The 54,360-nt window shown below is 64.0% G+C and carries 58 protein-coding genes (1 of these 58 only partly in view); 24 read left to right on the top strand and 34 right to left on the bottom strand.

Translation table 11 applies throughout. From position 1 onward, the window contains the following. A protein-coding gene (locus ACQKQA_RS15765) for a DUF1328 domain-containing protein (RefSeq protein ID WP_427559157.1) crosses the window boundary here: on the bottom strand, positions 1–113 show its 5' portion. The gene continues 52 nt to the left of window position 1, outside the view; 113 of the gene's 165 nt are visible here — the first part of the coding sequence; the start codon lies at positions 111–113; its stop codon lies beyond the left edge, outside the window. A gap of 36 nt (positions 114–149) precedes the next feature. Further along, a complete protein-coding gene (locus ACQKQA_RS15760; RefSeq protein WP_427559155.1) occupies positions 150–440 on the bottom strand; it encodes a hypothetical protein in 291 nt (96 codons plus the stop codon). A 441-nt stretch (positions 441–881) separates the two neighbouring features. Here ACQKQA_RS15760 and algB point away from each other — a divergent pair, with 441 nt between their 5' ends. Together algB and ACQKQA_RS15750 are read left to right on the top strand one after the other, a co-directional pair. Continuing rightward, the gene (algB, locus tag ACQKQA_RS15755; RefSeq protein WP_427559152.1) at positions 882–2,228 is read left to right on the top strand and encodes a sigma-54-dependent response regulator transcription factor AlgB; all 1,347 of its coding nucleotides are present in this window, start codon (positions 882–884) and stop codon (positions 2,226–2,228) included. Between the two features lie 10 nt (positions 2,229–2,238). After that, the gene (locus tag ACQKQA_RS15750) at positions 2,239–4,026 is read left to right on the top strand and encodes a KinB sensor domain-containing domain (RefSeq protein WP_427559150.1); all 1,788 of its coding nucleotides are present in this window, start codon (positions 2,239–2,241) and stop codon (positions 4,024–4,026) included. On the opposite strand, the gene ACQKQA_RS15745 is transcribed toward ACQKQA_RS15750, so the two are convergent. From ACQKQA_RS15745 to ACQKQA_RS15715, 7 genes are all read right to left on the bottom strand, one after another. Next, positions 4,023–5,648: an EAL domain-containing protein gene (locus ACQKQA_RS15745; RefSeq protein WP_427559147.1), complete on the bottom strand. Its 1,626-nt coding sequence runs from the start codon at positions 5,646–5,648 to the stop codon at positions 4,023–4,025. The two genes, ACQKQA_RS15750 and ACQKQA_RS15745, sit on opposite strands and share 4 nt — an antisense overlap. Before the next feature lie 72 nt (positions 5,649–5,720). Then, entirely contained in the window at positions 5,721–6,500 is a 780-nt protein-coding gene (locus tag ACQKQA_RS15740; RefSeq protein WP_427559144.1) for an N-acetylmuramoyl-L-alanine amidase, read from the bottom strand. A 104-nt stretch (positions 6,501–6,604) separates the two neighbouring features. Next, entirely contained in the window at positions 6,605–8,854 is a 2,250-nt protein-coding gene (locus ACQKQA_RS15735; RefSeq protein WP_427559141.1) for a diguanylate cyclase, read from the bottom strand. Then, positions 8,851–9,729: an endonuclease/exonuclease/phosphatase family protein gene (locus tag ACQKQA_RS15730; protein ID WP_427559138.1), complete on the bottom strand. Its 879-nt coding sequence runs from the start codon at positions 9,727–9,729 to the stop codon at positions 8,851–8,853. Before ACQKQA_RS15730 ends, ACQKQA_RS15735 begins: the two co-directional genes overlap by 4 nt. Before the next feature lie 14 nt (positions 9,730–9,743). Next, complete coding sequence (locus ACQKQA_RS15725) at positions 9,744–10,373, bottom strand: thiol:disulfide interchange protein DsbA/DsbL (protein ID WP_009041530.1); 630 nt, start codon at positions 10,371–10,373, stop codon at positions 9,744–9,746. Positions 10,374–10,567: 194 nt separating this feature from the next. After that, a complete protein-coding gene (locus ACQKQA_RS15720) occupies positions 10,568–11,173 on the bottom strand; it encodes a c-type cytochrome (RefSeq protein ID WP_009041529.1) in 606 nt (201 codons plus the stop codon). A gap of 45 nt (positions 11,174–11,218) precedes the next feature. Beyond that, positions 11,219–11,509 carry a c-type cytochrome gene (locus ACQKQA_RS15715; RefSeq protein WP_427559134.1) on the bottom strand — a complete coding sequence of 97 codons (291 nt, stop codon included), beginning with the start codon at positions 11,507–11,509 and terminating at the stop codon, positions 11,219–11,221. Between the two features lie 191 nt (positions 11,510–11,700). Here ACQKQA_RS15715 and yihA point away from each other — a divergent pair, with 191 nt between their 5' ends. Beyond that, entirely contained in the window at positions 11,701–12,342 is a 642-nt protein-coding gene (yihA, locus tag ACQKQA_RS15710; protein ID WP_427559132.1) for a ribosome biogenesis GTP-binding protein YihA/YsxC, read from the top strand. A gap of 414 nt (positions 12,343–12,756) precedes the next feature. Here yihA and polA read toward each other — a convergent pair whose 3' ends face one another. After that, entirely contained in the window at positions 12,757–15,564 is a 2,808-nt protein-coding gene (polA, locus tag ACQKQA_RS15705) for a DNA polymerase I (protein WP_427559129.1), read from the bottom strand. A 74-nt stretch (positions 15,565–15,638) separates the two neighbouring features. On the opposite strand from polA, the gene ACQKQA_RS15700 reads away from it, so the two are divergent. Continuing rightward, entirely contained in the window at positions 15,639–15,929 is a 291-nt protein-coding gene (locus ACQKQA_RS15700) for a DUF2782 domain-containing protein (RefSeq protein ID WP_427559126.1), read from the top strand. Positions 15,930–15,987: 58 nt separating this feature from the next. Further along, complete coding sequence (locus ACQKQA_RS15695; protein ID WP_427559123.1) at positions 15,988–16,938, top strand: homoserine kinase; 951 nt, start codon at positions 15,988–15,990, stop codon at positions 16,936–16,938. A gap of 97 nt (positions 16,939–17,035) precedes the next feature. Here the strand turns inward: ACQKQA_RS15695 and ACQKQA_RS15690 are convergent, their stop codons facing one another. Next, positions 17,036–17,965: a zinc ABC transporter substrate-binding protein gene (locus tag ACQKQA_RS15690; RefSeq protein WP_427559163.1), complete on the bottom strand. Its 930-nt coding sequence runs from the start codon at positions 17,963–17,965 to the stop codon at positions 17,036–17,038. 57 nt (positions 17,966–18,022) lie between these two features. On the opposite strand from ACQKQA_RS15690, the gene zur reads away from it, so the two are divergent. The 7 genes from zur (at position 18,023) to ACQKQA_RS15655 (ending at position 23,617) form a co-directional block, all read left to right on the top strand. Continuing rightward, entirely contained in the window at positions 18,023–18,502 is a 480-nt protein-coding gene (gene zur, locus ACQKQA_RS15685; protein ID WP_427559120.1) for a zinc uptake transcriptional repressor Zur, read from the top strand. Beyond that, entirely contained in the window at positions 18,502–19,287 is a 786-nt protein-coding gene (gene znuC, locus ACQKQA_RS15680) for a zinc ABC transporter ATP-binding protein ZnuC (RefSeq protein WP_427559117.1), read from the top strand. Before zur ends, znuC begins: the two co-directional genes overlap by 1 nt. Continuing rightward, on the top strand, positions 19,280–20,068 hold the full coding sequence (gene znuB, locus ACQKQA_RS15675; RefSeq protein WP_427559114.1) for a zinc ABC transporter permease subunit ZnuB: 789 nt from the start codon (positions 19,280–19,282) through the stop codon (positions 20,066–20,068). The genes znuC and znuB overlap by 8 nt, the downstream gene beginning before the upstream one ends. Before the next feature lie 37 nt (positions 20,069–20,105). Continuing rightward, positions 20,106–20,819: a PA5502 family lipoprotein gene (locus tag ACQKQA_RS15670; protein WP_427559112.1), complete on the top strand. Its 714-nt coding sequence runs from the start codon at positions 20,106–20,108 to the stop codon at positions 20,817–20,819. Between the two features lie 287 nt (positions 20,820–21,106). Next, positions 21,107–22,114, top strand: coding sequence for a methionine ABC transporter ATP-binding protein (locus ACQKQA_RS15665; RefSeq protein ID WP_427559109.1), 1,008 nt, complete (start codon positions 21,107–21,109; stop codon positions 22,112–22,114). Then, positions 22,114–22,788, top strand: a complete 675-nt coding sequence (locus ACQKQA_RS15660; protein ID WP_427559106.1) for a methionine ABC transporter permease — start codon at positions 22,114–22,116, stop codon at positions 22,786–22,788. Before ACQKQA_RS15665 ends, ACQKQA_RS15660 begins: the two co-directional genes overlap by 1 nt. Before the next feature lie 55 nt (positions 22,789–22,843). After that, the gene (locus ACQKQA_RS15655) at positions 22,844–23,617 is read left to right on the top strand and encodes a MetQ/NlpA family ABC transporter substrate-binding protein (protein WP_427559104.1); all 774 of its coding nucleotides are present in this window, start codon (positions 22,844–22,846) and stop codon (positions 23,615–23,617) included. A 136-nt stretch (positions 23,618–23,753) separates the two neighbouring features. Here ACQKQA_RS15655 and ACQKQA_RS15650 read toward each other — a convergent pair whose 3' ends face one another. Genes ACQKQA_RS15650 through ACQKQA_RS15630 form a run of 5 tightly spaced genes read right to left on the bottom strand, consistent with a single transcriptional unit; the run spans position 23,754 to position 27,662 of the window. Then, entirely contained in the window at positions 23,754–24,389 is a 636-nt protein-coding gene (locus ACQKQA_RS15650; RefSeq protein WP_427559101.1) for an SCO family protein, read from the bottom strand. After that, positions 24,386–25,285, bottom strand: coding sequence for a heme o synthase (cyoE, locus tag ACQKQA_RS15645; protein ID WP_427559098.1), 900 nt, complete (start codon positions 25,283–25,285; stop codon positions 24,386–24,388). The genes ACQKQA_RS15650 and cyoE overlap by 4 nt, the downstream gene beginning before the upstream one ends. Next, positions 25,273–26,352 (bottom strand): COX15/CtaA family protein, encoded by a 1,080-nt coding sequence (locus ACQKQA_RS15640; protein ID WP_427559096.1) that lies wholly within the window; start codon positions 26,350–26,352, stop codon positions 25,273–25,275. The genes cyoE and ACQKQA_RS15640 overlap by 13 nt, the downstream gene beginning before the upstream one ends. Before the next feature lie 10 nt (positions 26,353–26,362). After that, the gene (locus tag ACQKQA_RS15635) at positions 26,363–26,956 is read right to left on the bottom strand and encodes a hypothetical protein (RefSeq protein ID WP_427559093.1); all 594 of its coding nucleotides are present in this window, start codon (positions 26,954–26,956) and stop codon (positions 26,363–26,365) included. Next, positions 26,922–27,662 (bottom strand): SURF1 family protein, encoded by a 741-nt coding sequence (locus tag ACQKQA_RS15630; RefSeq protein WP_427559090.1) that lies wholly within the window; start codon positions 27,660–27,662, stop codon positions 26,922–26,924. The genes ACQKQA_RS15635 and ACQKQA_RS15630 overlap by 35 nt, the downstream gene beginning before the upstream one ends. A 69-nt stretch (positions 27,663–27,731) precedes the next feature. On the opposite strand from ACQKQA_RS15630, the gene ACQKQA_RS15625 reads away from it, so the two are divergent. Continuing rightward, positions 27,732–27,935, top strand: a complete 204-nt coding sequence (locus tag ACQKQA_RS15625) for a twin transmembrane helix small protein (protein ID WP_044460437.1) — start codon at positions 27,732–27,734, stop codon at positions 27,933–27,935. An 8-nt stretch (positions 27,936–27,943) separates the two neighbouring features. Here ACQKQA_RS15625 and ACQKQA_RS15620 read toward each other — a convergent pair whose 3' ends face one another. The 4 genes from ACQKQA_RS15620 to coxB form a co-directional block, all read right to left on the bottom strand. Continuing rightward, positions 27,944–28,831, bottom strand: coding sequence for a cytochrome c oxidase subunit 3 (locus tag ACQKQA_RS15620; RefSeq protein ID WP_427559087.1), 888 nt, complete (start codon positions 28,829–28,831; stop codon positions 27,944–27,946). Between the two features lie 34 nt (positions 28,832–28,865). Continuing rightward, positions 28,866–29,420, bottom strand: a complete 555-nt coding sequence (locus tag ACQKQA_RS15615) for a cytochrome c oxidase assembly protein (RefSeq protein WP_427559085.1) — start codon at positions 29,418–29,420, stop codon at positions 28,866–28,868. 36 nt (positions 29,421–29,456) lie between these two features. After that, the gene (ctaD, locus tag ACQKQA_RS15610; RefSeq protein WP_427559082.1) at positions 29,457–31,058 is read right to left on the bottom strand and encodes a cytochrome c oxidase subunit I; all 1,602 of its coding nucleotides are present in this window, start codon (positions 31,056–31,058) and stop codon (positions 29,457–29,459) included. An 82-nt stretch (positions 31,059–31,140) separates the two neighbouring features. Further along, positions 31,141–32,268 (bottom strand): cytochrome c oxidase subunit II, encoded by a 1,128-nt coding sequence (coxB, locus tag ACQKQA_RS15605; protein ID WP_427559080.1) that lies wholly within the window; start codon positions 32,266–32,268, stop codon positions 31,141–31,143. 371 nt (positions 32,269–32,639) lie between these two features. On the opposite strand from coxB, the gene ACQKQA_RS15600 reads away from it, so the two are divergent. Beyond that, entirely contained in the window at positions 32,640–33,290 is a 651-nt protein-coding gene (locus ACQKQA_RS15600; protein WP_427559077.1) for a hypothetical protein, read from the top strand. A 113-nt stretch (positions 33,291–33,403) separates the two neighbouring features. Here the strand turns inward: ACQKQA_RS15600 and ACQKQA_RS15595 are convergent, their stop codons facing one another. From ACQKQA_RS15595 to ACQKQA_RS15570, 6 genes are all read right to left on the bottom strand, one after another. Next, entirely contained in the window at positions 33,404–34,939 is a 1,536-nt protein-coding gene (locus ACQKQA_RS15595) for a SulP family inorganic anion transporter (RefSeq protein WP_427559074.1), read from the bottom strand. 91 nt (positions 34,940–35,030) lie between these two features. After that, on the bottom strand, positions 35,031–35,765 hold the full coding sequence (locus ACQKQA_RS15590; RefSeq protein WP_427559072.1) for a carbonic anhydrase: 735 nt from the start codon (positions 35,763–35,765) through the stop codon (positions 35,031–35,033). A gap of 305 nt (positions 35,766–36,070) precedes the next feature. Next, positions 36,071–37,129 (bottom strand): PA0069 family radical SAM protein, encoded by a 1,059-nt coding sequence (locus ACQKQA_RS15585; protein WP_427559069.1) that lies wholly within the window; start codon positions 37,127–37,129, stop codon positions 36,071–36,073. A 98-nt stretch (positions 37,130–37,227) separates the two neighbouring features. Continuing rightward, on the bottom strand, positions 37,228–38,553 hold the full coding sequence (locus ACQKQA_RS15580) for a c-type cytochrome (protein WP_427559066.1): 1,326 nt from the start codon (positions 38,551–38,553) through the stop codon (positions 37,228–37,230). 12 nt (positions 38,554–38,565) lie between these two features. Beyond that, positions 38,566–40,350, bottom strand: coding sequence for a GMC family oxidoreductase (locus ACQKQA_RS15575; protein WP_427559064.1), 1,785 nt, complete (start codon positions 40,348–40,350; stop codon positions 38,566–38,568). A gap of 2 nt (positions 40,351–40,352) precedes the next feature. Continuing rightward, a complete protein-coding gene (locus ACQKQA_RS15570) occupies positions 40,353–41,102 on the bottom strand; it encodes a gluconate 2-dehydrogenase subunit 3 family protein (RefSeq protein WP_427559061.1) in 750 nt (249 codons plus the stop codon). Positions 41,103–41,148: 46 nt separating this feature from the next. Between ACQKQA_RS15570 and ACQKQA_RS15565 the strand changes: the two genes are divergently transcribed. Next, positions 41,149–41,346: a hypothetical protein gene (locus tag ACQKQA_RS15565; RefSeq protein WP_427559058.1), complete on the top strand. Its 198-nt coding sequence runs from the start codon at positions 41,149–41,151 to the stop codon at positions 41,344–41,346. Positions 41,347–41,403: 57 nt separating this feature from the next. Beyond that, on the top strand, positions 41,404–42,060 hold the full coding sequence (locus ACQKQA_RS15560; RefSeq protein ID WP_427559056.1) for a dual specificity protein phosphatase family protein: 657 nt from the start codon (positions 41,404–41,406) through the stop codon (positions 42,058–42,060). Between the two features lie 124 nt (positions 42,061–42,184). Here the strand turns inward: ACQKQA_RS15560 and ACQKQA_RS15555 are convergent, their stop codons facing one another. Next, on the bottom strand, positions 42,185–42,472 hold the full coding sequence (locus ACQKQA_RS15555) for a YheV family putative zinc ribbon protein (RefSeq protein WP_427559053.1): 288 nt from the start codon (positions 42,470–42,472) through the stop codon (positions 42,185–42,187). Then, positions 42,469–44,547, bottom strand: coding sequence for an oligopeptidase A (gene prlC / locus ACQKQA_RS15550; RefSeq protein ID WP_427559050.1), 2,079 nt, complete (start codon positions 44,545–44,547; stop codon positions 42,469–42,471). The genes ACQKQA_RS15555 and prlC overlap by 4 nt, the downstream gene beginning before the upstream one ends. A 75-nt stretch (positions 44,548–44,622) precedes the next feature. On the opposite strand from prlC, the gene ACQKQA_RS15545 reads away from it, so the two are divergent. Further along, entirely contained in the window at positions 44,623–45,168 is a 546-nt protein-coding gene (locus tag ACQKQA_RS15545) for a gamma carbonic anhydrase family protein (protein WP_427559048.1), read from the top strand. 26 nt (positions 45,169–45,194) lie between these two features. Continuing rightward, positions 45,195–45,845: an HAD family hydrolase gene (locus ACQKQA_RS15540; protein ID WP_427559045.1), complete on the top strand. Its 651-nt coding sequence runs from the start codon at positions 45,195–45,197 to the stop codon at positions 45,843–45,845. Between the two features lie 71 nt (positions 45,846–45,916). Here the strand turns inward: ACQKQA_RS15540 and ACQKQA_RS15535 are convergent, their stop codons facing one another. Beyond that, on the bottom strand, positions 45,917–46,996 hold the full coding sequence (locus ACQKQA_RS15535; RefSeq protein WP_427559042.1) for an aminopeptidase: 1,080 nt from the start codon (positions 46,994–46,996) through the stop codon (positions 45,917–45,919). Between the two features lie 59 nt (positions 46,997–47,055). On the opposite strand from ACQKQA_RS15535, the gene ACQKQA_RS15530 reads away from it, so the two are divergent. Together ACQKQA_RS15530 and ACQKQA_RS15525 are read left to right on the top strand one after the other, a co-directional pair. After that, complete coding sequence (locus ACQKQA_RS15530) at positions 47,056–47,469, top strand: hypothetical protein (protein ID WP_427559039.1); 414 nt, start codon at positions 47,056–47,058, stop codon at positions 47,467–47,469. Between the two features lie 41 nt (positions 47,470–47,510). Beyond that, on the top strand, positions 47,511–47,930 hold the full coding sequence (locus ACQKQA_RS15525) for a hypothetical protein (RefSeq protein WP_427559036.1): 420 nt from the start codon (positions 47,511–47,513) through the stop codon (positions 47,928–47,930). Between the two features lie 4 nt (positions 47,931–47,934). Here the strand turns inward: ACQKQA_RS15525 and ACQKQA_RS15520 are convergent, their stop codons facing one another. Then, on the bottom strand, positions 47,935–48,174 hold the full coding sequence (locus tag ACQKQA_RS15520) for a DUF1161 domain-containing protein (protein WP_427559033.1): 240 nt from the start codon (positions 48,172–48,174) through the stop codon (positions 47,935–47,937). A gap of 231 nt (positions 48,175–48,405) precedes the next feature. Here ACQKQA_RS15520 and ACQKQA_RS15515 point away from each other — a divergent pair, with 231 nt between their 5' ends. Then, a complete protein-coding gene (locus tag ACQKQA_RS15515; protein ID WP_427559030.1) occupies positions 48,406–49,407 on the top strand; it encodes an LLM class flavin-dependent oxidoreductase in 1,002 nt (333 codons plus the stop codon). Between the two features lie 76 nt (positions 49,408–49,483). On the opposite strand, the gene ACQKQA_RS15510 is transcribed toward ACQKQA_RS15515, so the two are convergent. Together ACQKQA_RS15510 and ACQKQA_RS15505 are read right to left on the bottom strand one after the other, a co-directional pair. After that, positions 49,484–49,708 (bottom strand): DUF1161 domain-containing protein, encoded by a 225-nt coding sequence (locus ACQKQA_RS15510; protein ID WP_427559027.1) that lies wholly within the window; start codon positions 49,706–49,708, stop codon positions 49,484–49,486. 128 nt (positions 49,709–49,836) lie between these two features. Then, the gene (locus ACQKQA_RS15505; protein ID WP_427559024.1) at positions 49,837–50,052 is read right to left on the bottom strand and encodes a dodecin; all 216 of its coding nucleotides are present in this window, start codon (positions 50,050–50,052) and stop codon (positions 49,837–49,839) included. A gap of 152 nt (positions 50,053–50,204) precedes the next feature. On the opposite strand from ACQKQA_RS15505, the gene ACQKQA_RS15500 reads away from it, so the two are divergent. Further along, positions 50,205–50,531, top strand: a complete 327-nt coding sequence (locus ACQKQA_RS15500) for a DUF883 family protein (protein ID WP_427559022.1) — start codon at positions 50,205–50,207, stop codon at positions 50,529–50,531. Here ACQKQA_RS15500 and ACQKQA_RS15495 read toward each other — a convergent pair. Both ACQKQA_RS15495 and ACQKQA_RS15490 read right to left on the bottom strand, forming a co-directional pair. Then, complete coding sequence (locus ACQKQA_RS15495; protein ID WP_427559019.1) at positions 50,528–51,421, bottom strand: LysR family transcriptional regulator; 894 nt, start codon at positions 51,419–51,421, stop codon at positions 50,528–50,530. The two genes, ACQKQA_RS15500 and ACQKQA_RS15495, sit on opposite strands and share 4 nt — an antisense overlap. A 355-nt stretch (positions 51,422–51,776) precedes the next feature. Further along, positions 51,777–52,184, bottom strand: a complete 408-nt coding sequence (locus tag ACQKQA_RS15490; protein WP_427559016.1) for a flagellar basal body-associated protein FliL — start codon at positions 52,182–52,184, stop codon at positions 51,777–51,779. A gap of 158 nt (positions 52,185–52,342) precedes the next feature. Here ACQKQA_RS15490 and ACQKQA_RS15485 point away from each other — a divergent pair, with 158 nt between their 5' ends. Both ACQKQA_RS15485 and ACQKQA_RS15480 read left to right on the top strand, forming a co-directional pair. Next, positions 52,343–53,320 (top strand): NADPH:quinone oxidoreductase family protein, encoded by a 978-nt coding sequence (locus tag ACQKQA_RS15485; RefSeq protein ID WP_427559013.1) that lies wholly within the window; start codon positions 52,343–52,345, stop codon positions 53,318–53,320. A gap of 211 nt (positions 53,321–53,531) precedes the next feature. Next, the coding region (locus tag ACQKQA_RS15480) for an MFS transporter (protein WP_427559010.1) at positions 53,532–54,360 on the top strand (829 nt) is incomplete at its 3' end.

The raw sequence follows: 54,360 nt of genomic DNA, 5'->3' as shown, positions 1-54,360 counted from the left end.
AAAATGACAAAGAGAATCTTGGCGATGCCCGTGGCGGTGCCCGCGATACCGCCAAACCCCAGTACCGCGGCGACGATGGCGATGATCAGGAATGTGATTGCCCAGCTCAACATGGTCATTCTCCTTACGCTTCTATTTAGAGGGACTGCCTAGAACACCCAGCGCTCCTGGTAAGGGCCGTCGGCAACAGGCCGGGCCTGGTCGATATCGGTCAGGAGTATCGGGGTGGAATCCGCGAACTGGCGGCCGACGGCGCCACTGAAGTGGGTCTGGGCGCTGTGATGAGCCGGCACTCTCAGCGCTTCCTGCTGCTGGTTCTGCTCCCAACGGGAAAACTGCTGGCCGCCGATCAGGGTCAGCAGCAATGCCAGGCTGGCGAACAGCCCCTGCTGCAGGTGCCGGGGGGAAATGGGCCATCGGGTGAGGCGTTGGCGATTCATCCTGAAGTCCTCCCACATCAGTCGGTGTGCCAAGCGCTGGTGGCTCGCTCAGCCGCGTCTGATCAGGCCGTTGCAGCCTGCATGCCAGCTTCGGAAGTCGGGATAAACCCAATAAAGACAATGGCTTGATACAAAAACGGGAGGGCTCCCCCCAACGCATCCTGCACGATGCCACCCCGGACACCGTGCGAATTGCACGACCAGGCCAGTGGCGACGGGGATAGCACCCACCGAGCGGGCCCCGGGCACAGGCAGGCATTGCCCCCAAAACAAGCACCAACACCGCCAGAAAACAGGGAGAACCCTATGACTTTCAATCAATTGGCAATAACCCCCGGAGATAACCAGGCTGCACGCCTGGGAATCGACCAGACTTGACCATGCAACTTGCCCGATTTTTCCGGGACTAAATAAAGATCACTCACTTCAGGAGACGCGGACATGGAATCAGCCCCGGAAAACCAAGGTCGTATTCTTCTGGTGGATGATGAGTCCGCGATCCTGCGCACCTTCCGTTATTGCCTGGAAGACGAGGGCTACACCGTCGCCACGGCCAGCAGCGCTGCCCAGGCCGATGCCCTGCTCCAGCGCCAGGTGTTCGACCTGTGCTTCCTCGACCTGCGCCTGGGCGAAGACAACGGCCTGGACGTACTGGCCCAGATGCGGGTCCAGGCGCCCTGGATGCGGGTGGTGATAGTCACCGCCCACTCCGCGGTCGATACCGCGGTCGACGCGATCCAGGCCGGCGCCGCCGACTACCTGGTCAAACCCTGCAGCCCCGACCAATTGCGCCTGGCCACCGCCAAGCAGTTGGAAGTCCGCCAGCTCTCGGCCCGCCTGGAGGCCCTCGAAGGCGAAGTGCGCAAGTCCAGGGACGGCCTGGACTCCCACAGCCCGGCCATGAAGGTGGTGCTGGAAACCGCCCGCCAGGTGGCCGGCACCGACGCCAACATCCTGATCCTGGGCGAGTCCGGTACCGGCAAGGGCGAGCTGGCCCAGGCCATTCACGGCTGGAGCAAGCGCGCCCGGAAATCCTGCGTGACCATCAACTGCCCGTCGCTGAACGCCGAGCTGATGGAAAGCGAGCTGTTCGGCCACAACCGCGGCGCCTTCACTGGCGCCAGCGAAAGTACCTTGGGCCGGGTCAACCAGGCCGATGGCGGCACACTGTTCCTTGACGAGATCGGCGACTTCCCGCTGACCCTGCAACCCAAGTTGCTGCGCTTCATCCAGGACAAGGAATACGAACGGATCGGCGATCCGGTGAGCCGCCGCGCCGACGTGCGCATCCTCGCCGCGACCAACCTCAAACTCGAGGACATGGTGCGCGACGGGCGCTTCCGGGAAGACCTGCTGTACCGCCTGAACGTGATCACCCTGCACCTGCCGCCGCTGCGCGAGCGCAGCGAAGACATCCTGGCCCTGGCCGACCGCTTCCTCGCCCGCTTCGTCAAGGAATACGCCCGTCCCGCCCGCTGCTTCAGTGCCGAAGCTCGCGCGGCGCTGCTCAACTACCGTTGGCCGGGCAATATCCGCGAACTGCGCAACGTGGTGGAACGCGCCAGCATCATCTGCCCTCAGGAGAAGGTGGAGATCGGGCACCTGGGCATGGCCGAGCAGCCCGCCAACAACACCCCGCGCATCGGTGCCGCCCTGAGCCTGGACGAGCTGGAAAAAGCCCATATCGGTGCCGTCCTGGCCACCAGCGACACCCTCGACCAGGCCGCCAAGACGCTCGGCATCGACGCCTCGACGCTGTACCGCAAACGCAAACAGTACAACCTGTGAGCGGCCCCCCATGAAGCTGGCGATGAAATTGCGCACGCGGCTGTTCCTGAGCATCTCGGCGCTGATCACCGTGGCGCTGCTCGGCCTGCTGCTCGGCCTGGTCAGCGTGATGCAGATGGCCAAGACCCAGGAAACGCTGATCCGCAACAACTTCATCACCCTGGACCTGGGGCTCAAGCTGCGCCAGACCCTGGGCGACCAGTTGATCATCATGCTCGAGCACAAGCCCGACCGGGCAGCGCTGGAGAACTCCAGGCAGCAGTATCTGGCCCTGCTCGACCAGGGCATCGAGCATGAACGGCAAAACGACGTGCCTAACGGTTTCAGCCAGGCCCGCGACGACTACCAGCGCTTCTTCGAGGCCTTCGAGCGCGCCGACGGGACCTCGGCCGGGGTCAATGGCAGCACGGAACTGACCCAACGCTTCAATACCCTGCGCAATGGCTTGATCGGCGAACACCAGCAGGCCCTGGACAACATCAACGCGATCGAGCAGCAGGCCCGCGACCGCGCCTTGATGATCGCCGGCCTGCTCGGCCTGGTGGGGCTGGCGGTACTGGTCGTCGGCTTCATTACCGCCCACGGCATCGCCCAGCGCTTCGGCGGGCCCATCGAAGCCCTGGCCAAGGCCGCCGACAACATCGGCCAGGGCAATTTCGACGTGACCCTGCCGCTGTCCTCGGCCGCCGAGATGAACCTGCTGACCCGGCGCTTCGGGATCATGGCCGAAGCCCTGCGCGAGCATCAGGCGACCAATGTCGGCGAGTTGCTGGCCGGCCAGCAGCGCCTGCAATCGGTGCTCGACAGCATCGACGACGGCTTGCTGATGATCGACCGCCAGGGCCGCCTGGAGCACCTCAACCCGGTGGCGCAACGACAGCTGGGCTGGGACGGGGAACGCCTCGGCCAGGGGCTGGGCCGCGCCCTGGGGCGGCCGGAGCTGGATGAGCAGCTGCAACTGGTGCTGCGCGGCGGCAGCCTGGAACGGGCACCGGACGACCTCAGCGTCGAGGTCGACGGCGAATCGCGCCTGCTGACCTACAGCCTGACCCCGGTCAACCATCCCCAGGGGCCTATCCTCGGCGCGGTGATGGTGCTGCACGACGTCACCGAACAACGGGCCTTCGAGCGCGTGCGCAGCGAGTTCGTGCTGCGGGCGTCCCATGAATTGCGCACGCCAGTCACCGGCATGCACATGGCGTTCGGCCTGTTGCAGGAGCGCCTGCACTTCCCCGACGAGTCCCGCGAGGCCGACCTGCTGAACACCGTCAACGAGGAAATGCAGCGGCTGATGCAGTTGATCAACGACCTGCTGAATTTCTCCCGTTATCAGAACGGCCTGCAAAAACTCACCCTGGCGCCCTGCCCCCTGGAAGAACTGCTGGAGCAGGCGCACAGCCGCTTTGTCGACGCGGCCACCGCCCAGGGCATCGAGCTGCGGGTGGAGATCCTGGCACCGCTGCCACGGCTGCACGCCGACCGCGCGCAACTGGAGCGGGTGCTGGACAACCTGATCGACAACGCCCTGCGGCATACCCCCCGGGGCGGCTTGATCCGCTTGCAGGCGCGCCGGCATGGCGAGCGGGTGATCATCAGTGTCGAAGACAGCGGCGAAGGCATCGCCTACGGGCAACAGGGGCGGATCTTCGAACCCTTCGTCCAGGTCGGACGCAAGAAAGGCGGCGCCGGCCTGGGCTTGGCGCTGTGCAAGGAAATCGTGCAATTGCACGGCGGGCGCATGGGCGTTTATTCGCGGCCGGGGCAGGGGACGCAGTTCTATCTTGCGCTGCCGCTCTAGGCTTCGTCGTCCAGGCGCCGTGTGGCCAGACGACGCCCGCGGGTGATCAGATCGATGAACTGCACCGCGCTCAGCGCATGGGCGAACAGCCAGCCCTGGCCAAAACGCACTCCCTCGCTGCTCAGCAACTGCGCCTGGTCCTCGAACTCGATGCCCTCGGCGATCACCTTGAGCTGCAACGCATGGGCCATGCGGATGATGTGCGGGGCGACGCCACTGCTGGCTGCGTCATGCCCCAGGGCATCGATGAACGCCTTGTCGATCTTCAGGCAATCCACCGGCAGGGTCTGCAGGTAGGCCAGGCTGCAATACCCCGTGCCGAAGTCGTCGATCAACACCTGATGGCCGACGTCCCGCAAGGCTTGCAGGTTGTGCCGGGCGACCACCACGTCGATCAGCCCGCGCTCGGTGACCTCGAAAGCAATCTGCCGCGCCGCCACCCGATGCTGCGCCAGCAGGCGCGCCATGACCTTGCCGATCCTCGGCACCATGACATCGCAGGCCGCCAGATTGACCGAGATGTACAGCTGCGGGTTGGCCCGCAGCAGATGCCCCAGCTGTTCGAGCAGGCGCTGCAGGACGAAATCGGTGATCTGGCGGATCTGTCCGGTGTTCTCCGCCATGGGAATGAACAGCTCCGGGCTGGTCAGGCTGCCGTCCGGACGGCGCCAGCGCAGCAGGGCCTCGGCCCCCACGCACTGGCGCGTGAGCAGATCGAAGATGGGTTGATACAGCACCTGCAGCTCGCCACGACGCAACGCCCCCTGCAACTCCGCCCCCAGGGACTGGTGCTGTCGGGCCAGGTGAAAGACCAGGCCACCGATGCAGATCGCCAGCGCCAGGCTAGCGGGCGCCAGCCACCACCAACCTTTGAGCATTTCCAACTGCAGGCTGGCGCTGCGCGGGGTAACGAGCACCAATTGATACTCCGGGTTAGTGGTGGGCATCCGGTAGATCAACTGGCTCTGGGTCACCTGCAACGGGCTGCCGCTGGTCAGCGACACGGGCTCCTCCGGCGGCCAGGCCGTTGCCTGGCCCAGTACCGGGATGGCATAGGTGTCGTGGTCGAGGACCACCATCAGGCTGCTGTTGGCCGGCAGATCGACCATATCGGTCAGATGCCCGCGCGATGTCGCCACCCGGAAGTTGCCACGCCCGAGCATCAGCGCCGCGCGGTTCTCATTGGGTTCGGCGGACGTATTCAACCAGTAGCTGTAGGTCGGGCCGCGAATGTCCGGCGGCCGCACAATAGCCAGGTTGCCCTGGCGTGGTCGGTTGGTGCAGGACTGGAAAGCATCGATATAAGCCGCTTCATAAATGAAGCGGTAGCTGAAGCTGATCTGCTGCAAGACCTCGATCATGTCGAGGCTGCATTCGCGCAAAGGTTGCGCCTCGAGCACGTCCAGGCCCTCACGCAACTGGCCAAACAGCTGCTCCAGACGTTCGAGAAAGCGCTCGCCCTGGGCATTCATCTGCTCGCTTTCGCGCAGTTGCACCTCGTACATCGCAATGCCCAGGCTCGTCACCAACAGCAGCACCGCACTCGACACAGCCGCGCACATCGCCAACAGCCAGGGGCGATAGAACCAACTGCGTAGGGGTTCGCGAGCGGCCGGCATCATTGGATATCCGAAGGTTACCAATGAGTTATAGCTACTGATTGAGCAGAAGGCCCGACCGTCGGGCGGGCGTCATTATTTTGTCTGGTTGAGAACCTGCAGGATCGCGGCGCTTTCAGCATCCGGCTGGCCATCGAAACGCGACGGCCGGTAGTGCATCTGGAACGCGGCCAGCACATGGCGGGTCGCCACATCCAGTTCCCCGGTCTGCGGTGTTTCATAACCGAGACGCGCCAGCTCCGCCTGGAACCAGGAGATGCTCGGCAACCGCGCGGCAAAATACGCCTGCTGGCGTGCCACCGCCTGGGCATTCGGCCACAGGCCAAGCCCGGCCTCGGCCAGGCGCTTCCAGGGGAACAGCGGGCCTGGGTCGAGCTTGCGCAAGGGGGCGATATCGCTGTGGCCGATGATGTGCCGTGGCGAGATGTTGTTGCGCTTGCTGATGTCCTTGAGCAGCACGATCAGGTTCTGGACCTGCGCTTCGCTGTAGGGGTACCACACGCGGCCGGCAGGAGAGTCGCGAAAGCCCGGATTGACGATTTCGATCCCGATGGAGGTGGAGTTCAGCCAGGTACGGCCCTGCCACTGGCTCTCGCCGGCGTGCCAGGCGCGGTATTGCTCGTCCACCAGTTTGTAGATGGTCGCCGCCTTGTCATCGCCGATCAGGTAATGACTGCTGACCTGGCCATGGGTCAGCAGTTGCAGCGAGCGCTCCATCGAAGCCGAGGTGTAATGCACCACCACGAACTGCACCCGTTGATCGAAATTGACCGACGGATGGCTGGTATCGATACGCGGGCCGCTGGTGCAACCGGCGAGCACGAGAAGGGACAGGGCGAGGGCAAGAACTTTCATGGCAGAAGGCAGTACGCTGGAAAAATAATGCAACAGTGTAACGTACTGCCTTCGCGTGAAACCGGCCAAAACAGCGGTTTATACAAAATGGAACAATTACCCCGTCAGCCCAGTTCCACCCGGTTGCGCCCCGTATTCTTTGCCCGATACAGCGCCTGATCGGCTCTTTTTAGCACCAGATCGCTGCGATCTCCCGGCTTGAACGCACTCATGCCGATGGACATGGTGATCGTCACCCGCTCGCCCTTGAAGTGGAACGGACAGGCCTCGATGGCAGCTCGCAAGGTTTCCGCCAGGCGCGCCCCCACCGGCCATGAGGTATTGGGCAGCATCAGCACGAACTCCTCGCCGCCGAAACGGGCGATGAAGTCGCTACCACGCAGGCGCTTGCGCAGCACGCTGGCGATGATCTTCAGCACCTTGTCACCGGCCAGGTGACCGTAGTTGTCGTTGATGCCCTTGAAGTGGTCGAGGTCGAGCATCGCCAACAGCAAGGTGTTGCCATGCTGCTGCCACTGCGTCACTTCCTGTTCCAGGCGCTCACTCCAGGCCGCGCGATTGGGCAGGCCGGTCAGCGGGTCGATCAGCGCCTTCTGCCGCTGCTCCTCGAGGTGCTCGCGGTAGCCCTGGGCTTCCTGCTCCATGCTCGACACCCGCTCGGCCAGGCTTTGCAGGCGGGCGGCCACTTCCTTCTCGCGCTCGTCGCGCTGCTTCTGGTGAAGGTCCATGGTGCCGAGCAGGCCTTCCAGGTGGCTTTCCAGCACCTGCTTGAGGTCGTCCAGATCGGCCGCGTCCTGGACGCTGCTTTGCAGGCCATCGACCTGTTCGCGGATCTGCGAGTCCATCGCCCGCGCCGCCGAGTTGCTGTCGGCATGGCCTTCGCTGGCGGCCTGCAGATGGCTCTGGAAGGATTCCAGGCGATCGTTGAGTTGCTTGAGGTAGGCCTCGAACTCATGTTGGCCGCTGTCGGTGATCGCCAGCATCAATACCGCCAGATCGTCGAGGATCGGCAGCAATTCGTACCAGTTCAGCCCGTGTTGCAAGCGATCGCGCATCGACTCGGCCTGCGGCCGGTGGCGCTCGGGCAGGCTCAGGTCATCCAGCAGACCAAGCAGGGTGTGTTCGATATGCTTGGCCACCGAACTGTAGGACGGCTCCGGCGAGTCGGGCAGGGCAAACAGGAGATCCTGCTCGCCATGCTGCGGGTTGGCCGCCGCCAGCACCTCGGCCATGGCCGCCGGCAACGGCAAACGGTCGAGCAGCATGGGCGCCGGAGCCGCCTCGATGGGCGCGGCCACGATCAATTCGTCCGGGTTACTGACCAACGCTTCGGCAACCGGGGGCTGTGCGGGCGGCAGCGTATCGGCGGGCTCAGACTCGGCTGATGGCTGCGGCGCGGGGGCAGGTACAACTTCGGGGGCAGGTGCAGGTGCAGGTGCAGGTGCAGGTGCAGGTGCAGGTGCAGGTGCAGGTGCAGACAAGTCTGGCACCTGTGGCGCCGGCTCTGCGACGACGGGTTTCTCCGACTCGAGCACCGGCGGTACAAAGGCCGTGACCTGGGGAGTCGCGGCTTCCTCAGGTGGCGATTCCGGCTGCGGCTCCGGCGCCTGACTGGCAGTGGCAACCGCCTTTTCCACCGAGGGAGGGGACACCGGCCCCAACGTTTCAGACCACTGCGCAAGCACGGCCTCGGCCTGAGGCGAGAGCATGTCAGCCGCAACTGTTTCAGCTGCTGCCAGCGGCTGCACCGAAGCCGGGACTGGAGCTGGAGCCGGGCTCGCCACCACCGCAGGCGGCGCAGCTTCGGACGGTACCGCCGCTTCGTCACCCTCGCGCCCGCCAAACAGACGCTGCAGCAGACCTGGGCGACTCGGCTCCGCGGGGCTTTCCAACAGGCTCAGCGCCTTGCCTTGCAGGCTGCTCAATTCGCTCAGCAACAGCGGAATTTCCCGGGCCTGATCGACACGGCCATCCAGTTTTTTGGCGAAGCTTTTCAGCGGCCGACTCACCTCGCGCGGCAGCGGCAACTTCTGTAACTGGCTGACCAGCGAGGTCAGGGCGGTGCCCATCTGCTCGACACGGGTTTCGCGGCGCTGCTCGGAGTCCAGCACGGCTTTTTCCAGGCGCGGCAACAGGGCTGCCAGCGCCGCGTCCATGTCGTCGGTGCGCACCACCTCGCGCATTTCCTTCATGCACTGATCGACAGCGCGGTCAGTGCCTTCGGCCGCCAGGGTGCTGCGCACAAGGCCACGGCGCAACAGGTCGAGGCGGGCATTCCAGCGTCGCTCGAGTTTTTCCTGTTGATCGATACTTTTGAGGTATTTCTCTTTCCAGCGCTGGGCGTCGTCGCTCATTCATGGGATCCGCGGGGGGCAGGACTCAACGCGGGCAATGCATCGGCCGTGAGCGAACCCGGCAGACGAATCTCTACCGCGACCGGCAGGTGATCGGAAATCGGTTGGGCCAGGACTTCGACCCGTTCCAGCGTCAGGCTGGGGCTGAGCAAAATATGATCGAGACAGCGTTGTGGGCGCCAGCTGGGAAACGTCGCTTCCAGTTGCGGGGCCAACAGGCCTAGGTCGCGCAACGGCGAATGTTCCAGCAGATCGCCAGCATGGGTGTTCATGTCGCCCATCAGCACCTGGTGCTTGTAACCGCCGATCATCTCGCGGATATAAGCCAGCTGCCGGGTGCGGGTGCGGGCCCCCAGGGCCAGGTGCATCATCACCACCACCAGCGCCTCGGGACCCTCGCCGAAGCGCAGGAGGATCGCGCCACGGCCCTTGGGGCCAGGCAGCGGATGGTCCTCGATCGCCCAGGGACGCAGGCGGCTGAGCACGCCGTTGCTGTGCTGGGCCAGGCGGCCAAGGTTGCGATTGAGCTGTTGATACCAGTAGGGGAAGGCGCCGAGCTGGGCCAGGTGTTCGACTTGATTGACGTAGCCCGAGCGCAGGCTGCCGCCATCGGCTTCCTGCAGGGCGACCAGATCGAAGTCACCCAACAGATCGCCGATCTTTTGCAGGTTGTCGGCGCGCCCGTTGTGCGGCAGCAGGTGCTGCCAGCCACGGGTCAGGTAATGCCGATAACGTTCGGTACTGATACCGACCTGAATATTGAAACTGAGCAGCCGCAGACGACTGTCTGCCGGCAGGCCGGAGGACGCTATATGGTGCTCGTTGACCCGCGGATCATGCAGGCCAACGATGCGTTCCGTACCCCAACGTCGCATGGCAGGGGGCTCGCTTACTTGGCCGCTCGCTCTTTGGCGATCAGCTGGTCGGCGACGCTCAGGGCACCTTCAGGACCACCGGCGGTGCCCAGGTCGAAACGGTACTTGCCGTTGACGACCATGGTGGGTACGCCGGAGATCTGATAGGCCTGGGCCTTCTTCTTCGCGTCTTCGACCTTGCCTTTGACGGCGAACGAATTGTAGGTGCTCAGGAACTTGTCCTTGTCGACGCCTTCGCCGGCCAGGAACTCGGCCATTTCCTCTGGGGAAGCGAGTTTCTTGCCGCCATGGATGGCTTCAAATACGGCTTTGTGGACCTTGTGCTCGACACCCATGGCTTCCAGGGTGATGAACAGCTGGCCGTGAACGTTCCAGATACCGCCGAACATGGCCGGGATACGTACGAAGTTGACGTCGGCCGGCAGTTTTTCCGCCCATGGGTTGATGGTGGGTTCGAAGGCATAGCAGTGTGGGCAGCCGTACCAGAACAGCTCCACCACTTCGATCTTGCCAGGCACGGCAACCGGAACGGCGCTGCTCAACTCTACATATTGTTTACCGGCTTCGAGGGGTTCGGCGGCTTGAGCCGTCATGCCGAACAGGCTGGCAGTGACGAGAGCGGCGCTGAGAATCAGATTACGCATGCTTTACTCCTGGACAAGTAAGGTCGCCTCGCGCGGCCTGTTCGCAGACAGGTCATGGCGGGCTTGAGTTCGCTAGTGTAGCGGCAGACGCCATAAAAAAGGGCGGCCTGGGCCACCCTTTATGCTTTCATCGACAGATTAATCAATCATTAACGTTGCGCAGGATAGACCCTTTCGCAACATGATCGCCGGCCTTAGTGCAGGCCCTGGATGTAGCTGGATACGGCTTCGATGTCCTTGTTGCTCAGCTTGGCGGCAATGCTGCGCATGATCATGGTGTCGCCGTCGTTGGTGCGGTTGCCTTCACGGAAGTCGGTCAACTGCTTGGCGACGTACTGAGCGTGCTGGCCACCCAGGTGCGGGAAGCCGGCAGCGGCGTTGCCCGTGCCGTTTGGCGAGTGGCAACCGGTGCAGGAAGGCATGCCTTGATCCAGCTTGCCGCCACGGAACAGTTCTTCACCGCGAGCCACGACTTTCGGATCCGCTGCGCCGACGCTGCCTTTCTGGCTGGCGAAGTAGGCGGAGAGGTCGGCCAGGTCCTGATCGCTCAGGTTGGTCAGCAGGCCGGTCATTTCCAGGACCTGACGCTTGCCGGACTTGATGTCGTGCAACTGCTTGTTCAGGTAACGCTCACCCTGACCCGCCAGCTTTGGAAAGTTAGGCGCCATGCTGTTCCCATCCGGACCATGGCAAGCGCCACATACGGCGGCTTTCGCCTGACCGGCAGCAGCGTCGCCTGCAGCATGGGCGACACCTGTGATGCCCAAGGTCAACAGCAGACTCACGAGTAATTTGTTCATCAGCTAATCCAACTACGGCTAAGGGTTAAGAGTTATGGACCGGGATCACTCGCTCATCCAAAGGATGATGGCTCGGTAATCCTCGGTACTGCAGTCCATGCACAAACCACGCGGCGGCATCGCCTTGAAACCCTGGGTCACGTGTTGCACCAGCGTCTCCATACCTTGCGCCAGCCTCGGCGCCCAAGCTCCCTGGTCTCCCTTGCGGGGAGCCGTTGGTAGTTGGCCGGAATGACAAGCCCCACAAACACGGTTGTACACAGCTTCCGGGTCCTGTGTAGCCTGAGCGCCGTAAAGCGGCATCAGGAGACCGGCAGCTAGCAGCCATTTCGTCATAAAACGACCTTTTCAGGGTTGAGAGCGTGCTGCGTTCTAATGCGCAATCAAGGTCTATCGCTCTCGTGAACTTCATCCTACGCTGGGACAAAGCGCACACAAAATCTGCGGCATTATATACTGGCGTCACTGAAACGGAAACGACACCGCTCGCCGCACCCATTCCCGGCACAGCCCCTATCGGAAATCCCATGCAACTGAAAAACCCCATTCTTGGTCTGTGCCAACAGTCCACTTTCATGCTCAGCGCCGCCAAAGTCGATCAATGTCCGGATGACGAAGGCTTCGAAGTGGCCTTCGCCGGGCGTTCCAACGCCGGCAAGTCCAGCGCCCTGAATACCCTGACCCACGCCAGCCTGGCGCGCACCTCGAAAACCCCGGGCCGCACGCAGCTGTTGAACTTCTTCAAGCTAGACGACGATCGCCGTCTGGTCGACCTGCCGGGGTACGGTTACGCAAAAGTGCCGATCCCGCTCAAGCAACACTGGCAGCGTCACCTGGAAGCCTACCTGGGCAGCCGCGAGAGTTTGAAAGGGTTGATCCTGATGATGGACATCCGCCACCCGATGACCGACTTCGACCAGTTGATGCTCGACTGGGCCGTCGCCAGCGGCATGCCGATGCACGTCCTGCTGACCAAGGCCGACAAGCTGACCTACGGCGCGGCCAAGAACACCCTGCTCAAGGTGCAGTCGCAAATCCGTAAAGGCTGGGGCGACAACGTCACCATCCAACTGTTCTCGGCCCCCAAGCGCATGGGCCTGGAAGAGGCCTACACCGTCCTGGCCGGCTGGCTGGAACTGGCCGACAAGGCCGCTGCAGCCGAGGCCTGAGAAAGGAAGGTAAAACTGTCTGTGGGATGATCAGGCAAGGCAAAAGCGCGGCCCGAAAGCGGAGTTTACTGGCTGTAAATGAGCATTTCGGGCCGCGCTTTTAACGCAGCATGGTCATTCCACAGGCAGTTTTAGGGCAAAAAAAACCCCGGACTTCGTATGGGGAGGGGAAGTTCGGGGTCCAAGTTCCGGACCGCTAGGGCGGGGTCCAGATATCTGCCAACACTTAACACAACATAGGAGCATCGAAGGGCTTCACCAGCCATTCAGTTACTCTGAGTGGGCTTGCCCCGATTAAGTTCCGACAGGTTTCAAAAACTATTGGCAATAGCCGATGAAATTTTTCGAACTAACAGCCCTGCGCCGATTTCTGCCGCGGCACTATGTCGCGGCAGAATCGACACCCTCCTGGCCTCAGTGCGCCTCATCCCAGTTGCTGCCCACCCCGACCTCGACCAGCAGCGGCACATCCAGGGTCGCGGCATTGCTCATATAGCCACGAATCTCCTTGCTCACCTGCTCCACCAGGTCCTCGCGCACTTCCAGCACCAGTTCGTCGTGCACCTGCAGGATGACCTTGGCATCCAGGCCTGAAGTCGCCAACCAGTTATCCACCGCCACCATGGCTTTCTTGATGATGTCGGCTGCGGTGCCCTGCATCGGCGCGTTGATCGCCGTACGCTCGGCACCGGCGCGCTCCTGCGGCTTGTTGGAGTTGATCTCCGGCAGGTACAGGCGACGCCCGAACAGGGTTTCCACATAGCCCTGGTCCGCGGCCTGGGCCCGGGTGCGGTCCATGTATTCACGCACGCCGGGGTAACGGGCGAAGTAGGTGTCGATATAGGCCTTGGCGGTCTTGGTGTCGACGCCGATGTCCTTGCCGAGCTTCTGCGCGCCCATGCCGTAGATCAGGCCGAAGTTGATCGCCTTGGCGCTGCGGCGCTGGTCGGAACTGACGTCCTTGAGGTCGACCTTGAACACCTCGGCCGCCGTGGCCGTATGCACGTCGAGGTTGTTGCGGAAGGCATTCATCAAGCCTTCGTCACGGGACAGGTGCGCCATGATCCGCAGCTCGATCTGCGAATAGTCCGCCGCCAGCAGTTTGTAGCCCGGCGGCGCGATGAAGGCCTGGCGGATGCGGCGGCCTTCAGCGGTACGCACCGGGATGTTCTGCAGGTTCGGATCGCTGGAGGACAGGCGCCCGGTGGAGGCCACCGCCTGGTGGTAAGAAGTGTGGATCCGCCCGGTACGTGGGTTGATCTGCTCCGGCAGGCGGTCGGTGTAGGTGCTCTTGAGCTTGCTCATGGAGCGGTACTGCATCAGTACCTTGGGCAGCGGATAGTCGTCCTCGGCCAGCCTGGCCAGCACTTCTTCAGCGGTGGACGGCTGGCCCTTGGCGGTCTTCTTCAGCACCGGCAGGCCCAGTTTCTCGTAGAGAATCACCCCCAGCTGCTTGGGCGAGCCCAGGTTGAATTCTTCGCCAGCGATCTCGCAGGCCTCGCGCTCCAGCTCCACCATCTTGTTGCCCAGCTCGATGCTCTGCTCGCCCAGCAGCTCGGCATCCACCAGCGCCCCCTGACGCTCGATCCGCGCCAGCACCGGCACCACCGGCATTTCGATATCGCTCAGCACACTGGCCAGGCTCGGGATCGCCGCCAGCTTCTCATGCAGCACCTGATGCAGGCGCAGGGTCACATCGGCGTCCTCGGCGGCATAAGGTCCGGCCTGTTCGAGGGCAATCTGGTCGAACGTCAGCTGCTTGGCGCCCTTGCCGGCGATGTCCTGGAAGCTCACGGTGGTGTAGTCCAGGTATTTCTGCGCCAGGCTGTCCATGTCATGCCGGGTGGCCGTGGAGTTGAGCACGTAGGACTCGAGCATGGTGTCGAAGGCGACACCGCGCACCGTGATACCGTTGGCTTGATCGCCGCCGATGGCGCAGTTGGCCAGGATGTTCATGTCGAACTTGGCGTGCTGGCCGACCTTGAGCTTGTGCGGGTCTTCCAGCAGCGGCTTCAGCGCCCGCAGGACGGTGTCGCGATCCAGTTGTTCGGGCGCGCCGATGTAGGAGTGGGTCAGCGGGATATAGGCCGCTTCGTGGGCCTGCACGGCGAAGGACAAGCCCACAAGCTGCGCCTGCTGGGCATCGATGCCCGTGGTTTCAGTGTCGAAGGCGAACAGCTTGGCGCTCTTCAGCTTCTCCAGCCAGACATCGAAGCGCCCCTGATCGAGGATGGTCTCGTACTGCGCTTCAACAGCGACCGGCGCGGCAACCTCGGCTTCGGCCTGCGTCAGCAGATCGGCTACCGGCTCAGACGCCGCGGCAGCACTCAGCTCGAGGCGCTTGGCATCGCGCTGCAGCTCGTCGAGCCAGCTCTTGAACTCCATCAGGCTGTAGAGCTCGACCAGCTTGTCGCGATCCGGCTCGCCCAGATGCAGGTCATCCAGCCCGATGTCCAGCGGCACGTCGACCTTGATGGTCGCCAGCCGATAGGAGAGGAACGCCATCTCCTTGTGCTCTTCGAGCTTGGCCGGCAGGGTCTTGGCCCCGCGGATCGGCAGGCTCGGCACGATATCGAGCTGGGCATACAGCTCGGTCAGGCCGCCGTTCACGCCGACCAGCAGGCCGGAAGCGGTCTTGGGACCGATGCCCGGCACCCCCGGAATGTTGTCGGAGGAGTCGCCCATCAGCGCCAGGTAATCGATGATCTGCTCGGGAGCGACGCCGAATTTCTCCTTCACGCCCTCCACGTCCATGCTGCTACCGGACATGGTGTTGACCAGCGTAATGTGCCCGTCCACCAACTGCGCCATGTCCTTGTCGCCGGTGGAGATCACCACCGGGCGGTTGGCCGCCGCACTGCTGCGGGCCAGGGTGCCGATCACGTCGTCCGCCTCGACGCCTTCGACGCACAGCAGCGGAAAGCCCAGGGCGATCACGCTGGCGTGCAGCGGCTCGATCTGTACGCGCATGTCGTCGGGCATGCTCGGGCGATTGGCCTTGTACTCGGCATACATTTCGTCGCGGAAGGTCCCGCCCTTGGCGTCGAACACCACGGCGAACGGGCTGTCCGGGTACTGCTTGCGCAGACTCTTGAGCATGTTCAGCACGCCCTTGACCGCACCGGTCGGCATGCCTTTGGAAGTGGTCAAGGGTGGCAGCGCGTGGAAGGCGCGGTACAGGTAGGACGAACCGTCCACCAGGACGAGGGGGGCTTGGCTCATGAGCAGGATCAACCTTTTCGGCGGGTCCGGCGCTAGAATAGCGGGACCGTTGACGACAAAGGGACAAGGTTATCATGCGCACACTAAATCGCTTGCTGCTGGCCAGCCTGATTGCAGTCGCTCCATTGAGCGTGATTGCGGCGCAGGACGCGCCATCACCGGAACCGGAAGTCACCATCCGCACCGAAGGCGACAAGACGATTCAGGAGTACCGGCAAAATGGCTTCCTGTATGCCATCAAAGTCACCCCGAAAGGTGGCAAGCCGTACTTTCTGGTGCGCGCCGACGGTACCGATGCCAACTTCATCCGCTCGGACCAGCCGGATATGCTGATTCCATCGTGGAAAATATTTGAGTGGAAGTAGCTCTTAACTTTAATCGGCGCCTGCCAGCCGGCGGCGCCCGTACTGGCAGTTCTTAACCATGTCTGTGTTCACGCCCCTGGCTCGGCCCGAGCTGGAAACCTTTCTCGCCCCATACGGGCTCGGCCGCCTGCTTGACTTCCAGGGGATTGCCGCTGGTAGCGAAAACACCAACTTCTTCATCAGCCTGGAACAGGGCGAGTTCGTCCTGACCCTGGTCGAGCGTGGCCCGGTCCAGGAAATGCCGTTCTTCATCGAACTGCTGGACGTGCTGCACGACGCCGACCTGCCGGTGCCTTACGCGCTGCGCACCACCGACGGCGTGGCCCTGCGCGAACTGGCGGGCAAGCCGGCGCTGCTGCAGCCGCGCCTGGCCGGCAAGCACATCAAGGACGCCAATGCCCAGCATTGCGCCCAGGTCGGCGAGCTGCTGGCCCATCTGCACCTGGCCACCAAGGACAACATGATCAAGCGCAAGACCGATCGTGGACTGGACTGGATGCAGGCCGAAGGCACGCAGATGCTGTCTCACCTCGACGCCCAGGCACGGGATCTGCTGCAACGAGCCCTGGATGAAATCGCCGAGCAGAAGAGCAAAATCCTCGCGCTGCCCCGGGCCAATATCCATGCCGACCTGTTCCGCGACAACGCGATGTTCGAAGGCACGCACCTGACCGGGCTGATCGACTTCTACAACGCCTGCTCCGGGCCGATGCTGTACGACGTGGCGATTGCCCTGAACGATTGGTGCTCCGACGCCGACGGCCAGCTCGACGGCGCTCGGGCCCGTGCCCTGCTGGGTGCCTATGCGGCCCTGCGTCCGTTCACCGCCGCCGAAGCCGAGACGTGGCCGACCATGCTGCGGGTGGCGTGCGTGCGTTTCTGGCTGTCGCGCCTGATCGCCGCCGAGTCCTTCGCCGGACAAGACGTGCTGATTCACGATCCAATGGAGTTCCAACTGCGCCTGGCCCAGCGTCAGCAGGTCAGCGCGCCGTTGCCGTTCGCCCTCTGAACGCATCGCGGGCAAGTCGGATCACCGCCCGCTCGCTCCTACAGGGCCACATTGAACCCGTAGGAGCGAGGCTTGCCCGCGATAGCACCAGCAGTCTTTACAACGATTCCAGGCAACCCGCCAGATCGTTGCCCAGCTTCTCCAGCACCTGTTCATAACCCTGCGCGCCAGCCGGGGTGTAGCCGCCCAGCGCATCGAGCTCCGCCAACTTCACCGGCAGCCCCGCCACCAGGGTTTCGGCCAGGCGCGGGCGCAAGGGCGGCTCGCTGAACACACAGGTCTTGCCGACTTCCTGCAGGCGCTTGCGCATCGCCGCGACATGCTGCGCGCCCGGCTGCACCTCGGCCGCCACGCTGAACACGCCGGCATGCTTGAGGCCGTACGCGTCCTCGAAGTAATCGAAGGCTTCGTGGAAAACGAAGTAAGGCTTGCCGGCGATCGGCGCCAGGCGGGCCTTCAAGCGGGCATCCAGGGCATCCAGGCGCTTGTCGAACGCCTCAGCGTTGCTCCGGTAACGCGCGGCGTTGGCCGGGTCCGCCGCGCTCAGGTCGGCGGCCATGCGCTCGGCGATGATCCGCGCGTTGACCGGCGACAGCCAGAGGTGCGCATCGAGGCTGCCCGGGCGGTGATCGTGGTCATGCTCGTCGGCTTCTTCGGCGTGGGAGTGGCTATCTTCGGCGAAGCGCCGGAGTTTCAGGCCCGGCAGGTCCTGCACCGCCAGCGACGGCAGCGTGCGCCCCTTGAGCACCCGTGGCAGGAAGCCCTCCATGTCCGGGCCGATCCAGTACAGCAAGTCCACCGACTGCACCTTACGCACGTCGGAAGGGCGCAACGCATAGTTGTGCGGCGAGGCGCCCGGCGGCAGCAGGACCTCGGGAATGGCAATGCCATCCTGGACGGCAGCGGCGATCAATTGCAGGGGCTTGATGCTGGTCAAGACCCGGACTTCGGCCTGGGCCGGGCCAATCACGAACAAACCGGTGATAAAAGCGACAAAAAGAGCAAAAAGTCGGGACACGATGACCACTCGAAGAGGCAAGAACGGGTAACATAATAACGTCTCTCACCATTATCGTCGCCGCTCATGAAAACACCCCTCGCCAGTCGCCCCCATGACCACTCCCACTGCGTGCACAGCGCGCTGTCCGAGGCCGATGTCCTGTGCGCACGCCAAGGCCTGCGCCTGACCGCTCTGCGGCGGCGGGTGCTGGAACTGGTCTGGCAAAGCCACAAGCCGCTGGGCGCCTACGACATCCTCGCCGTGCTCAGCGAGCAGGACGGGCGCCGCGCCGCGCCGCCCACCGTGTACCGCGCCCTGGATTTCCTCCTGGAAAACGGCCTGGTCCACCGCATCGCCTCGCTCAACTCCTTCGTCGGCTGCAACCATCCGGAGCACGCGCACCAGGGCCAGTTCCTGATCTGCCGCGTCTGCCACGCTGCCATCGAACTCGAACAGAAATCCATCAGCGACGCGATCGTCAGCAGCGCCCGCGACGTCGGCTTCGTCGTCGAAGGCCAGACCGTCGAAGTGGTCGGTCTCTGCTCGGGTTGCCAGGGGGCTTGATGAGCACTGCCTTGATCCGCCTCGATCAGGTCGCGGTGACCTTCGCCGGGCAGAGCGTGCTGGACAATATCCAGCTCAGCGTCGAGCCGGGGCAGATCGTCACCCTGATCGGCCCCAACGGCGCCGGCAAGACCACCCTGGTACGCGCCGTGCTCGGCTTGCTCAAGCCCAACAGCGGCAGCGTCTGGCGCAAGCCGAAGCTGCGGATCGGCTATATGCCGCAGAAGCTGCATGTCGACCCAACCTTGCCGTTGTCGGTACTGCGCTTCCTGCGCCTGGTGCCGGGCGTGGACCGCACGGCGGCCCTCGCCGCGCTGAAGGAAGTCGGCGCCGAACAGGTGATCGACAGCCCGGTGCAAAGCGTGTCCGGCGGGGAAATGCAGCGCGTGCTGCTGGCCCGCGCCCTGCTGCGCGAACCGGAATTGCTGGTACTCGACGAACCGGTGCAAGGCGTGGACGTCGCCGGCCAGGCCGAGCTGTACAGCCTGATCACCCGTTTGCGCGACCGTCATGGCTGCGGCGTGCTGATGGTGTCCCACGACCTGCACCTGGTGATGAGCACCACCGACCAGGTGGTCTGCCTCAATCGCCACGTGTGCTGCTCCGGCCACCCGGAACAGGTCAGCGGCGACCCGGCCTTCGTCGAGCTGTTCGGCCAGAACGCGCCCAGCCTGGCGATCTACCACCACCATCACGACCACGCCCACGACCTGCACGGCTCGGTCGTCACCAGGGCCGCGGCCGGCCACGTTCATGTTCACGGAGATGGCTGCAAGCATGGCTGATTTTCTGTTCTACGCCCTGCTCGCAGGTCTGGCCCTGGCGCTGGTAGCAGGCCCCCTGGGCTCCTTCGTGGTCTGGCGGCGCATGGCCTATTTCGGCGACACCCTGTCCCATGCCGCGCTGCTCGGCGTGGCCCTGGGCTTCCTGCTGGATGTCAGCCCGGCGGTGGCGGTGACCGTCGGCTGCCTGCTGCTGGCGGTGCTGCTGGTCACCCTGCAACAGCGCCAGCCGCTGGCGTCCGACACGCTGCTGGGGATTCTCGCCCCCAGCACGCTCTCCCTCGGGCTGGTGGTACTAAGCTTCATGCATGACGTGCGGATCGACCTGATGGCCTATCTGTTCGGCGACCTGCTGGCGATCAGCCCTGGCGACCTGGCGTGGATTCTCGGCGGCAGCGCCGCGGTTCTGTTGCTGTTGGTGGCCCTGTGGCGGCCCTTGCTGGCGATCACTGTGCACGAAGAACTGGCCAAGGTCGAAGGCCTGCCGGTGGCGTCGTTGCGCATGACCTTGATGCTGCTGATCGCGGTGGTGATCGCGGTGGCGATGAAGATCGTCGGAGTATTGCTGATCACTTCGCTGCTGATTATCCCGGCGGCTGCGGCGCAACGTCACGCCCGCTCCCCGGAACAGATGGCCCTGGGCGCGAGCCTGCTGGGCATGCTCGCGGTCGCTGGCGGGCTGGCGTTGTCCTGGTTCAAGGACACCCCGGCGGGGCCGTCGATCGTGGTCACGGCCGCCGCCTTGTTTCTGCTGAGTTTTGTTCTGCCCCGTCGAGGGGTGTAGACTTGCTCGCTTTTTGCGCAATTAGAGAGTCGCAGGAATGAAGCCGTTCGCCTCCCGTTATCTGCTCCTTGTCGCATTTTCCCTGCTGCTGGGTGCCTGCCAGAGCACCCCGCCGGTCGAAGCCCCCGATGCCCGGGCCACGGCCATCGCACAGCTGCAACAAAGTATCGCCAGCAGCGAACTGGCCACCGCCGAAGACCAGCTGAGCGCCTTGCAAGCCCAGTCGCCCAACGACCCGCAGCTCGAGCAATACCAGCGCCAGTTGGCCGAGGCCTACCTGCAGCGCAGCCAGATCGTGCTGCAGAAAGGCGATGTCAACGCCGCCGCCACGGCCCTGAGCCGCGCCCGCGCGCTGATGCCCAAGGCGCCGGCCCTGACCGGTGGTGTCAACGGCGCCATTACCCAGGCCCGTAAAGCCGAGCTGGAAAAAGCCGAAGCCGCGCTCAAGGCCGCCGAAGCCAAGCCCGCGGCCAAGCTGATCGACCCAGCCGCGCAAAGCACCACCGTTGTGCTGAACCTGCGGGATATCAAGCAACTGCGCCGGCAACTCGATGCGATCGCCGCCGATGTGGTGAATTACCAGTGCGACGTGAGCATCCAGGCCCCACGCACCGAGGATTACCCCTGGCTGAAGACCCTGCTGAGCAAGCGGGTGCAGAAGCTCGACGCACAGTTCGACCCGCAGATCGAACGACAGATCCTGCGCCATGTGCCGGCTCAGATGGTGCTGAGCCCGCGCAAGCCTCAGTAACCCCGACACAGCAAGCCCGCTCCTGTAGGAGCGAGGCTTGCCCGCGATAAACGATAACGCGGTGTTTCAGATAGCCTCTCGCACGCAAGCTGTGCTCCTACAGAAGCATCAGGCCAGAAATACCTTGGCCTTTGGGCACTGTTTCTTTTTCATGACCTTCGATCGCGTTATTGCCAAATCGAAGGATGAATACAAAATAAATGCTAAGAACCTCTATACGGACAGGCTAAAATGCGCGCCCGGCTAACCGCTGATCCTTTTCTAACGCGCCCCACAAGGTTCGCTACGTGATCGAGTTTCAAAACGTCCATAAAACCTACCGGGTCGCCGGTAGGGATATTCCCGCGCTGCATTCGACCAATCTGCGGGTCGAGAATGGCCAGGTATTCGGCCTGATCGGTCATTCCGGCGCGGGTAAAAGTACCCTGCTGCGCCTGATCAACCGCCTGGAAAACCCCAGCGGCGGCAAGATCATCGTCGACGACGAAGAAATCACCGCCCTGGACGCCAACGGCCTGCGCCGCTTCCGGCAGCAGGTCGGGATGATCTTCCAGCACTTCAACCTGCTGGCCTCCAAGACTGTGGCCGACAACGTGGCGCTGCCGCTGACCCTGGCCGGCGAGCTGTCGCGCAGCGAGATCGACCGGCGCGTGACCGAGCTGCTGGCCCGAGTCGGCCTGGCCGACCATGCGAAGAAGTACCCGGCCCAGCTGTCCGGCGGCCAGAAACAGCGCGTCGGCATCGCCCGCGCCCTGGCGACCAAGCCGAAGATCCTGCTCTGCGACGAAGCCACCAGCGCCCTGGACCCGCAGACCACCGCGTCGGTCCTGCAACTGCTGGCCGAGATCAACCGCGAACTGAACCTGACCATCGTGCTGATCACCCATGAGATGGACGTGATCCGTCGCGTCTGCGACCAGGTGGCGGTGATGGATGCCGGGGTGATAGTCGAACAGGGCCCGGTGGCCGAGGTGTTCCTGCACCCCAAGCACCCGACCACCAAGCGCTTCGTCCAGGAAGACGAGCAGATCGACGAAAGCGAACAGCGCGACGACTTCGCCCACGTGCCAGGCCGCATCGTGCGCCTGACCTTCCAGGGCGATGCCACCTACGCGCCACTGCTGGGCACCGTCGCCCGCGAGACGGGGGTGGACTACAGCATCCTCGCCGGCCGTATCGACCGCATCAAAGACGTCCCTTACGGGCAACTGACCCTGGCCATCACCGGCGGTGACATGGAGGCGGCCTTCGCCCACTTCACTGCGGCGGATGTCCACATGGAGGTGCTGCGCTAATGGAACTGCTGACAAGTTTCTTCGCCAATATCGACTGGTACGAAATCTGGCTGGCCACCGGCGACACCCTGCTGATGCTCGGCGGTTCGCTGCTGTTCACCGTGCTGCTGGGCCTGCCCCTGGGCGTGCTGCTGTTTCTCTGCAGCCCGCGCCAGCTGCTGGAGCAGAAGGGGCTCTACGCCCTGCTGTCGCTGCTGGTGAACATCCTGCGCTCGCTGCCGTTCATCATCCTGCTGATCGTGATGATCCCGTTCACCGTGCTCATCACCGGCACCTCCCTGGGTGTCGCCGGGGCGATCCCGCCGCTGGTGGTCGGCGCCACGCCGTTCTTCGCCCGCCTGGTGGAAACCGCCCTGCGCGAAGTGGACCGCGGCATCATCGAAGCTACCCAGTCCATGGGCGCGACGACCCGGCAGATCATCACCAACGCCTTGCTGCCGGAAGCCCGTCCGGGCATCTTCGCGGCCATTACCGTGACCGCGATTACCCTGGTTTCCTACACTGCCATGGCGGGCGTGGTCGGCGCGGGCGGTCTCGGCGACCTGGCCATCCGCTTCGGCTACCAGCGCTTCCAGACCGATGTGATGGTGGTCACCGTGGTGCTGTTGCTGGTGCTGGTTCAAGTTCTGCAAACCGTCGGCGACAAGCTGGTGGTGCACTTTTCCCGAAAATAAGTCGGCCCTGGCCGGCAGGCGTCCGGCACCGGACGCCTCACAAGGAGCTAGCTGGATGAAAAAACTACTCGTCGCTTTCGCCGCCGTTGCCGCGTTTTCCGCGCACGCCGCCGACACCCTGACCGTGGCCGCCACTCCGGTGCCCCACGCCGAGATCCTCGAATTCGTGAAGCCGGCACTGGCCAAGGAAGGCGTGGACCTGAAGGTCAAGGTCTTCACCGACTACGTCCAGCCAAACGTGCAGGTGGCCGAAAAGCGCCTGGACGCCAACTTCTTCCAGCACCAGCCGTACCTCGATGAGTTCAACAAAGCCAAGGGCACCCACCTGGTGAACGTCGCCGGCGTGCACCTGGAGCCGCTGGGCGCCTACTCCAACAAATTCAAGAAGCTCGACGAACTGCCAGGCGGCGCCACCGTGGTGATCCCCAACGACGCCACCAACGGCGGCCGCGCCTTGCTGCTGCTGGCCAAGGCCGGGGTGATCAAGCTCAAGGACGCCAACAACATCCTGTCCACGGTCAAGGACATCAGCGAGAACACCAAGGGCCTGAAGTTCCGTGAGCTGGAAGCCGCGACCATCCCGCGCGTGCTGACCCAGGTCGACCTGGCGCTGATCAACACCAACTACGCCCTGGAAGCCAAGCTGGACCCGTCCAAGGACGCGCTGGTGATCGAAGGCAAGGACTCGCCTTACGTGAACATCCTGGTGGCCCGTCCTGACGACAAGGAGTCGGACGCCATGAAGAAACTGGTTGCCGCCCTGCACAGCCCGGAAGTGAAGCAGTTCATTCTCGAGAAGTACAAAGGCGCGGTAGTGCCGGCGTTCTGATCGATCGCCGAAATACAAACGGGGCGCCTCAGGGCGCCCCGTTTCGTTTCAGACAGACTGCGGTGCTTTCATCGCACGCCAGCTGTGCTCCTACAAAAGCTCGTACCGCGATGAACGCTAACGCGGTATTCCCGGGTTATTGGCGCTGCAACATCACCGGCAACTGGGCCACCAGCTTCTGGTTGTTCAGCGGCGCACGGATAAAGCCGCGCTGGGTACCGTCCGGGCCGATCACCGCGAGGTTGCCGCTGTGGTCGACGGTGTAGTTGGGCTTGCTGGTATCCGCCGGGATGAAGGGGATGCTCACCGCATTGGCGAGCTTCTGCACGTCCGCCACCGAGGTCGCGGTCAGGCCCTGGAAGTCCTTGTCGAAGTAGCTCAGGTACTGCTTGAGCTGCTGCGGCGTATCGCGGTTCGGGTCGACGCTGACCAGCACCACCTGCAGCTTGTCCAGCGCCTCCTTGGGCAGCTCGCTCTTGATCTGGCGCAGCTGGGCGAGGGTGGTTGGGCAGATGTCCGGGCAGAAGGTGTAGCCGAAGAACAGCAGGCTCCATTTGCCCTTCAGCTCGTTGAGCGCCACGGGCTGGCCTTCCTGGTCGGTCATTTTCACGTCCGGCAGGTTGCGGCTCTGGGGCAGCAGGATGATTCCGGCATCGATCAGCGCGGTGGGGTCTCCCTGGTTCTTGCCGGTCAGCACTTTATTGACAGTGAGCCCCAGCACCAGGGCCACCAGCGCCACAAGGATAAAGACGGTTTTCTGAGTTCGAGTCATAGGTTCAACAATAGGTAGTGGTCTACGAGCAGGGCGATGAACAGCAGGAACAAGTAGTAAATAGAGTACTTGAAGGTGTCGATCGCCGCGTGCGGCCGACTGCCACGGTACAGCACCCAGGCCCATTGCAGAAAGCGCGCACCCAGGCCAAGGGCACAGACCAGGTACAGCATGCCGCTCATGTGGATCGCATAGGGCAGCAGGCTGACCGCCAGCAAGACCCCGGTGTACAGCAGGATATGCACCTTGGTGTAGTGCTCGCCGTGGGTCACCGGCAGCATCGGGATATCGGCCTTGGCGTATTCCTCCTTGCGGTGAATGGCCAGGGCCCAGAAGTGCGGCGGGGTCCAGGCGAAGATGATCAGCACCAGCAGCAACGGTTCGGCCGTTACATGCCCGGTGGCCGCGACCCAGCCCAGCAGCGGCGGCGCGGCGCCGGCCAGGCCGCCGATCACGATGTTCTGCGGCGTCGCGCGCTTGAGGAAGCCGGTGTAGATCACCGCATACCCGAGCAGCGACGCCAGGGTCAGCCAGGCGGTCAACGGGTTGGTGAAGGTCAGCAGCAAGGCTTGCCCGACGATCGCCAGCAGCAGGGCGAACCCCAGCGCCGGCAGCGGCGATACCCGGCCCTCGGCCAATGGCCGTTTGTGCGTGCGCGCCATGACTGCGTCGATCCGCCGGTCCACCACATGGTTCACTGCCGCGGCCGCCCCGGCGCACAGGGCGATGCCCAGGTTGCCGAACACCAGCACCGTCCACGGCACCCCGGCGCGGGTGGCGAGGAACATGCCCACCAGCGAGGTGATGAGCATCAGCACCACCACCTTGGGCTTGGTCAGTTCCAGGTAGTCGCGCCAGATCGCCCGACGGGGGCGCTCACCGATCAGAGTCGCCATGGCATTTCTCCTTTCAGGGTGATGGGCCCGGCGGCGTGTTTACGCGGGCTCAGGCGCCAGCCCAGCGGCAGGCGCGAACGAGAGCGAACCAGGCTGGTGCGGGCGTGATAGTTGACCAGCACCAGGGTCAGCAGCAGCACCGCGCCGCCGGCGTTGTGGGCCACGGCCACCGGCAGCGGCAGGTGGAACAGCACGTTGCTGACACCGAGGCCGATCTGCGCCGCCAGCGCCACCAGCACCAGGCCGGCCAGGCGGGTCATGCCCACGTGCTTCAGTTGCCAGGCCAGGCCGAGCAGCACCAGGGTCACCAGCAGCGCGCCGAGGCGGTGGGTCAGGTGGATGGCCGTGCGGGCGTCGCTGTCGAGCTGCCCGCCCAGGTAGTTGGGGCCGATATGCTGGGTCAGGTGAAACCCGTTGGCGAAATCCGCCGCCGGCCACCATTGGCCGTGGCAGGTCGGCAGGTCGAGGCAGGCCACCGCCGCATAGTTGGAGCTGACCCAGCCGCCCAGGGCGATCTGCCCGATCACCAGCACCAGCCCGGCCGTGGCCCAGTATTGCAGGCGCCGCGGCACGACCAGCGCCGGCAGTACTCCGGACAGGCGCAGCGTCAGCAAGAACAGCAGGCTCAGGGTGGCGAAGCCTCCCAATAGATGCGCGGTGACCACCTGCGGCCACAGCTTGAGGGTCACCGTCCACATGCCGAACAAGGCCTGGGCCAGCACCACCGAGAGCAGGAACAACGGCAGCTTCAGCGGCTGCCCGGGATGCTGTCGATGGGTCCAGGACCTCGCCGCCAGCAGCACGATCAGCAGACCCAGGGTGCCGGCGAAGTAGCGGTGGATCATCTCGTTCCAGCCTTTGTGGGCTTCCACCGGCGTGTCGGGGAAATGCCGCTCGGCGTGGGCCAGCTGGGCTTCGCTGTTCGGCACGCTGATGAAGCCATAGCAACCCGGCCAATCCGGGCAGCCGAGGCCGGCGTGGGTCAGCCGGGTGTAGGCACCGAGCAGCACCACGATCAGGGCCAGCAAGGTGGCGAACAAGGCGAGGCGAAATCCAGGTTTGGCCATGACGATGCCCTTATCCGATGTTCGACAGTTTCAGCAGATGGCGCAGGTCGTCGAGCAGGTCCTTGCCCTTGACCCCGGCGTCGTAGCGCAGCACCAGGTTGCCGTGGGGATCGACGATCCACAGCTGCGGCGCGCCCAGGTCGTTGGCGCCCCTGGCGAAGGTCGACGGGTCCAGCGGGTAGCGTTGCAATTGCGGGTACTCGCGCTGCAGCCGGGCGGCGTATTCGTCCCCCAGCGGCTGGGCGACGGCCAGGGCGTGGCTGGCCCGGGAGGCATCGCGCCCCAGGGCGATCTGAATCTGCCGCGCTAGGTACACCAGTTGCTGGCAATCCACGGCGCACTCCCGGGGCGCGGTGACCAGCAGCTGCCAGGTCGCCGCGTCGGCCCGGACCCCGATGTCGGCGCGGGTCTGGCCATTGCCGATCAGCTCGCCGTGGTAGGTGCGGCTTTGCGGCACCCAGAACTGCAGCTTGTACATGCCGGTGGCGAGGAGCATCGGGCCGATTACCATGGCCAGGATCAGCAGCAACTGCCAGCGTCCGCGGCGCTGGTTGTGCGGCGCCCGGGCCTCAGACATGTTGGGTGGATTCATGGCCGCTCCCATGGTGTTTCTCCCTTGCGTTATGCCATCCGAAATAGAGGTACAAAGCGCACAGGGCCAGCGCCATGGCGAACCACTGCACGGCGTAGCCCAAATGTTTTTCCGGCCCCATGGCCACCACCGGCCATTCGGTCAGGTAGGCGCCCGGGCCGCGTTCCTGGCGCAGTTCATGGGCAAAACCGCTGCGCCCCAGGTCGCCCCAGAGCCGGGCCGGGTCGACCGTCGTCACCAGCCGCGGCCACTGGGCAGTGCGCGGATCGGCGTGCAACTGGAAGGTCGCGCCGGGGGCGACATAGACCCAGGCATCGAGGTCCAGCGTCTGCTCGGAGGTGCTGAACACCGGTGGCGTGCGCCGGTCCGGCCAGGGCAACCAGCCGCGATTGAGCAGCAGCCACTGGCCGCTGGCCTGGTCGAGAAAGGGTTGCAGCAGCTCGACCCCAACCTTGCCTGCGTGCGTGCGGTTATCCAGCAGCAGGCTATGGGCCGCATCCAGCCGGCCGTGCAGCCGCACCCGGCGAAACGCCGGATCGGCGGTAGCCTCCAGCTCATCCACGCTCAGCGGCTCGGCGACCCGCCGCTCGGCGTAACTGGCCAGCAGTTCGCGTTTCTGTTCGCCCCGGCCCAGTTGCCAGAAGCCGAGCGCCACCAGCACCGGCAGCAGCGCCAGCACCACCAGCGTCGGCACCACGCCCGGGCGAAAGCCGTTCATGGCAGCGCCTGAAAGTGGCGAAATCGGCTGGCTATACTCAAGCGCATCGCGTTTCTCCCGGAGCCCACCATGCTTAAAGCGGCCATCGTCCTGATGCTGATCGCCACGCTCGTCAGCCTGTTCAGCGGCCTGTTCTTTCTGGTCAAGGACGACAGCAGCTCCCATCGCCTGCTCAGGTCGCTGACCGTTCGTGTGTGTCTGGCCGCGATCACCGTCGGCCTGATCGCCTGGGGCTTCTTCAGCGGCCAGCTGGTGTCGCACGCCCCCTGGTGACGGCGCGCTCAGAGCACGTAAACGAAGGTGAACAAGCCGATCCACACCACATCGACGAAGTGCCAGTACCAACTGGCCGCTTCGAAACCGAACTGATGCTCGGCATCGAAGTGCCCCTTGAGGATGCGCATCAGCATCACGAACAGGATCAGCGTGCCGACGGTCACGTGGGCGCCGTGGAAGCCGGTGAGCATGAAGAAGGTGGCGCCGTAGATGCCCGAGCCCAGGGTCAGCCCCAGTTCATGATAGGCATGCAGGTATTCCTTGGCCTGGAAGCCGAGGAAGGCCGCGCCCAGCAGCACGGTGATCGCCAGCCAGATTTTCAGCGCGCCGCGATGGCCGTTCTTCAGGGCGTGGTGGGCGATGGTCACGGTGACGCTGGAGCTCACCAGCAGCACGGTATTGAGCAACGGCAGGCCCCAGGGGCTGATGACTTCCTTGGGCGGCGGGAACAGCTTCGAGTCGGGGTTCTGGAGCAACGGCCAGACGAACTCGAAGTTCGGCCACAGCATATGGGCGACCCCCTTGCTGCCTTCGCCGCCCAGGGCCGGGCCGGCGATATTGCGCACGTAGAACAGGGCGCCGAAGAAGGCGAGGAAGAACATCACTTCGGAAAAGATGAACCAGCTCATGCCCCAGCGGAACGAGCGATCCAGCTGGGCGCTGTACAGGCCGGCGCGGCTTTCCTTGATCACCGCGCCGAACCAGCCGAACAGCATGTAGGCCAGCAGCAGGCCGCCGACGAAGAAGATCAGCGGGCCATGGGATTCCAGGCGCGCGGCCTTGAGGTCGTTGAACCAGGTGGCCAGGCCGAACACGGTCACGAACAGCCCCGCCGTGGCGATGATCGGCCACTTGCTCTGGGCGGGAACGTAATAATGCTCATGAGTTGCCATGTGTCGTTCTCCTTATCGGGCACGCTTGAACGTCTTAACCGCCGGTGTGGGTGCTCACGGCCACCGGTGGGTGACGCGCGGTGATATCGAACAGCGTGTAAGCCAGCGTCAGGTGCTTCACATCCTTGGGCATGTCGCGGTCAACGATGAAACGTACCGGCATCTCGATCTGCTGACCGGGCTGCAGCACTTGCTGGGTGAAGCAGAAACATTCGGTCTTGTGGAAATACATCGCGGCGGTGCTTGGCGAGATGCTCGGGATCGCCTGGGCGCTCATCGGACGATCGCTGGGGTTGCGCGCGATGAAGATCATCTCGTTCACCGCCCCGGGGTTGACCACGATGTCGTCGGCCTTGGGATAGAACTCCCAGACCATGTCGATGGCGTTGGTCGACAGGAACTGCACGCGCACCTGGCGCGAGGTGTCGACCTGCTGTTCGCCGGAATACTGCCCGCCGGTCTTGCCGTTGATGCCCAGCGCCTTGCACATCACGTCGTAGATCGGCACCAGGGCAAAACCGAAGACGAACATCGCGGCCACCACCAGCAGCAGGCGGGTGACCAGCTTCTTCATCGAAACTTCGGCCATGTCAGCACCTCCCTGCAGGAATGAGTGGCGAACGGTTCATTTCACTTCCGGCGGCGTGACGAAGGTGTGGTACGGGGCCGGCGACGGCACGCTCCACTCCAGCCCTTCGGCGCCGTCCCAAGGTTTGTCGGGCGCGGGTGCGCCGCCACGGATGCACTTGATGACGATGAACAGGAAGAAGATCTGCGTCGCGCCGAAGGTGAACGCGCCGATGGACGACACCATGTTGAAATCGGCGAACTGCAGGTTGTAGTCCGGAATCCGCCGTGGCATGCCCGCCAGGCCAACGAAGTGCATCGGGAAGAACGCCATGTTCATGCCGATGAAGGACAGCCAGAAGTGCAGCTTGCCCAGGGTTTCGTCGTACATGTGCCCGGTCCACTTCGGCAGCCAGTAATAGGCCGAGGCGAAGATGCCGAAGATCGCCCCCGGCACCAGCACATAGTGGAAGTGCGCGACCACGAAATAGGTGTCCTGGTACTGGAAGTCCGCCGGGGCGATGGCCAGCATCAGCCCGGAGAAACCGCCGATGGTGAACAGGATCACAAAGGCCACGGCGAACAGCATCGGCGTCTCGAAGGTCAGCGAGCCCTGCCACATGGTGCTGACCCAGTTGAACACCTTGACCCCGGTCGGCACCGCGATAAGCATCGTGGCGTACATGAAGAACAGCTCGCCCACCAGCGGAATGCCCACCACGAACATGTGGTGCGCCCAGACGATGAACGACAGGAAGGCGATACTCGCCGTGGCGTAGACCATCGAGGTGTAGCCGAACAGCGGCTTGCGCGAGAAGGCCGGGATGATCGCGCTGACGGCGCCGAAGGCCGGCAGGATCATGATGTACACCTCGGGGTGGCCGAAGAACCAGAACACGTGCTGGAACAAGACCGGGTCACCGCCGCCGGCGGCACTGAAGAAGCTGGTGCCGAAGTGGATGTCCATCAGCATCATGGTCACCACGCCAGCCAGCACCGGCATCACCGCGATCAGCAGGAACGCGGTGATCAGCCAGGTCCAGACGAACAGCGGCATCTTCATCAGGGTCATGCCGGGGGCGCGCAGGTTGAGGATGGTGGCGATCACGTTGATCGCGCCCATGATCGAGCTGATCCCCATCAGGTGGATGGCGAAGATGAAGAAGGTCACGCTTTCCGGCGCGTAGGTGGTGGACAGCGGGGCGTAGAAGGTCCAGCCGAAGTTCGGTCCGCCGCCGGGCATGAGCAGGGTCGAGACCAGCAGCAGGAACGCCGCCGGCAGCAGCCAGAAGCTGAAGTTGTTCATCCGCGGCAGGGCCATGTCCGGCGCGCCGATCATCAGCGGGATCATCCAGTTGGCCAGGCCGACGAAGGCCGGCATCACCGCGCCGAAGACCATGACCAGGCCGTGCATGGTGGTCATCTGGTTGAAGAACTCCGGCTGCACGATCTGCAGGCCGGGCTGGAACAGCTCGGCGCGGATCACCATGGCGAACGAGCCGCCGAGCAGGAACATGGTGAAGGCGAACCACAGGTACAGGGTGCCGATGTCCTTGTGGTTGGTGGTCAGCACCCAACGCATCAGGCCCTTGGCCGGACCATGGGTGTGGTTGTGGTCGCCGACGACGGCATGACCGTGTTCATCGCTCACAGCGTTCATGGCCTGTCTCCTGCAAACGAGTGGGCTGGACGATTGGCGGCCGCGCGCCGCGACGGGTTCCGGGAACACGCAATGGACCGGGTCATTTGCTTTCCGCCTGTTTCAGAGCCAGGACATCCTTGGGCGTCACCATGTCGCCCTTGTTGTTGCCCCAGGCGTTACGTTCGTAGGTGATCACCGCCGCCAGGTCGACTTCCGACAGCTGCTTGCCGAAGGCCGCCATGGCGGTGCCGGGCTTGCCGTGGAAGACGAGGTTCAAGTGACCTTCCTTGGGACCGGTGGCGATCTTCGACCCCTTGAGCGCCGGGAACATCGGCGGCAGGCCCTGGCCTTCGGCCTGGTGACAAGACACGCAGGTGGTGTGGTAGATCTTGTCGCCACGGGCCACCAGTTCTTCGAGGGTCCATTCCTTGCTGGTCAGCTCCTTGACCTTGAGCGCTTCGGCCTTGCGTTCGCCCAGCCAGGTGTCGTAGTCGGCCTGGGTCTTCACGTCGACCACGATCGGCATGAAGCCGTGGTCCTTGCCGCACAGTTCGGCGCACTGGCCGCGATACAGGCCGGGCTTGTCGACCCGGGTCCAGGCCTCGTTGACGAAACCGGGAATGGCATCGCGCTTCACCGCGAAGGCCGGCACCCACCAGGAGTGGATGACGTCGGCGGAAGTCACCAGGAAGCGCACCTTGGCACCGATCGGCAGCACCAGCGGCTGATCGACTTCCAGCAGGTAATGTTCGCCCTTGGCGCTCTGGTTATGGATCTGTTCGGCAGGGGTGGTCAGGTTGCTGAAGAATTCGACGTCCTGGCCCAGGTACTTGTAGTGCCACTTCCATTGGTAGCCGGTGATCTGGATGTCCACATCCGGCTCACTGGTGTCGTACATCTTGATCAGGGTCGCAGTGGCGGGGATGGCCATGACGACCAGGATCACGAACGGCACTACCGTCCAGAGGATCTCGACCGTGGTGCTTTCATGGAATTTGGCGGCCACCTGGCCGGTGGAGCGGCGGTGGACGATCATCGACCAGAACATGGCGCCGAAGACGAGGACGCCGATCACCACACAGATCCAGAAGATGGTCATGTGCAGGTCGAATACCGCGTGACTTATATCAGTCGCTCCAGGCGTCATATTCACGGTCCAGGCGCCGTGCGCCTGACTGAATACCGACCACAACAGGAGTCCCATCCAGACTTGTGGATGTCGCATCATTGCGGGTTCCCCTTATCGTTCTTGTTATCCCGCCGGCTTTCACCTGCGGCAAGGGAGCGGCTGCCTAGACTGCGAACTTAAACCGCCGAGCCTCGCTGCACATGCAGTCGGGCGTCATCAGCTAACTTCATACAGAGCCGAGTATAGACAGCGACTTCTACCTCGCAACGCAGGCCCGTAAATCCGCTGAGACAGTTCGCCGCGACCTTATAGGCCACGGCTGGAAAGGGATGGAGAGACAAATGGCGGTGCAGGGATATAACCCCGACGTCTAACTGTGACGTGATTATGAAAAATGCGTCTTAAGCGCTTTCGTAAGCACGCTAACTTATGTCTTCCCTATTAAATTGCCCTTGTTTCCTGGAGTTTTCATGAACACCGCCGCATTGCGCGAGCAGATCCAACGAGCCCACCACCACGAATCCGGCACCGGCCATCTGCGCCGCCAGCTGGAAACCCAGCTACCGCACCTGCACCCCGCCATCCAGCTCCCCGACGTGGACGCCCAAGGGGTGATGACCCGGTTTGTCGCAGCTTATATCGACCAGGTTCCCGACCTGCTGGACGCCGCCCACGAAGTCGCGCGCGAAGCCGGCATCGAATCGCAGATCAAGCCGGTACTGAAGATCGCCGAGCAGTTCTTCCTCCAGCCGCCCGCCATCATGGCCGGTCACGAAGGCCTGGACGGCCTGCTGGACGAGGCCTACCTGGCCCACCGCCTGGTGGAAGAGGTCAACGACCTGTACATCACGCACTTCGGCCAGCCGCTGATCCCGCTGGATACCACGGTCGCCAACCTGATCGCCCACCAGTTGATCGGCGAGACCTTCGCCAACCAGCTGGACGAAGCGGTGCACCATGCGGTCGACACAATGCTGGACGAAGAGAGCTTTGCCCTGGAATCGGTCGAGGCCTATCGGGAAAAGCTCAACAGCCCGGATACCGAAGCCGCCTGGAAACGCTGGCCGTGCCTGTCGCGCCAGCTGGGCGTGGAGCTGGAGCTCGACCAGCCCGCCGCTTGACCTGTAGGAGCGAGCGGGCGGCGATCCGACTGGCCCGCGATGAACGATGACGCGGTCTGATAGACAGACCGTGGCGCCCCCCATCGCACGCAAGCTGTGCTCCTACGGAAGCTTTATGCTCGGCTCAGGCCCACTGTGGTGTGCAGGCGCCCCTCCAGCCGGCGCCTCAGTCCGCGTGACTCGATCACCAGCTTCGAACCCTTGGCCACGTTGGCCCGGCCCCATTCCTCGAGCAGTTCCAGGCAGGCATGGTCGATATAGCTCAGGTGGTTGAGCGGCACATGCACCGTGGTTCCCGGGGGAATGCCGCCCAGGGCCTGGGTCAGGGCCGGCACTTTGAGAAAGGTCGCGGCGCCTACCAGGCGCAGCTCCATTTCGCCTGCGGCCGGCAGGTCGATCAGGCCGATCTTCAGCCGCGATGCGCCCCAGGCCAGCTTCACCAGGGTCAGGCCGAAACCGATCAGCACCCCGGTCAACAGGTCGGTGAGGACTATCGCCAGCGCGGTCACACCGTAGGTCAGCATCGGCATCGGCCCATAACGGCCCAGCTTGCGGAAGGACTTGAGATCCACCAGCTTGAATCCGGTGTACACCAGCACGCCCGCCAGGCTGGCCACCGGAATGCTTTGCAGCACGCTGGACAGCAACAGCACGAAGGCCAGCAACCACAGGCCGTGGAAGATCGCCGACAGCCGCGTGGTCGCACCGGCCTGGACGTTGGCCGAGCTGCGCACGATCACCCCGGTCATCGGCAGCGCGCCGAGCAGGCCGCAAAGCATATTGCCGACCCCTTGCGCCGACAGTTCACGGTCGAAATCCGAGCGCGCGCCGCTGTGCATGCGATCCACCGCGGCGGCGGACAGCAGGGTTTCGGCGCTGGCGATAAAGGCCACGGCAAAGGCCGCGACCAACAGCGTCGGGTCCGCCAGGTTGAGCAGGTCGGCCGGGCGCAGCCAGTCGATCGCCTCAGCGAGGTTTTCCGGCACCTCGACCCGTTTCACCTGCAGCGCCAGGGCCAGGCTGGCCAAGGTCGCCAGGCCCACCCCCAGCAGCGCGCCGGGGATGAAACGCAGCGCATGCGGGCGCCGTTTTTCCCACAGGAACATCACGGCCATGGTCGACAGGCCAAGCACACCGGCCTGCCAGCCAAAGCCGCCGCCCAGGCTCGGCAGGGCCTGGGCCACCGCCTCGGGGAAGCCAGCGAGATTGTCCAGGCCGGAAGCCTGGGGTTGGGCGTCGAGCATCACATGCACCTGGGAGAGCACGATCAGCACCCCGATCCCGGCCAGCATGCCGTAGACCACCGCTGGCGCCGTGACCCGAAACCAGCAGCCCAGGCGCAGGCGCCCGGCCACCAGTTGCAGCAGGCCCGCCAGCAACAGGATCGGCCCGAGCATGGCGATACCGTGCTGGCGCACCAGCTCGAATACCAGCACCGCCAGCCCCGCCGCCGGGCCGCTGACCTGCAACGGCGAGCCGGCCAGCCAGCCCACCACCAGACCACCGATGATGCCGGTGATCAGACCCTTGGCCGGCGGCATACCGGACGCGATGGCAATGCCCATGCACAAGGGCAGGGCCACCAGGAACACCACCACGGAAGCCAGCAGCTCCCGTGGCAAAACCGCTTTCAGTTGTGCAGCACGCATGACGATTCTCCCGAAGCTTTCTTCAGGGCGTGGCGAAGCCTGACCGCGCTGACGGCAGTCATGGCTGAACCACACAGGGATTTAGGAGGGTTTAGAAGCGCGCTTTAGGCGTCGCCACAGGGATCGGATGGCGCCCGTCCAGCGGCAGGAAACATCCCTGGTCCGCGTCGTAGGCTTTGATCTCGCTGGTTTCGATGTTGTACACCCAGCCATGGATGAACAACTGGCCGTTGGCCATGCGCGAGGCCACCGAAGGGTGGGTGCGCAAATGCTGCAACTGGGCGATGACGTTCTCTTCGGTCAGCACATGCATGCTGGCGCTTTCGTCGGCGCAATCGCAATTGTCCTGGACCATGGTCTTGGCCACTTCGGCGTGGCGCAGCCAGGCTTTGACCGTCGGCATCTTTTCCAGGCTCTGCGGGTTGAGCACCGCGCGCATGGCGCCACAATCGGAATGGCCGCAGACGATGATGTGGTGCACGCCCAGCGCCATGACCGCGTATTCGATGGCCGTGGACACGCCGCCGTTCATCTGCCCGTAAGGCGGAACCACGTTACCGACGTTGCGGGTCACGAACAGGTCGCCCGGGGCGCTCTGGGTGATCAGCTCGGGAACGATGCGCGAATCGGCGCAGGCAATGAACATCGCCCGTGGCCGCTGGGCCGTGGCGAGTTTCTTGAACAGTTCTTCCTGCTGCGGGAAGACTTCGTGATGAAAATGCAAAAAGCCGTCGACGATGATCTGCAGCGCTGCGTCGGCGCTTTCGGCGGCCTCGGTGGACGCTGAAGCCGGCGCAGCCAACGGCTGTTTATCCTTGTCACTCATGATTCATCCTCTTTGACGGATTCGGCTCTGTCGAAAAGTGGCTGGGCGCCTTCGGCGCTACGCAGGCCATGCTCGCTCAGACCCTTGGGTGAATTTTCCAGTGTTATCCGGCACGACGCCAGCGATTGGTTAAAAAACAACCAGAATGCCGACCGCGACCTGCGGGTCGCTCGATGAACAAAGTAGCCTTAAAAACTTAACTCAAACTGAACGGGGCGCTCTAAAACGCCACTATCCGCGAGGTCAAAGACGACCGGCGCCTGGAGCAAGGCACGCCGACACTACTGCACCATAGGTCATATTTCCTACAGCAACGACATCTGCCCGCCCGGTGGACAGAAGGCCGTGCAATCGAGGTTGTAGCCTTCCCGCCGATCCAGGCCCAGGCGCTTGCTGGCCTTGGCGAAGCGTTGCGCCAGCAGGGCGGCGAAGGGGCCTTCGCCGCGCATCCGCGCCCCAAAACGGCTGTCGTAGAGTTCACCGCCGCGACACTGGCGGATCAGGCTCAGGACATGGGCCGCCCGCTGCGGATAGTGGGCGTTGAGCCACTCCTCGAACAGCGGCGCCACTTCCAGGGGCAGGCGCAGCATCATGTAGGCCGCGCTTTGCGCGCCCGCGGCATGGGCCTCGGCGAGCAGGCTTTCCAGTTCGCTGTCGTTGATCATCGGAATCATCGGCGAACACAGCACACCCACGGGAATCCCCGCCTCGCGCAGCACCCGGATCGCCCGCAAGCGCGCCTTGGGCGCCGCCGCCCGGGGTTCGAGGATGCGCTTGAGCTCGTCGTCCAGGGTGGTCAGGCTGATCATCACCGCCACCAGCCGCTGCTCGGCCAACTCGGCCAACAGATCGAGATCGCGCAGGATCAGCGAGCCCTTGGTGACGATGGTCACCGGATGCCGGTAACGCAGCAGCACCTCCAGGATCCGACGGGTCAGCTGCTGTTCGCGCTCGATGGGCTGGTAGGGGTCGGTGTTGGAGCCCAGGTTGATCGGTGCGCACTGGTAGCCGGGCTTGGACAACTGCTGTTCCAGCATCGCCGCGGCGTTGCTTTTGGCGATCAGTTTGGTTTCGAAGTCCAGCCCCGGCGACAGGTCCCAATAGGCGTGGCTGGGCCGCGCGTAGCAGTAGATGCAACCGTGCTCGCAACCGCGATAGGGGTTGATGGAGCGGTCGAAGGGCAGGTCCGGCGAACTGTTGCGGGTGATGATGGATTTCGCCGTCTCGAAGCGCACCTCGGTGCCTTGGGTCAGCGGGGCTTCCTGGTACCAGCCGTCGTCGAAGGCCACCGAGCGCCGGGGGGCAAAACGGTTGTGCGGGTTGGTCGCGGTGCCACGGCCGCGCGGGGGCAGGGGGGTGAACATGGGAGGCGCTCCATTACTGTATTTATATACAGTAATGGAGCGCGGTGGATCTGCCTAGCGCCGTTAGGCTGGAAGCGCGCGCCTGGCGACTTGTCCGGTCAGCCGCCGCTGTGCTTCGTCACCTGGCCCAGGTCGTCATTCGAGGTGCTCTGCAGGTCGCCCTTGCGCAACCCCGCCACATCCGCAGCTTTCACCTCGGAGCCCTGGTTGCCCCAGCTGGTGCGGATGAAGTTGACCACATCGGCCACCTCCTGGTCCGACAGGCGCCAGGCGAAGGCCGGCATGGTGAAGGTCGATGGCGCGGTCTGGGTAGCCGGCAGAGTGCCGCCCTTGAGCACGATGTGGATCAACGAGGTGGCATCGGCGCTTTGCAGCACCGGGTTGCCCGCCAGCGCCGGGAACACCCGGGTGTAGCCATGGCCGTCGGTGCGGTGGCAGGCCGCGCAGTTGTCGATATACACCGCCGCCCCCGGCTTGCTGTCGTCGCCTTTCCACAGGGCCTCGGCCACTTGCTTGTCGTACTGATGCGGCCGATCGTTCGGATCGTTGGCCGGCAGCGACTTGAGGTAGCGGGCAATCGCCGTCAGGTCCTCGTCGGACAGGTACTGCATGCTGTGCACCACCACATCGCTCATGCCGCCGAACACCGCGCTGCGGTCGCTACGGCCGGTCTTGAGGAACTGCACCAGCTGCGCCTCGCTCCAGCTGCCCAGGCCGTCCTGGTGATCGCCGCGCAGACTCTTGGCGATCCAGCCCTCCAGCGGTGCGCTGCCGGCCAGGAACTGCCTGCCTTCGCTGGCGCTCAGGGCCTTCTCCTGCATGGTCAGGGCCCGCGGCGTGTGGCAGGCGCCACAGTGGCCGAGGCCTTCCACCAGGTAGGCGCCGCGGCTGACCACCGGATCAGCACCGGCGGTCGCCGGGGCCTTGCCTTGCAGGTCCGCCACGCTCGGCGCGAACAGCCAGCGCCAGCCCGCCAGCGGCCAACGCATGCTCAGGGGCCAGGGAATGTCGCTGTCGCGGTTGTCCTGCGCCACCGGCGCCACGCCTTGCATGAAGTAGGCATACAGCGCCTGCATGTCGGCGTCGCTGACCCGCGCATAGGACGGGTAGGGCATGGCCGGGTACAGGGTGCTGCCGCTCTTGGCCACGCCATGGCGCACGGCCTTGTCGAAGTCCTCGAAGCTGTACTCGCCGATGCCGGTCTTGTCCGGGGTGATGTTGGTGGAATAGATCGTGCCGATCGGGGTTTCCATCGGCAGCCCGCCAGCGAACGGCTTGCCGTCCTTGGCGGTGTGGCAGGCCACGCAGTCACCGGCGCGGGCCAGGTATTCGCCCTGCTCGATCAAGGCTTGACGATCGGCTTCGGCGGCGCAGAGGGAAGCGCTGCCGAGCAGGGCCAGGGTTGCGATAACGAGGGTTTTCATGGTCATCGCTCCTTATGCCTGGACCAGCGGGCCGGGGTTCTTCAGGTACTGCTCGCGGATCGCGCGGGCCGACCAGTAGGTCAACGCGGCCACCAGGCCGGTCGGGTTGTAGCCCAGGCCCTGGGGGAAGGCCGAAGCGCCCGGGACGAACACGTTGTGCACGTCCCAGCTCTGCAGGTAGCGGTTCAGGGCGCTGGTCTTCGGGTCGGTGCCCATGATCGCACCGCCGTTGAGGTGGGTGGTCTGGTAGGACGCGGTATTGAAGTGCTCGCCGACCTTCTTGCCCAGCAGGGCGATGGCCTTGGGGTTCATCGCCTCGGCGATCTTGCCCATCTTCTCGACCATGAAGCGGTTCATCTTGATGTCGTTTTCCTGCCAGTCGAAGGTCATGCGCAGCAGCGGCAGGCCGTAGGCGTCGCGGTACACCGGGTCGAGGTCGAGGTAGTTACCGCGGTAGGACTGGTGGGCGCCGTGGGCGTCCATCGACACCTGGTGGGTGTAGTAGTCGGCGGTGGCCTTCTTCCAGGCGCTGCCCCAGGCCGGGGTGCCCGGCGGATTGGAGGTGCCGGCGATCGGCCGGCTGCCGGCCTGGTTGACCCAGAACGGCGAGCCGCCGACGAAGCCGTGGGGGCCGTGGTCGAAGTTGTCGGCGTTGAAGTCGTCCACCGCCACGCCGTTGCCGCCGGCGCCGATGAAGTTGTTGGTGTGCACGTCCTTGTCGAAGTAGGCCTTGATGGTGGCCATGTTCTGATAGGCGAAGTTCTTGCCCACCACACCTTCGCCGGTGATCGGGTCGTACGGCTTGCCGATGCCGGACAGCAGCATCAGGCGCACGTTATGGAGCTGGAATGCGCCCAGGATCACCAGGTCCGCCGGCTGTTCGATCTCGCGGCCCTGGCCGTCGACGTAGGTGACGCCGGTGGCACGAGTCTTGGTGCTGTCGAGGTTGACCTTGAGCACATGGGAGTTGGCGCGCAGCTCGAAATTCGGCAGCGGCCGCAGGGCCGGCAGGATGTTCACGTTCGGCGAGGCCTTGGAGTACATGTAGCAGACGTAACCGCTGCAGAAGCCGCAGAAGTTGCACGGGCCCATTTGCGCGCCGTAGGGGTTGGTGTACGGCCCCGAGGTGTTGGCCGACGGCAGGTTGTAGGGCTTGTAGCCGACCTCGCTCGCGGCCTTCTGGAACAGCTGGGCAGAATAGGTGTTCTTCTGCGACTCCAGCGGAAAATGCTCCGAACGGTCCGGCGCATAGGGGTTGCCGCCCTTGCCTTCACCCACCAGTTGGCCCTTCACGGTCCAGGCCTGGCCCGAGGTGCCGAAGACTTTTTCCGCGAAGTCGAAGAACGGCTCCAGCTCTTCGTAGGTCACGCCGAAGTCCTGGATGGTCATGTCCTTGGGGATGAAGTGCTTGCCGTAGCGCTCTTCGTAGTGGCTGCGCATGCGCAGCTCGATCGGGTCGACGCGAAAATGCACGCCGGACCAGTGCAGGCCGGCGCCGCCGACGCCATTGCCCGGCAGGAACGCGCCCAGTTGGCGGTTCGGCAGGGCCACGTCGTTGATGCTGTGGCGAATAGTCACCGTCTCCCGGGAGATGTCCTGGAACAGTTTCTTGCGCACGCTGTAGGTGAGCTCGTCGATCACCTGCGGATAGTTGCCGTCCGGGTAGGTGTCCTGCATCGGCCCGCGCTCCAGCGCCAGCACGTTGAGCCCGGCCTCGGTCAGCTCCTTGGCCATGATCGCGCCGGTCCAGCCGAACCCGACGATCACTGCATCGACCTTCTTCATTACCGTTGCCATGCTCAAGCCCTCTCGCCGCGAATCGACACTGCCGGGAACGGGTAGTGCTCGTTGCGCTCCACCCAGTCCATGAAATCGGCGCGTGCGCCGGGGAAGCCGATCAAGGTCCAGCCGACCATGCCTTTGTTACCGCCGTGGATCGGGTCGCAGAAGAACCCTTCCTTGGTGTTTTGCAGCAGCAGGCTGAAGAAAATCTTCGGCGGAACGCTGTCGAACTGCGGTTTTCCGGCCTCAAGCTGCTTGAGCAAATCGTCTCGGGTAGCGCTGTCTTGCGCAGCAAATGTTTTACCGTTGAAGGCTTTCGACCAAGCGTCCGTCGCGGCGATGCCCAGGCGATAGATCTCCCTTGGGACCAACTTGCTCTGCCAGCCCATCTCCGGCGCGGCGTCGGCGTTGAACGGGCCTTGCATGTACCACAGGGCGCCAGCGGCGTAGGGGGTGTTCATCTGCCGGTCGATGTATTCCGGCACGCCGGCTTCCAGGGCGCCCGGGCCTTGTTCGTCGGCCGGGATCAGGCGCTCCACCGCGGCCTGGACGAAGGCCCATTCCTCGGCGGTGAAGTAGGTCGGCTGATAGGCCTCGGTGCTGGCCAGGGCCGGGGGCCGGGCCGGCTCGACCGGCTTGGCCGATTCGGGCGCGGCCATCAGCATCGAGCTGCCCAGGCCGGTACTGGCGACCGTGACCACCGGGATCAAGGTCAGGGATTTGCGCAAAAACTCACGCCGCGGGTTGTCTTGATCGTGATCAGACATGGGGAGACACCTCACACTAGGCATTCACGGGTTGGGCAGCCGCGTCATGGCGTGGCTTGTCGTTATGGCGGCGACAGGGGTCGACCCGGCGCCGGAGAACAGAGTTCAGCAAACTTTGGTTACAAATGGTAGCAGGCTAAGCTTTTCAGATGAAACGCTTCAGCTGGAAAAAACAGCGATCGCCGGGGAAAAAACGCAGGCATTTGCTTCACGTTTCTTTGACAAGCACCTCACAGGGCTTTGACCGGCCCGGGAAGAAGCTAGGCTTCCCTCGATCCCTTTCCCGGTTATGGCCTTCTGCATGCACAACACTCGTGTCCTTCCTGCCCTCTGCCTGTCCCTCCTGGCACTGCTCGCCTGGCCCCAGGCGCAAGCCGCGGAAACCAGTTCGACCCGCCCGGCCCAGTGGGCCCAGCCTGTCGAGACGCACTACAACCTGTACCAGATGTCGCCGACGCTCTACCGCAGCGCCTTGCCGGACAACAACGCCGTGCCCCTGCTGGAGAAGCTCAAGGTGACAACGGTGATCAATTTCCTGCCGGAGTCCGACGCCAGCTGGCTGGACGCTCCGGGGATCAAGCGGGTGCAACTGCCTTACCGGACCAATCACGTGGACGACGCCGATGTGCTGGCGGCCCTGCGGGCGATCCAGGACGCCGAAACCCAGGGCTCGGTGCTGATGCACTGCAAGCACGGCTCGGACCGTACCGGCCTGATGTCGGCGATGTACCGGGTGGTGGTTCAGGGGTGGAGCAAGGAAGAGGCGCTGAATGAGATGACCGGAGGCGGGTTTGGTGACAGTTCCCACTTCAAGGACGGCATTCGCTACATGATGCAGGCCGATGTCGACAAGTTGCGCACCGCCCTGGCCAATGGCGATTGCAGCACCAGCGTGTTCGCCCTCTGTTCGGTGAAAAGCTGGTTCGAGACGGCAAGTACCGGCAAGCCGGCGAATTGATTGCGTGATGGGGAAAGGGGCTTGATGCCCTGTGTAGGAGCGAAGCTTGCTCGCGATGGCGGTATGTCAGACCTACCGCGGCGCCTTGATCGCCAGCAAGCTTGGCTCCTACAGGAACCTGGAACTACTTGGGTTCGTCGGTTTTCTTCTTCAACTTGGGGTTGGGGAAGAACTGCACCGCCTGGACCTTGGCGTCCGGCGCCTTCAGGGCCGCCGTGTTGACCCGCGTGCTCAATTCCTTGGGCACCGACAGGCCCTGCTCGTTCAAGGTGTCGGCATAACCGCAGGCCACGCACTCGCGATGGGGAACGTCGTCTTCGCTCCACATCATCAGCTTGTCCTGCTCGCTGCAGGCCGGGCAGACCGCCCCGGCGATAAAGCGTTTTTTCGTCTTCACTGGCCCCTCGCTCATGCCGCTGCGTCCTCGGTCAGGCCGCTGTGGCGCAAGAGTGCGTCAATCGACGGCGCACGTCCGCGGAAGTCGACGAACAGCACCATCGGCTCCTGGGAACCGCCGCGGGCCAGGATCGCTTCGCGGAAGGCCCGACCGGTCTCGGCATTCAGCACGCCTTCCTCCTCGAAGCGGGAGAAGGCATCGGCCGACAGCACTTCGGCCCACTTGTAGCTGTAGTAACCCGCCGCGTAACCGCCAGCGAAGATGTGGGCGAAGCTGTTGGGGAAGCGGTTGTAGGCCGGCGGACGCATCACCGAGACCTCGTCGCGCACGCCTTCGAGCACTTGCAGCACCGCACGGCCGTCGCCATGGGTGGCATGCAGTTCGAAGTCGAACAACGAGAACTCCAGCTGGCGCACCATCATCAGGCCAGACTGGAAGTTCTTCGCAGCGAGCATTTTCTGCAGCAGGTCCTGGGGCAGCGGTTCGCCGGTTTCATAGTGACCGGAGATCAGCGCCAGGCCTTCCGGCTCCCAGCACCAGTTCTCCATGAACTGGCTCGGCAGCTCCACCGCATCCCAGGCCACGCCGTTGATGCCGGAAACCCCGGAATATTCGACGCGGGTCAGCAGGTGGTGCAGGCCATGGCCGAACTCGTGGAACAGGGTGGTGACTTCATCGTGGGTCAGCAGGGCAGGCTTGCCGCTGACAGCCGGGGTGAAGTTGCACACCAGGTTGGCCACCGGGCTTTGCAGCACGCCGGCGAAGGTGCGGCGACGGTCCCGGGCGCCGTCCATCCAGGCACCGCCACGCTTGTTGGCGCGGGCATACAGGTCGAAGAAGAAGCGGCCCACGTGCTGGCCATTTTCCTTGATCTCGAACAGGCGCACGTCCGGGTGCCAGGTATCGAAGCCCTTCAGCTCGGCGATCTCGATGCCGTACAGGCGCTGGACAATGGCGAACAGCCCGCCGAGCACCTTGTCGATCGGGAAGTAGGCGCGCAGGGTTTCCTGGGCCACGCTGTAGCGCTGCTCGCGCAGCTTCTCGCCGTAGAAACCGCTGTCCCAGCTTTGCAGGTCCGGGCAGCCCTGTTCGGCGGCGTAGGCCTTGAGCTGTTGCAGGTCCTGGGCGGCGAACGGCTTGCTGCGCTGGGCCAGGTCGCGCAGGAAGCTCAGCACCTGGTCGCCGGACTCGGCCATCTTGGTGGCCAGGCTCAGTTCGGCGAAGTTGGCGTAACCCAGCAGTCCGGCCAGTTCCTGGCGCAGGTCGAGGATTTCGTCCATGACCGGGCCGTTGTCGTGCTGGCCGGCGTTCGGGCCCTGGTCCGAGGCGCGGGTGCAGTTGGCGACGTAGACCTCTTCACGCAGCGCGCGATCTTCGGCGTAGGTCATCACCGCGTAGTAGCTGGGGAATTCCAGGGTGATCAGCCAGCCTTCCAGGTCCTTGGCCTGGGCCGCGGCGGCCATCTGTGCCTTGGCCGAAACGGTCAGGCCGGCCAGGGCCGCTTCGTCGGTGACGTGCTTGGTCCAGGCCTGGGTGGCGTCGAGCAGTTGGTTGGAGAAACGGCTGCCCAGCTCGGAGAGCTTGCTCTGCACTTCGGCGTAGCGCTTCTGCTGCTCCGGCGGCAGGTCGATACCCGACAGGCGGAAGTCCCGCAGGGAATGTTCCAGGATGGTTTTCTGCGCCACCTCGAAACCGGCGGCTTCCGGGCTGCCCGCCAGGGCTTCGAAGGCCTGGAACAGCTCGCGGTTCTGCCCCAGCTCGGTGGCATAGGCGCTCAGGGCCGGCAGGCAGGACTCGTAGGCCTCGCGCAGCTCGGCGCTGTTGCACACGGCGTTGAGGTGGCTGACCGGGCTCCAGGCCGCGCCCAGGCGGTCGTTGAGCTCGTCCATGGCCAGGACCAGGCCGGCCCAGGTCGGTTGGCTGCCCTGGTTCTTGAGGATTTCAGCGATGGCGGCGCGGTTGTCAGCCAGGATCTGTTCGATGGCCGGCTGTACGTGCTCGGCGCGGATCGCCGAAAACGGCGGCAGGTCGTAGGGCTGCAGAAGAGGGTTGTTCACACTCACGGTGGGCACCTTGGCTGGAAGAAACATTGCGCCATCTTAATTACAATCGCCGTCAGCCGCAGCTATCGCCCCCATTAATAAATGTCAGAGCAGGTAACCCACTTGGCCATCCGCACCTATCAGAAGCACACGCCCATCCTCGGCCCCCGGGCCTTCGTCGACAGCTCGGCGGTGGTGATCGGTGACGTCGAAATCGGCGCCGACAGCTCGGTCTGGCCACTGACGGTGATCCGCGGCGACATGCACCGCATCCGCATCGGCGCCCGCACCAGCGTGCAAGACGCCAGCGTGCTGCACATCACCCACGCCGGCCCCTTCAACCCGGACGGTTTCCCGCTGCTGATCGGCGACGACGTGACCATCGCCCACAAGGTGATGCTGCACGGTTGCAGCATCGGCAGCCGGGTGCTGATCGGCATGGGCAGCATTGTCATGGACGGTGCGGTGGTGGAGGACGATGTGATCGTCGGCGCCGGCAGCCTGGTGCCGCCGGGCAAACGCCTGGAAAGCGGCTTCCTCTACGTCGGCAGCCCGGTGAAGCAGGCCCGCCCGCTGACCGACAAGGAACGCGCGTTCTTCACCTACAGCGCCGCCAACTACGTGAAGCTCAAGGACCTGCACCTGGCCGAAGGCTACGACCAGGCCTGAGCCCCCATCCCCTGCCAGGAATACCCATGCATTACCAAACCGTTCTGTTCGACCTCGATGGCACCCTGACCGACCCGCGCGAAGGCATCACCCGTTCGATCCAGTTCGCCCTCGGCAAACTGGGTATCGACGAACCCGACCTGAGCAAGCTGGAACACTTCATCGGCCCGCCGCTGTTGCAGGCCTTCATGCAGTTCTACGGCTTCGACGAGGCCCGGGCCTGGGAGGCGGTGAATTTCTATCGCGAACGGTTCAAGGTCACCGGCCTGTATGAAAACCGGGTGTTCGACGGCGTCACACCCCTGCTGGAAACCTTGAGCGAGCAGGGCCGCCAGCTGTACATCGCGACCTCCAAGCCCTGGGTGTTCGCCCGCGAGATCGCCCGGCATTTCGATTTCGCCCGGCACTTCAAGGTGATCTACGGCAGCGAACTGGATGGCACCCGCACCGACAAGGTCGAGCTGATCCGCCACCTGCTGAGCGAAGAAGGCCTGGACCCGCGCGACACCCTGATGATTGGCGACCGCAAGCACGACCTGATCGGCGCCCGCCGCAACGGGCTGGACGCAGCCGCGGTGGGCTACGGCTTCGGCAGCCACGAAGAGCTCAGCGCCGAAGCGCCGGCCTACCACTTCCAGACCCTGCACGCGTTGCACCAGGCGTTCTTGCAGCGCTAGGCCCCTCTGATCGCGAGCAAGCCTCGCTCCTGGATCATGTAGGAGCGAGGCTTGCCCGCGATAGCGTCCGTCTAGGCGCCGCCCATCAAGGCTTTCAGCGCCGCCTTGCGCTTCTCGACCGGCAATGCGCCGAGCTTCTCCACGGCCTGGTAGAAGGCCGGCCAGTCCCCGCCCGACTGCTTGAACAGCGCAGAAAACGCCGGCACCCACTGGTCGTACAGGCCGAAAGGCAGCAGCTTGGCATTGTTCATCGGGGTGTTGATCCAGAGGTCGTAGCGCGGGTCGCCGTGCCATTGGCTATCCCTGAGCTGGCGGTAATCGCGGCGCAGGCGTTCGAATTCGGCCGCTTTGCGCTGGCGCATCTGCTCGGCGGGCAGCGGCAGGGCATACAGGCCTTCCAGGCGCTGGCGGGTGTCGAGAATCAGCTGGATGAACTGGTCCCGCTGCTGGGCCAAGGCATCGCTGGAAGGCGGCAAGCCTCGGACCGTGCGCCATTGCCGGGTGCCTTCCTGCTCGACGAAGGTGGCGAAGGACTCGTTGAACTCAGTGTCGTCCTTTACATAGAAGCGCTGATGGGCCAACTCATGGAAGATCAGGGTCGCCAGACGCTCGTCGCCCCAGTGCAGCATCGAGCTGAGGATCGGGTCGTTGAACCAGCCCAGGGTCGAGTAGGCCTCCACCCCACCGATGGCCACATCCAGGCCCTGCTGCTTCTGCAAGGCCGCCTCGCCCCGGGCCGCGCCCTGGTTGTAGTAGCCGCGATAGGCCACACAGCCGGCAATCGGGAAGCAGTGAGTCCGGGGGCTCAGGGAAAACTCGGGGGTGCTGAACACGTTCCACACCACGAAGGGCCGGCCGATGTCGGCATAGAGGCGGTAACTCTGGTTGTCCGGCAGGTGCAGGTGTTCGCTGGCAAAGCGCCGGGCCTTCTGCGACTGGGCCAGATGGGCACGCAATTGCGGGTCGCGCGCCGGGTCGGCGATGACCTGATCGACCGGCGTACGGGCTTGCAGCAGCCGCCACTGGCCGCTGGCCAGTTGCCCGTAGTAATCCAGGCTGGAACAACCGTTGAGCGCCAAAAGCAGCAGGCCCGGAAACAAAAAGCGTAAAAGACGATCAAGTACCCCATGGCTTGAACGCGGCCTAATCAAATCGAATCATCCTTCGAGAGTCTGCTCGCAAGACTATCTCGCCTGCCTGGAGTTTCGCTATGCGCGTGTTGCTGCTGACCACCGGACTGTTGACCCTGGGCGGCTGTGCCGGACTGCCCACCCCCGACCCGACACAAGCCTGGATCGACCTCGACACCCACCAGGACACCGCCCTGCAGGCGCTGGAGGTCGACGAAAAGGCCTGGGTCGACCGCCGGTATTTCGAGGTCCAGCCGGGCAGCCACGAGCTGAAGGTGCGCTACCAGTTCGCCGTGGAGCCCAGCAACATCGGCCCGGACAGCGAACCGCTGTGGCGCGACTGCACGCTGAACGTGAAATACAAGGACTTCAACGCCGGCCAGCGCTACCAGTTGCAGACCGGCAACATCGGCTTCCGGCCCTGGGCCAGGCTCTATGACCAGCAGCGCAACCTGGTAGGCACCGGCCAACCGGCGGGCTGCCAGCGCACCTGATCGGCGTTATGCTGGAGGCCTCTTCCCGGACGGCCGACACCATGCGCCAACCCTTGCTGCTCCTTGCCCTGACCAGCCTTGTTGCCTGCTCCAGCCCCTTGCCGGCGGTGGACCCACAACGGGCCTGGGTCGATTTTTCCACCCCGACGCCAGGCGGCAAGCTGCTGATGGCCGAGCGCCTGGACAACCAGCGCCTGAGCGATGGCCGCTATTTCCAGGTCACCCCGGGCAGTCATGAGCTGATGGTGCGTTTCGATTTCGAGGTGTTCAGCGGGCGGATCGGTCTGATGAACGATCCGGCTGAGCGTTTGTGCTACCTGAGCATCCGCTACGACCATTTCGAAGCCGGCCAGCGTTACCTGCTGGAAGCCCGCTCGCTGGGGTTCACCCCCAGTGCCCGGCTGTACAACGCCAAGCGTGAGCTGCTGGCCGAAGACCACATGGTCAACTGCGTGATCTGAGGGATCAGTTGTCGTTTCTCTGATAGATGATCGCCTTGGTGCCGTTTTCGCAGGTCCCGACCACCATGGCCGCGTCATGCTTTTCGGCTTCCTCCTTGCTGACGATCTCCAGGGTGTAGGAGGGTACGGCATTGGCCTGGATCTTGATTTCAATCTCTTTCTTGAGTTCTTCACAGTCCTTCGGAGCCGCCAGGGCCGAGGTGGCCAGCGTGCAACAAACAACTGCCAGGGCAAAACGTTTCATGATGTGGAGCTCCCTTGATGCAGCGCCCACGGTCATGGGCTGAGCCTGCAGTCACCTATTCGACCACATTTTCATGAAACGAGTTCTGATACCGCACCTGTCTGGCGCGGGGATTTTTGCCTTGGCTATTGAAACTCGGGTATATGCCCACATTGCAAGGAACAGACTGACAGCACTCGGCAGGTTTTGGCTCACGACAAAGGCCTGCACACCCAAAGGAGAAGCAGGCTCATGAAACCACTGTCCGACGTAAAGTTTTCCACCCTCGACCTGGTCCCCGTGCGCGAGGACGGCAGCCCGGCGCAATCACTGCGCAACTCCCTGGACCTGGCCCGGCATGTCGAGAAGTTCGGCTACACCCGTTTCTGGGTCGCCGAGCACCACAACATGGACGGCATCGCCAGTTCCGCGACCTCGGTGCTGTTGGGTTACCTGGCTGGCGGCACTTCGAGTATCCGCGTCGGCTCTGGCGGCGTGATGCTGCCCAACCACGCACCGCTGGTGATCGCCGAGCAGTTCGGCACCCTGGAAAGCCTGTACCCGGGGCGTATCGACCTGGGCCTGGGCCGCGCGCCGGGCTCGGACCAGATGACCGCCCGCGCCCTGCGCCGGGAACGCTCCGGCAGCGCCGACGATTTCCCTGAGGACGTGGCCGAACTGATGGCCTACCTCGGCCCACGCACCCCGGAGCAGCGGGTGATCGCGGTGCCGGGCACCGGTACCCAGGTACCGATCTGGCTATTGGGTTCGAGCCTGTTCAGCGCGCAACTGGCCGGGGAACGCGGCTTGCCTTACGCCTTCGCCTCGCATTTCGCCCCGCGCTACATGCATGAGGCGATTCGCGTGTACCGCAATCACTTCAAGCCCTCGGCGGTGCTCGACAAGCCTTACGTGATGCTCGGCGTACCGTTGGTGGCGGCCGATACCGACGAGCAGGCCGACTACCTGGCGACTTCGGTGTTCCAGCGGATCCTCGCACTGATGCGCGGCCATAGCCTGGTGCAGCGCAAACCGGTGAAGAGCATGGATGGCCTGTGGCTGCCCCATGAGAAAGAGGCCGTGAGCAGCTTCCTTGGCCTGGCCATGATCGGCAGCCCGGCGAAAATCCGCGCCAAGCTCGAAGTGCTGATCGAACAGACCGGCGCCGACGAGCTGATCTTCACCTGCGACCTGTACGAACACGCCGACCGCCTGCATTCCTACGAGCTATTGGCGCAGGTCATGAAGGGCTGAACCGGCCTGGACAGGGTGAAAAACCGGGCATAAAAAAGCCGACGCAGTGCGTCGGCTTGTTCACATCCGCAAGGGCTCAGCCACGCTTGTAGACGATTTCCTTGGTGCCGCCTTCGCAGGTACCGACAACCTTGCCGCCAGCCGCACTGCCTTTGTCGACGATTTCCAGCGAATAACCCGACACGCCCTTGGCGTCGATCTTCGCCGCGATTTCGCTTTTCAGCGTTTCGCAGGATTTGCCCGCTGCAAGGGCTGTTCCCGCGACACTCAACAACGCTAAAGCCATTACCAGTTTTTTCATCGGTCACATTCCCTGGTCGGATCAAAGAAAGCGTCAAGCCCCAGCCCGCTCGGTCCGGGGCGGATATAGCGCTTTGCCATTTCCTATGGCAATCGGCCAGCGCCCAAGTTCAACAGACTAGCTCAGGTTCAGCTGTTGGCAATCCGGAAACCGACCTTGAGCGTGACCTGGAAATGCGCGGCCTTGCCGTCGCGGATATGCCCGCGGGTCTCCGTGACTTCGAACCATTCCATGTGCTTGATGCTTTTGCTGGCTTCGGCCAGCGCATTGTTGATGGCGTCTTCGATGCTGCTCGGGGACGAGCCGACCAGTTCGATTTTCTTGTAGGTGTGATGATCAGACATGGCGTTCTCCTTGTGAGGTAGATCAAAGCCTAGCAGCGATTATCGGCAACACTTGAACAAGCCCCGGCCCTCGAACACTCAGATTTACTGCACTTTCGCCAGGCCACGCAGTCGGACCTTACAGACCCTCATCACAATGCAGGAGAGCCACCATGGCCAACACCTCGTTACGCAAAGCCTCATTGGAAAGCATGGAAGCCGAGATCGAAAGTCTGCTCAAGGCCCTGGAAAGCCTCAAGGACGACGCCTCGGAGGAGTCGCGCAAAACCCTCAAGGCGCTGAAAAGCAACGCCGAGAGCGCGCTGAAACATTCGCGCAGCCTGCTCAGTGACGCCTATGCGGAAGTCAAGGTGAAAACCCGTGAAACCGGGATCGCCACCCGGGATTACGCCCAGCAACACCCCTGGACCACCGCCGGCGTCGCCGTAGGCGCGCTGGGCCTGCTGGCCGCCTATCTGCTGTGCAAACGCGGCAACTAACGACTCTGGCGCAGCTCGTGGGTGAGCCACTGCGCCAGTTGCCGAGCGCGCCCGTCTGCGGCGCGCTTGGGTAGCCACAACGCCAGTTGCCCCGGGGTTTCGCAGAAGCCCCACGGGGCGACCAGGCGCCCGGCGCGCAGGTCCTCGGCCACCAGCGGCTGCGGCGCGATCGCCACGCCAAGCCCGGCCACCGCCGCCTCCAGCAAATAATACAAATGCTCGAAACCCTGCCCGTACTTCAACGCCCCGGCGTCGAGGCCGTTCTGCCGTGCCCAGCTGGGCCAGGCCTGGGGCCGCGAGGCGGTCTGCAGCAACGCCTCGCCCAGCAGCGCGCTGGCCGGCGCCGCGCGCAGCTGTTCGTAGCGACCGTAGCGCGGGCTGAGCACCGGGCCGATGCGCTCGCGGGCCAGTTCGAAGACTTGCATGTCCGCCGGCCACGGCGGTTCGGCGAACACCAGCAAGGCGTCCAGCCCCGGCCGGCGCGGGTCGAGATCGCCTTCGCCGGCCGACAGGTGCAGGCGCAAGTCCGGCAGGTCGGCGTTCAGCCGCCCCAGGCGCGGAATGAACCAGCGCGCCAGCAGGCTGCCGGAACAACCAAGGACGAAGGGCGCGTCGGCGGTGCTCCGGGTCAGCTCGGCGCAAACCGTACGCAGACGCTCGAAGGCATCGCTGCTGGCATCGCGCAGACGCACCCCGGCATCTGTGAGTTTCAGGCCGCGCCCTTCCTTGACGAACAGGCTCACGCCCAGATGCTCTTCGAGCACCTTCAACTGCCGGCTGACCGCGCCATGGGTGACGTGCAGCTGCTCGGCCGCCTGGCTGACGCTGTTCAGGCGGGCGGTGGCTTCGAAGGCCCGGAGGGCGTTCAGCGGGGGCAGGTCGTGGCTCATGGAATAGGTGAGTTTTTCTGACAGGTTGTGGCGATCTTATCGGTTTTCAGCCTGGGGTGTCAGGGGTAGAGTGAAGACCATTGTCAGTCCACGCATCGACCCTTTTGACGAATCACCGGGAGCGCCCCAATGACCCAGACCAACCTGCGCAACGGCCCTGATGCCAACGGCCTGTTCGGCGCGTTCGGCTTCGGCATCGCCCTGGCGCGGTTTCGCCGGAGCCTGGCGTCCTGAACGCGGAATATACCTGCAACGTGTAGGTGCGAAGCTTGCTCACGATCAGCCAGGAGGCTGAGATTTGGCGGGGTCCGCGCTATCGCTATCGCGGGCAAGCCTCGCTCCTACGGATCCAGCGTTACTGGATGATCAGGTTGTTGAACAGCAGGTCTTCCACCACCGGCTTGCCGGTCTCGTCGTTCATCACCTGCTGGGTCTGCTTCAGGGCTTCCTGGCGCAGCTTTTCCTTGGCTTCGACGTTGCTCATGGTTTCCGTGGTCTGTTGGGCGAACAGCGCCACCAGCTGGTTACGGATCAACGGCTCGTTGGCCTTCACCGCCTGGGCCGCGGCATCGCCGGTCACCCGCAGGGCGACGTCGGCCTTGTAGACCTTGAGCTTGGGGCCGCCATCCAGACCGTAGTTGCCTACGAACGGCGGGTTCAGGCTGATGTAACTGACTTTCGGTGCTGCGCCTTCTTTGGCTTCCTCGGCCATGGCTGCCATTGGCAGAGACAGGGCCAGCATCCACATGATCCACGCTTTCACAGTTCGCTCCTTATCCGGTAGGCGGTCTAGCATAAAGGCCCCTGCGCCTGTGCCCAAGCACAAAGCTTATGGCCGGCTATCAGGACGGGGCATGCTCGTTGACCGCGTTTTTCACCCACCTACACTTATCGGCCACCACTCCCAAAGGAATAGCCCTGATGAAAGCCGTGCTGTGCAAAGCCTTCGGCCCCGCCGAAACGCTGGTGCTGGAAGACGTCGCGAGTCCTGTACCGAAGAAGAACGAAATCCTGCTGCAAGTGCATGCGGCCGGGGTGAACTTCCCGGACACGCTGATCATCGAGGGCAAATACCAGTTCAAGCCGCCCTTCCCGTTCTCGCCGGGAGGCGAAGCCGCCGGGGTGGTCGGCGCCGTCGGCGAGAAGGTCGGCCACCTCAAGGTCGGCGACCGGGTCATGGCGCTGACCGGTTGGGGCAGCTTTGCCGAAGAAGTGGCGGTGCCGGGCTACAACGTCCTGCCGATCCCGCCGTCGATGGACTTCACCACCGCTGCCGCGTTCAGCATGACCTACGGCACCTCGATACACGCCCTCAAGCAGCGCGGCAACCTGAAGCCCGGGGAAACCCTGCTGGTGCTCGGCGCTTCCGGCGGCGTGGGCCTGGCGGCGGTGGAGATCGGCAAGGCCATGGGCGCGCGGGTCATCGCCGCCGCCAGCAGCGCCGAGAAACTCGCGGTGGCCAAGGCCGCCGGCGCCGACGAACTGATCAACTACAGCGAAGCCAGCCTGAAGGACGAAATCAAACGCCTGACCGACGGCCAGGGCGCCGACGTGATCTACGACCCGGTGGGCGGCGACCTGTTCGACCAGGCCGTCCGCGCCATCGCCTGGAACGGCCGGCTGCTGGTGGTGGGTTTTGCCAGCGGGCGCATCCCCGAGCTGCCGGTCAACCTGGCGCTGCTCAAGGGCGCGGCGGTGGTCGGGGTGTTCTGGGGTTCGTTCGCCCAGCGCCAGCCCCAGGACAACGCGGCGAACTTCCAGCAACTGTTCGCCTGGTTCGCCGAAGGCAAGCTGAAGCCGCTGGTCTCGCAGGTCTATCCGCTGGCCGAAGCCGCCAGTGCCATCAACGACCTTGGCCAGCGCAAGGCGGTGGGCAAGGTAGTGGTCCAGGTTCGCTGAGCCTCTCCCTTCTATTCCTGTAGGAACGAGCAAGCTCGCTCCTACAGGGGATATTGGATACGCCCCCTACTTATCTGTAAGCGACACGTTCGTAAAAGAACATGCAATCGCTCCGGTTTGCTGTGTTTGTGAATAAGTGGCAGTGCTATTTTCGGTAACGAAACTGTAACATTCGCATCCGCAGTCAAAACAAGAAATTTGGAGCTCTTGAATGTTTGCTTTCTTTCGACCTGCCACACATCGGGCGCCTCTGCCTGACGAAAAAATAGACAGTACCTACCGCCGCCTGCGCTGGCAGATCTTCGCCGGGATCTTCATCGGCTATGCCGGTTACTACCTGCTGCGCAAGAACTTCTCCCTGGCCATGCCCTACCTGATCGAAGAGGGTTACACCCGCGGCGAGCTGGGCCTGGCCATGTCGGCGATCGCCATCGCCTACGGCCTGTCGAAGTTCCTCATGGGCCTGGTGTCCGACCGCTCCAACCCACGCTACTTCCTGCCTTTCGGTCTGCTGGTGTCGGCCGGGGTAATGTTCATTTTCGGTTTCGCGCCCTGGGCCACGTCCAGCGTGACCATGATGTTCATCCTGCTGTTCATTAACGGCTGGGCCCAGGGCATGGGCTGGCCGCCAAGCGGGCGGACCATGGTGCACTGGTGGTCGCAGAAGGAACGCGGTGGCGTGGTGTCGGTGTGGAACGTCGCGCACAACGTCGGCGGCGGCCTGATCGGCCCGCTGTTCCTGCTGGGCATGGGCTGGTTCAACGACTGGCACGCGGCGTTCTACGTCCCGGCCGCCGTGGCCCTGATGGTGGCGCTGTTCGCCTTCGCCACCATGCGCGACACCCCGCAATCGGTGGGCCTGCCGCCGATCGAGAAGTACAAGAACGATTACCCGGAAGGCTACGACGCCAGCCACGAAGAAGAATTCAGCGCCAAGGAAATCTTCGCCGAGAAACTGGTGATCACCGTCAATGACGACACGCCGACCGCCACCGGCACGGCTGTGACCGGCACCGTCGATGAAGACGGCCTGGCCAATG

Origin of the sequence: Pseudomonas sp. NPDC089530, from assembly GCF_050280705.1 — a bacterium.
Classification (GTDB): Bacteria; Pseudomonadota; Gammaproteobacteria; order Pseudomonadales; family Pseudomonadaceae; genus Aquipseudomonas.
Note: the sequence above shows the minus strand (reverse complement) of the source record. Positions and strands in the feature narration are given on the sequence as shown.

Bases quoted from the DNA above. Each gene is read 5' to 3' on its own strand.
- ACQKQA_RS15745 (WP_427559147.1), bottom strand. From the start codon at position 5,648: ATGATGCCGGCCGCTCGCGAACCCCTACGCAGTTGGTTCTATCGCCCC.
- ACQKQA_RS15500 (WP_427559022.1), top strand. From the start codon at position 50,205: ATGGCCAACACCTCGTTACGCAAAGCCTCATTGGAAAGCATGGAAGCC.
- ACQKQA_RS15600 (WP_427559077.1), top strand. From the start codon at position 32,640: ATGAACACCGCCGCATTGCGCGAGCAGATCCAACGAGCCCACCACCAC.
- ACQKQA_RS15565 (WP_427559058.1), top strand. From the start codon at position 41,149: ATGGCGTGGCTTGTCGTTATGGCGGCGACAGGGGTCGACCCGGCGCCG.
- ACQKQA_RS15740 (WP_427559144.1), bottom strand. From the start codon at position 6,500: ATGAAAGTTCTTGCCCTCGCCCTGTCCCTTCTCGTGCTCGCCGGTTGC.
- ACQKQA_RS15530 (WP_427559039.1), top strand. From the start codon at position 47,056: ATGCGCGTGTTGCTGCTGACCACCGGACTGTTGACCCTGGGCGGCTGT.
- zur (WP_427559120.1), top strand. From the start codon at position 18,023: ATGAAAACACCCCTCGCCAGTCGCCCCCATGACCACTCCCACTGCGTG.
- ACQKQA_RS15515 (WP_427559030.1), top strand. From the start codon at position 48,406: ATGAAACCACTGTCCGACGTAAAGTTTTCCACCCTCGACCTGGTCCCC.
- ACQKQA_RS15580 (WP_427559066.1), bottom strand. From the start codon at position 38,553: ATGAAAACCCTCGTTATCGCAACCCTGGCCCTGCTCGGCAGCGCTTCC.
- ACQKQA_RS15715 (WP_427559134.1), bottom strand. From the start codon at position 11,509: ATGACGAAATGGCTGCTAGCTGCCGGTCTCCTGATGCCGCTTTACGGC.
- coxB (WP_427559080.1), bottom strand. From the start codon at position 32,268: ATGATGCGACATCCACAAGTCTGGATGGGACTCCTGTTGTGGTCGGTA.
- ACQKQA_RS15510 (WP_427559027.1), bottom strand. From the start codon at position 49,708: ATGAAAAAACTGGTAATGGCTTTAGCGTTGTTGAGTGTCGCGGGAACA.
- ACQKQA_RS15570 (WP_427559061.1), bottom strand. From the start codon at position 41,102: ATGTCTGATCACGATCAAGACAACCCGCGGCGTGAGTTTTTGCGCAAA.
- ACQKQA_RS15630 (WP_427559090.1), bottom strand. From the start codon at position 27,662: ATGAACGGCTTTCGCCCGGGCGTGGTGCCGACGCTGGTGGTGCTGGCG.
- ACQKQA_RS15540 (WP_427559045.1), top strand. From the start codon at position 45,195: ATGCATTACCAAACCGTTCTGTTCGACCTCGATGGCACCCTGACCGAC.
- ctaD (WP_427559082.1), bottom strand. From the start codon at position 31,058: ATGAACGCTGTGAGCGATGAACACGGTCATGCCGTCGTCGGCGACCAC.
- ACQKQA_RS15635 (WP_427559093.1), bottom strand. From the start codon at position 26,956: ATGGGAGCGGCCATGAATCCACCCAACATGTCTGAGGCCCGGGCGCCG.
- algB (WP_427559152.1), top strand. From the start codon at position 882: ATGGAATCAGCCCCGGAAAACCAAGGTCGTATTCTTCTGGTGGATGAT.
- ACQKQA_RS15575 (WP_427559064.1), bottom strand. From the start codon at position 40,350: ATGGCAACGGTAATGAAGAAGGTCGATGCAGTGATCGTCGGGTTCGGC.
- ACQKQA_RS15720 (WP_009041529.1), bottom strand. From the start codon at position 11,173: ATGAACAAATTACTCGTGAGTCTGCTGTTGACCTTGGGCATCACAGGT.
- ACQKQA_RS15760 (WP_427559155.1), bottom strand. From the start codon at position 440: ATGAATCGCCAACGCCTCACCCGATGGCCCATTTCCCCCCGGCACCTG.
- ACQKQA_RS15725 (WP_009041530.1), bottom strand. From the start codon at position 10,373: ATGCGTAATCTGATTCTCAGCGCCGCTCTCGTCACTGCCAGCCTGTTC.
- ACQKQA_RS15730 (WP_427559138.1), bottom strand. From the start codon at position 9,729: ATGCGACGTTGGGGTACGGAACGCATCGTTGGCCTGCATGATCCGCGG.
- ACQKQA_RS15590 (WP_427559072.1), bottom strand. From the start codon at position 35,765: ATGAGTGACAAGGATAAACAGCCGTTGGCTGCGCCGGCTTCAGCGTCC.
- ACQKQA_RS15750 (WP_427559150.1), top strand. From the start codon at position 2,239: ATGAAGCTGGCGATGAAATTGCGCACGCGGCTGTTCCTGAGCATCTCG.
- znuB (WP_427559114.1), top strand. From the start codon at position 19,280: ATGGCTGATTTTCTGTTCTACGCCCTGCTCGCAGGTCTGGCCCTGGCG.
- ACQKQA_RS15640 (WP_427559096.1), bottom strand. From the start codon at position 26,352: ATGGCCAAACCTGGATTTCGCCTCGCCTTGTTCGCCACCTTGCTGGCC.
- ACQKQA_RS15700 (WP_427559126.1), top strand. From the start codon at position 15,639: ATGCGCACACTAAATCGCTTGCTGCTGGCCAGCCTGATTGCAGTCGCT.
- ACQKQA_RS15495 (WP_427559019.1), bottom strand. From the start codon at position 51,421: ATGAGCCACGACCTGCCCCCGCTGAACGCCCTCCGGGCCTTCGAAGCC.
- ACQKQA_RS15655 (WP_427559104.1), top strand. From the start codon at position 22,844: ATGAAAAAACTACTCGTCGCTTTCGCCGCCGTTGCCGCGTTTTCCGCG.
- ACQKQA_RS15595 (WP_427559074.1), bottom strand. From the start codon at position 34,939: ATGCGTGCTGCACAACTGAAAGCGGTTTTGCCACGGGAGCTGCTGGCT.
- cyoE (WP_427559098.1), bottom strand. From the start codon at position 25,285: ATGGCGACTCTGATCGGTGAGCGCCCCCGTCGGGCGATCTGGCGCGAC.
- ACQKQA_RS15520 (WP_427559033.1), bottom strand. From the start codon at position 48,174: ATGAAACGTTTTGCCCTGGCAGTTGTTTGTTGCACGCTGGCCACCTCG.
- ACQKQA_RS15555 (WP_427559053.1), bottom strand. From the start codon at position 42,472: ATGAGCGAGGGGCCAGTGAAGACGAAAAAACGCTTTATCGCCGGGGCG.
- polA (WP_427559129.1), bottom strand. From the start codon at position 15,564: ATGAGCCAAGCCCCCCTCGTCCTGGTGGACGGTTCGTCCTACCTGTAC.
- prlC (WP_427559050.1), bottom strand. From the start codon at position 44,547: ATGTTTCTTCCAGCCAAGGTGCCCACCGTGAGTGTGAACAACCCTCTT.
- yihA (WP_427559132.1), top strand. From the start codon at position 11,701: ATGCAACTGAAAAACCCCATTCTTGGTCTGTGCCAACAGTCCACTTTC.
- ACQKQA_RS15670 (WP_427559112.1), top strand. From the start codon at position 20,106: ATGAAGCCGTTCGCCTCCCGTTATCTGCTCCTTGTCGCATTTTCCCTG.
- ACQKQA_RS15660 (WP_427559106.1), top strand. From the start codon at position 22,114: ATGGAACTGCTGACAAGTTTCTTCGCCAATATCGACTGGTACGAAATC.
- ACQKQA_RS15625 (WP_044460437.1), top strand. From the start codon at position 27,732: ATGCTTAAAGCGGCCATCGTCCTGATGCTGATCGCCACGCTCGTCAGC.
- ACQKQA_RS15585 (WP_427559069.1), bottom strand. From the start codon at position 37,129: ATGTTCACCCCCCTGCCCCCGCGCGGCCGTGGCACCGCGACCAACCCG.
- ACQKQA_RS15525 (WP_427559036.1), top strand. From the start codon at position 47,511: ATGCGCCAACCCTTGCTGCTCCTTGCCCTGACCAGCCTTGTTGCCTGC.
- ACQKQA_RS15620 (WP_427559087.1), bottom strand. From the start codon at position 28,831: ATGGCAACTCATGAGCATTATTACGTTCCCGCCCAGAGCAAGTGGCCG.
- ACQKQA_RS15615 (WP_427559085.1), bottom strand. From the start codon at position 29,420: ATGGCCGAAGTTTCGATGAAGAAGCTGGTCACCCGCCTGCTGCTGGTG.
- ACQKQA_RS15485 (WP_427559013.1), top strand. From the start codon at position 52,343: ATGAAAGCCGTGCTGTGCAAAGCCTTCGGCCCCGCCGAAACGCTGGTG.
- ACQKQA_RS15650 (WP_427559101.1), bottom strand. From the start codon at position 24,389: ATGACTCGAACTCAGAAAACCGTCTTTATCCTTGTGGCGCTGGTGGCC.
- ACQKQA_RS15505 (WP_427559024.1), bottom strand. From the start codon at position 50,052: ATGTCTGATCATCACACCTACAAGAAAATCGAACTGGTCGGCTCGTCC.
- znuC (WP_427559117.1), top strand. From the start codon at position 18,502: ATGAGCACTGCCTTGATCCGCCTCGATCAGGTCGCGGTGACCTTCGCC.
- ACQKQA_RS15695 (WP_427559123.1), top strand. From the start codon at position 15,988: ATGTCTGTGTTCACGCCCCTGGCTCGGCCCGAGCTGGAAACCTTTCTC.
- ACQKQA_RS15735 (WP_427559141.1), bottom strand. From the start codon at position 8,854: ATGAGCGACGACGCCCAGCGCTGGAAAGAGAAATACCTCAAAAGTATC.
- ACQKQA_RS15560 (WP_427559056.1), top strand. From the start codon at position 41,404: ATGCACAACACTCGTGTCCTTCCTGCCCTCTGCCTGTCCCTCCTGGCA.